This window comes from Paludibaculum fermentans (assembly GCF_015277775.1).
GTDB lineage: Bacteria > Acidobacteriota > Terriglobia > Bryobacterales > Bryobacteraceae > Paludibaculum > Paludibaculum fermentans.
In genome coordinates, this window is the sequence record NZ_CP063849.1 from 2,016,872 (window position 1) to 2,074,542 (window position 57,671).

47 protein-coding genes (2 of these 47 running past the window's edge) are annotated in these 57,671 nt (G+C 62.7%); 14 read left to right on the plus strand and 33 right to left on the minus strand.

The window, feature by feature from the left end:
* On the plus strand, positions 1-342 hold the 3' portion of the coding sequence (locus tag IRI77_RS08005; protein ID WP_194451549.1) for an InlB B-repeat-containing protein. Its footprint begins 2,346 nt before the window's first position; only the last 342 of its 2,688 coding nucleotides appear in the window; its start codon lies off the left edge, out of view; the stop codon is at positions 340-342.
* A 13-nt stretch (positions 343-355) separates the two neighbouring features.
* On the opposite strand, the gene IRI77_RS08010 is transcribed toward IRI77_RS08005, so the two are convergent.
* From IRI77_RS08010 to smc, 8 genes are all read right to left on the minus strand, one after another.
* Entirely contained in the window at positions 356-2,863 is a 2,508-nt protein-coding gene (locus IRI77_RS08010; protein WP_194451550.1) for an alpha-glucuronidase family glycosyl hydrolase, read from the minus strand.
* Positions 2,864-3,073: 210 nt separating this feature from the next.
* Entirely contained in the window at positions 3,074-4,120 is a 1,047-nt protein-coding gene (locus IRI77_RS08015; RefSeq protein WP_194451551.1) for a uroporphyrinogen decarboxylase family protein, read from the minus strand.
* Between the two features lie 61 nt (positions 4,121-4,181).
* Positions 4,182-4,337 (minus strand): twin-arginine translocation signal domain-containing protein, encoded by a 156-nt coding sequence (locus tag IRI77_RS38590; protein ID WP_194453600.1) that lies wholly within the window; start codon positions 4,335-4,337, stop codon positions 4,182-4,184.
* Positions 4,322-5,635 (minus strand): NAD(P)/FAD-dependent oxidoreductase, encoded by a 1,314-nt coding sequence (locus IRI77_RS08025; protein WP_194451552.1) that lies wholly within the window; start codon positions 5,633-5,635, stop codon positions 4,322-4,324. The genes IRI77_RS38590 and IRI77_RS08025 overlap by 16 nt, the downstream gene beginning before the upstream one ends.
* Positions 5,628-6,779 carry a M50 family metallopeptidase gene (locus IRI77_RS08030; protein WP_194451553.1) on the minus strand — a complete coding sequence of 384 codons (1,152 nt, stop codon included), beginning with the start codon at positions 6,777-6,779 and terminating at the stop codon, positions 5,628-5,630. The genes IRI77_RS08025 and IRI77_RS08030 overlap by 8 nt, the downstream gene beginning before the upstream one ends.
* A 38-nt stretch (positions 6,780-6,817) precedes the next feature.
* Positions 6,818-7,798, minus strand: a complete 981-nt coding sequence (locus tag IRI77_RS08035) for a SelL-related redox protein (RefSeq protein ID WP_194451554.1) — start codon at positions 7,796-7,798, stop codon at positions 6,818-6,820.
* Positions 7,799-7,915: 117 nt separating this feature from the next.
* Positions 7,916-8,533 (minus strand): uridine kinase family protein, encoded by a 618-nt coding sequence (locus IRI77_RS08040; protein ID WP_194451555.1) that lies wholly within the window; start codon positions 8,531-8,533, stop codon positions 7,916-7,918.
* A gap of 3 nt (positions 8,534-8,536) precedes the next feature.
* Positions 8,537-12,445: a chromosome segregation protein SMC gene (gene smc, locus IRI77_RS08045; protein ID WP_194451556.1), complete on the minus strand. Its 3,909-nt coding sequence runs from the start codon at positions 12,443-12,445 to the stop codon at positions 8,537-8,539.
* Between the two features lie 605 nt (positions 12,446-13,050).
* On the opposite strand from smc, the gene IRI77_RS08050 reads away from it, so the two are divergent.
* The 3 genes from IRI77_RS08050 to IRI77_RS08060 all read left to right on the plus strand — a co-directional run bounded on the left by IRI77_RS08050 (position 13,051) and on the right by IRI77_RS08060 (position 18,469).
* Positions 13,051-14,175 (plus strand): pyridoxal phosphate-dependent aminotransferase, encoded by a 1,125-nt coding sequence (locus IRI77_RS08050; RefSeq protein WP_194451557.1) that lies wholly within the window; start codon positions 13,051-13,053, stop codon positions 14,173-14,175.
* Between the two features lie 224 nt (positions 14,176-14,399).
* Positions 14,400-17,837 carry a TonB-dependent receptor gene (locus IRI77_RS08055; protein WP_194451558.1) on the plus strand — a complete coding sequence of 1,146 codons (3,438 nt, stop codon included), beginning with the start codon at positions 14,400-14,402 and terminating at the stop codon, positions 17,835-17,837.
* A gap of 137 nt (positions 17,838-17,974) precedes the next feature.
* Positions 17,975-18,469, plus strand: coding sequence for a DinB family protein (locus tag IRI77_RS08060; protein WP_194451559.1), 495 nt, complete (start codon positions 17,975-17,977; stop codon positions 18,467-18,469).
* Here the strand turns inward: IRI77_RS08060 and IRI77_RS08065 are convergent.
* From IRI77_RS08065 to IRI77_RS08090, 6 genes are all read right to left on the minus strand, one after another.
* On the minus strand, positions 18,466-18,702 hold the full coding sequence (locus IRI77_RS08065; protein WP_194451560.1) for a YgjV family protein: 237 nt from the start codon (positions 18,700-18,702) through the stop codon (positions 18,466-18,468). The two genes, IRI77_RS08060 and IRI77_RS08065, sit on opposite strands and share 4 nt — an antisense overlap.
* Before the next feature lie 8 nt (positions 18,703-18,710).
* A complete protein-coding gene (locus tag IRI77_RS08070; protein WP_194451561.1) occupies positions 18,711-19,535 on the minus strand; it encodes an HAD-IB family phosphatase in 825 nt (274 codons plus the stop codon).
* 271 nt (positions 19,536-19,806) lie between these two features.
* Positions 19,807-20,577, minus strand: coding sequence for an enoyl-CoA hydratase/isomerase family protein (locus IRI77_RS08075; protein ID WP_194451562.1), 771 nt, complete (start codon positions 20,575-20,577; stop codon positions 19,807-19,809).
* Entirely contained in the window at positions 20,574-20,900 is a 327-nt protein-coding gene (locus IRI77_RS08080; protein WP_194451563.1) for an AtuA-related protein, read from the minus strand. The genes IRI77_RS08075 and IRI77_RS08080 overlap by 4 nt, the downstream gene beginning before the upstream one ends.
* Positions 20,897-22,231, minus strand: coding sequence for an acyclic terpene utilization AtuA family protein (locus IRI77_RS08085; protein ID WP_194451564.1), 1,335 nt, complete (start codon positions 22,229-22,231; stop codon positions 20,897-20,899). The genes IRI77_RS08080 and IRI77_RS08085 overlap by 4 nt, the downstream gene beginning before the upstream one ends.
* Positions 22,228-23,802, minus strand: a complete 1,575-nt coding sequence (locus IRI77_RS08090) for an acyl-CoA carboxylase subunit beta (RefSeq protein ID WP_194451565.1) — start codon at positions 23,800-23,802, stop codon at positions 22,228-22,230. The genes IRI77_RS08085 and IRI77_RS08090 overlap by 4 nt, the downstream gene beginning before the upstream one ends.
* 258 nt (positions 23,803-24,060) lie before the next feature.
* On the opposite strand from IRI77_RS08090, the gene IRI77_RS08095 reads away from it, so the two are divergent.
* The 3 genes from IRI77_RS08095 (at position 24,061) to IRI77_RS08105 (ending at position 26,955) form a co-directional block, all read left to right on the plus strand.
* Positions 24,061-24,264, plus strand: a complete 204-nt coding sequence (locus IRI77_RS08095; RefSeq protein ID WP_194451566.1) for a cold-shock protein — start codon at positions 24,061-24,063, stop codon at positions 24,262-24,264.
* Positions 24,265-24,382: 118 nt separating this feature from the next.
* Positions 24,383-25,894: a hypothetical protein gene (locus IRI77_RS08100; RefSeq protein ID WP_194451567.1), complete on the plus strand. Its 1,512-nt coding sequence runs from the start codon at positions 24,383-24,385 to the stop codon at positions 25,892-25,894.
* On the plus strand, positions 25,891-26,955 hold the full coding sequence (locus IRI77_RS08105) for a DmpA family aminopeptidase (RefSeq protein ID WP_194451568.1): 1,065 nt from the start codon (positions 25,891-25,893) through the stop codon (positions 26,953-26,955). The genes IRI77_RS08100 and IRI77_RS08105 overlap by 4 nt, the downstream gene beginning before the upstream one ends.
* Before the next feature lie 55 nt (positions 26,956-27,010).
* On the opposite strand, the gene IRI77_RS08110 is transcribed toward IRI77_RS08105, so the two are convergent.
* From IRI77_RS08110 to IRI77_RS08165, 12 genes are read right to left on the minus strand one after another with little or no spacing between them, the layout of a single operon-like run.
* Positions 27,011-27,412, minus strand: coding sequence for a cytochrome C oxidase subunit IV family protein (locus tag IRI77_RS08110; RefSeq protein WP_194451569.1), 402 nt, complete (start codon positions 27,410-27,412; stop codon positions 27,011-27,013).
* Positions 27,413-27,430: 18 nt separating this feature from the next.
* The gene (locus IRI77_RS08115) at positions 27,431-28,099 is read right to left on the minus strand and encodes a cytochrome c oxidase subunit 3 family protein (RefSeq protein WP_194451570.1); all 669 of its coding nucleotides are present in this window, start codon (positions 28,097-28,099) and stop codon (positions 27,431-27,433) included.
* A gap of 31 nt (positions 28,100-28,130) precedes the next feature.
* A complete protein-coding gene (ctaD, locus tag IRI77_RS08120; protein ID WP_194451571.1) occupies positions 28,131-29,783 on the minus strand; it encodes a cytochrome c oxidase subunit I in 1,653 nt (550 codons plus the stop codon).
* 13 nt (positions 29,784-29,796) lie between these two features.
* Positions 29,797-30,738: a cytochrome c oxidase subunit II gene (gene coxB / locus IRI77_RS08125; RefSeq protein ID WP_194451572.1), complete on the minus strand. Its 942-nt coding sequence runs from the start codon at positions 30,736-30,738 to the stop codon at positions 29,797-29,799.
* On the minus strand, positions 30,735-31,631 hold the full coding sequence (locus IRI77_RS08130) for an SCO family protein (RefSeq protein WP_194451573.1): 897 nt from the start codon (positions 31,629-31,631) through the stop codon (positions 30,735-30,737). The genes coxB and IRI77_RS08130 overlap by 4 nt, the downstream gene beginning before the upstream one ends.
* A gap of 10 nt (positions 31,632-31,641) precedes the next feature.
* Positions 31,642-32,181, minus strand: coding sequence for a hypothetical protein (locus IRI77_RS08135; RefSeq protein WP_194451574.1), 540 nt, complete (start codon positions 32,179-32,181; stop codon positions 31,642-31,644).
* A 20-nt stretch (positions 32,182-32,201) separates the two neighbouring features.
* Positions 32,202-33,404: a hypothetical protein gene (locus IRI77_RS08140; protein ID WP_194451575.1), complete on the minus strand. Its 1,203-nt coding sequence runs from the start codon at positions 33,402-33,404 to the stop codon at positions 32,202-32,204.
* Between the two features lie 8 nt (positions 33,405-33,412).
* Positions 33,413-34,024, minus strand: coding sequence for a c-type cytochrome (locus tag IRI77_RS08145; protein ID WP_194451576.1), 612 nt, complete (start codon positions 34,022-34,024; stop codon positions 33,413-33,415).
* Between the two features lie 5 nt (positions 34,025-34,029).
* A complete protein-coding gene (locus IRI77_RS08150; protein WP_194451577.1) occupies positions 34,030-34,617 on the minus strand; it encodes a DUF3341 domain-containing protein in 588 nt (195 codons plus the stop codon).
* Complete coding sequence (gene nrfD, locus IRI77_RS08155; RefSeq protein WP_194451578.1) at positions 34,617-36,026, minus strand: NrfD/PsrC family molybdoenzyme membrane anchor subunit; 1,410 nt, start codon at positions 36,024-36,026, stop codon at positions 34,617-34,619. The genes IRI77_RS08150 and nrfD overlap by 1 nt, the downstream gene beginning before the upstream one ends.
* Positions 36,027-36,029: 3 nt before the next feature.
* A complete protein-coding gene (locus tag IRI77_RS08160) occupies positions 36,030-38,999 on the minus strand; it encodes a TAT-variant-translocated molybdopterin oxidoreductase (RefSeq protein WP_194451579.1) in 2,970 nt (989 codons plus the stop codon).
* Between the two features lie 17 nt (positions 39,000-39,016).
* A complete protein-coding gene (locus tag IRI77_RS08165) occupies positions 39,017-39,664 on the minus strand; it encodes a cytochrome c3 family protein (protein WP_194451580.1) in 648 nt (215 codons plus the stop codon).
* A gap of 219 nt (positions 39,665-39,883) precedes the next feature.
* On the opposite strand from IRI77_RS08165, the gene IRI77_RS08170 reads away from it, so the two are divergent.
* Entirely contained in the window at positions 39,884-41,278 is a 1,395-nt protein-coding gene (locus IRI77_RS08170) for a sensor histidine kinase (protein WP_194451581.1), read from the plus strand.
* Between the two features lie 18 nt (positions 41,279-41,296).
* On the plus strand, positions 41,297-41,929 hold the full coding sequence (locus IRI77_RS08175) for a response regulator (RefSeq protein WP_194451582.1): 633 nt from the start codon (positions 41,297-41,299) through the stop codon (positions 41,927-41,929).
* A gap of 5 nt (positions 41,930-41,934) precedes the next feature.
* On the opposite strand, the gene IRI77_RS08180 is transcribed toward IRI77_RS08175, so the two are convergent.
* Positions 41,935-44,577 carry an ABC transporter permease gene (locus IRI77_RS08180; protein WP_194451583.1) on the minus strand — a complete coding sequence of 881 codons (2,643 nt, stop codon included), beginning with the start codon at positions 44,575-44,577 and terminating at the stop codon, positions 41,935-41,937.
* A gap of 17 nt (positions 44,578-44,594) precedes the next feature.
* Entirely contained in the window at positions 44,595-44,942 is a 348-nt protein-coding gene (locus IRI77_RS08185) for a PadR family transcriptional regulator (RefSeq protein ID WP_194451584.1), read from the minus strand.
* 123 nt (positions 44,943-45,065) lie between these two features.
* Here IRI77_RS08185 and IRI77_RS08190 point away from each other — a divergent pair, with 123 nt between their 5' ends.
* The 4 genes from IRI77_RS08190 to sthA all read left to right on the plus strand — a co-directional run bounded on the left by IRI77_RS08190 (position 45,066) and on the right by sthA (position 50,316).
* Positions 45,066-47,180 (plus strand): amylo-alpha-1,6-glucosidase, encoded by a 2,115-nt coding sequence (locus IRI77_RS08190; RefSeq protein ID WP_194451585.1) that lies wholly within the window; start codon positions 45,066-45,068, stop codon positions 47,178-47,180.
* 297 nt (positions 47,181-47,477) lie between these two features.
* A complete protein-coding gene (locus IRI77_RS08195; protein ID WP_228486641.1) occupies positions 47,478-48,242 on the plus strand; it encodes a response regulator in 765 nt (254 codons plus the stop codon).
* Positions 48,243-48,402: 160 nt separating this feature from the next.
* A complete protein-coding gene (locus IRI77_RS08200) occupies positions 48,403-48,759 on the plus strand; it encodes an IPT/TIG domain-containing protein (protein WP_194451586.1) in 357 nt (118 codons plus the stop codon).
* Positions 48,760-48,861: 102 nt separating this feature from the next.
* Positions 48,862-50,316, plus strand: coding sequence for a Si-specific NAD(P)(+) transhydrogenase (gene sthA, locus IRI77_RS08205; RefSeq protein ID WP_194451587.1), 1,455 nt, complete (start codon positions 48,862-48,864; stop codon positions 50,314-50,316).
* Between the two features lie 3 nt (positions 50,317-50,319).
* On the opposite strand, the gene IRI77_RS08210 is transcribed toward sthA, so the two are convergent.
* The 3 genes from IRI77_RS08210 to IRI77_RS08220 all read right to left on the minus strand — a co-directional run bounded on the left by IRI77_RS08210 (position 50,320) and on the right by IRI77_RS08220 (position 53,782).
* Positions 50,320-51,285: a transglutaminase family protein gene (locus IRI77_RS08210; RefSeq protein WP_194451588.1), complete on the minus strand. Its 966-nt coding sequence runs from the start codon at positions 51,283-51,285 to the stop codon at positions 50,320-50,322.
* A 2-nt stretch (positions 51,286-51,287) separates the two neighbouring features.
* The gene (locus IRI77_RS08215) at positions 51,288-52,262 is read right to left on the minus strand and encodes an alpha-E domain-containing protein (RefSeq protein ID WP_194451589.1); all 975 of its coding nucleotides are present in this window, start codon (positions 52,260-52,262) and stop codon (positions 51,288-51,290) included.
* Between the two features lie 62 nt (positions 52,263-52,324).
* On the minus strand, positions 52,325-53,782 hold the full coding sequence (locus tag IRI77_RS08220) for a circularly permuted type 2 ATP-grasp protein (protein ID WP_194451590.1): 1,458 nt from the start codon (positions 53,780-53,782) through the stop codon (positions 52,325-52,327).
* Between the two features lie 98 nt (positions 53,783-53,880).
* Here IRI77_RS08220 and glgC point away from each other — a divergent pair, with 98 nt between their 5' ends.
* Positions 53,881-55,101, plus strand: coding sequence for a glucose-1-phosphate adenylyltransferase (glgC, locus tag IRI77_RS08225; protein WP_194451591.1), 1,221 nt, complete (start codon positions 53,881-53,883; stop codon positions 55,099-55,101).
* A gap of 230 nt (positions 55,102-55,331) precedes the next feature.
* Here glgC and IRI77_RS08230 read toward each other — a convergent pair whose 3' ends face one another.
* Together IRI77_RS08230 and IRI77_RS08235 are read right to left on the minus strand one after the other, a co-directional pair.
* Positions 55,332-57,224, minus strand: coding sequence for a tetratricopeptide repeat protein (locus IRI77_RS08230; protein ID WP_194451592.1), 1,893 nt, complete (start codon positions 57,222-57,224; stop codon positions 55,332-55,334).
* Positions 57,214-57,671, minus strand: partial view of a tetratricopeptide repeat protein gene (locus IRI77_RS08235; protein WP_194451593.1) — the 3' portion only. 322 nt of this gene lie beyond the right edge of the window; the window shows 458 of its 780 coding nt (coding positions 323-780); the start codon falls outside the window, past its right edge; it ends in the stop codon at positions 57,214-57,216. Before IRI77_RS08235 ends, IRI77_RS08230 begins: the two co-directional genes overlap by 11 nt.

Consider the following 57,671-nt stretch of genomic DNA (forward strand, 5'->3'; position numbering starts at 1 on the left):
GCCCAGTTCCTCATAGCCGCCGCCCCCGACGGCGGAGGCCAGCCCTTCTGTTTCCTCCACTACGACAAGGCCGGCAACGGGCTCTGGATGTACTCCTCCGATGTAGGCTTCTTCCTCGGACCCGTCGCGCCGGGAACGGCTTCCACGGACCTCGACAGCAGTGCATGCTCCCTCAACACGGCCTACACCTCGATTAGCAAAGCCAGTGGGCTGTTCTACATCCACTGGCCCGTCACCTTGAAGCCCCCCATGTCCGGCCTCAAGAACATCTATCAGCGCACCCTGGACCCCACGGGCCGCGACACGGGCTGGGTCCAAACCGGCACCTGGACAATCCCATAACAGGCGAGTGAGTCTACGGCCGCTCTGGCAACACCTCGAGATAGTCGAGGGCCGCCTTCTCTCCGCCGTCCGGAGTGCCCTCCACCCGGATCACATCACCCGGTCGCAGTGCGATGCCCGTCACGCTGCGCCGGGTGGACGAAGAACTGTCGATCTTCTGTGTCGGGACCCAGTTCGACGCGGTCCATTCATCCACAACCTGCTCTCCGACCTTCACCCGGTACCGGGCATTGCCATTGTTCTGGTCGAAGTACTGTACTCGAACCGTGTACCAGCCCGCCTTGCCTTCAAAGCGGGTCGCGGCCGAACACTCCGCCGCCTGACAGGCCACGGCTTTTCCACCCGAGCCGCCCTCCCAAGGAGTCACCGGCGTCTCCGCATAGCCCTCCAGCGTCATGGCCTCGGCCTCAATCCGGCCCGGTTGATGCCCGACCCGGCCCTTCGCATCCGCAATGCCCGACGCGCGGTGGAACCAGTTGTTCACCGCATCGCGCCAGACCTGCGCCTGCCCGGCGTGATACTCCAACTGCGCCAGCACCTCGGCATAGCGCCGCTCGTCCACGCGCCCCTTCAAGAGCTTCCAGGAGTTCACATAGCCCTCCACCGAGACCGCGCCGTCATAGTGCAGGTCGTAGAGCGTCTGGATCACCGTCTTGCCCGAATGCAGCATGTGCGTATACGGCACGTGGTGGAAGAACAGTAGCAGTTCGTCAGGACAAGTCGCCAGTGACTCGTAGCGCTTCGCTACCGCCGGCCGGTACTGGCCTGCGTAGCCGGTGCCGGTCGCCACCGTGCGGTCCATCCCTGCGCCCTTCTCATCAGACCGGTGCCATTGGCCCCAGCCGTTGCGTTCCGATGCCTCCACCGACACGCCGTAGTGGTTGCCCACAATATCAGTGAGGGTCTGCAGCCCGAGCGGGCCGGTGTAGTCCTCAAACACCCGCCACGACTTCAACTGCAGCGACTCGATGGTCTGCACAACCTGCGGATCATTACCGAAGGTCAGCCGCGTCCACTCGGCCGCAATCTGCTGCGACGTGAGGTCTGGATTCCAGGCCAGCCGTCCATAACCGTACAGATTCGCCTGCGACATGTGGTTGCCCAGCCAGTTGGCGTCCAGGCCCACATTGGAGACGCCTACAAACCCGCCGGTCGGGCGCTGGAAGACTTTCCCAGCCACCAGGGCCTTCACCGGAGTGCCGGCGCCGCGCGCCTGCATGTCGAAATCGAGCGCCTCTTTCCACATCGGAACCAGGAACACCAACTGGCGGGCCTGCCCGAAGTACTCCTGGGTCACCTGCAGCTCGATCGCCTGGTTGGTGTGCTCCAACGCTCCGAACAGTGGCGAGGCAGGTTCGCGCACCTGGAAATCGATGGGACCGTGCTTGATCTGGATGACGACGTTGTCGTCGAACTGGCCGTCCAGGCGGTTGAAGTTGTCGTAGGCGGCGCGAGCCCGGTCGTTCTTCAGATTGCGCCAGTCCATGTGGTGGTCGTAGACGAACCCGCGGTAGAAGAACAGTCCGCCGTGCGGCTTCAAGGCGCGGGCGATGACGTTCGCCGCGTCGGCATGGGTACGCCCGTAGGCGGAAGGTCCGATGCGCCCTTCCGAATCCGCTTTCAGCAGCAATCCAGCGAGATCGGGCACGGCCCGGTAGAGTTCGTCCGTCTTCGCCTTCCACCAGGCGGCCACGCCGGCATCCAGCGGATCGAAGGTCGCCAGGCCGCCCACTCGCTGCGGACTGCCGAAGTCAACGGACAACACCAGGCGGACACCCCACGGCCGGAACGCCTCGGCGATGCGCGCGATCTGCGGCAGGTACTCTGCAGTCAGGATTCGGGGATCGGTATTGACGTTGTTGATGGAACAGCCGTTGATGCCGAGCGAGGCAAGCAGGCGTCCGTATTCGCTGACGCGGCTCAGGTCCTCGCGCACGACGCCCTTGTCCCAGAAGATGGACCGGCCGCCGTAACCGCGTTCGATGGTGCCATCGAGGTTGTCCCAGTGGTTCACCCAACGTACTGGCGCGTAGGGCGCGGAGTGCTCGTTGAGCGCCTCCATCGCCTCGCCCAACGCGATCTTTCGCAGCAGGGCGAAAGTGCCGTAGAGCACTCCACGCTCACTGCCCCCGGCAATGGAGAGGTGCCGGGCCGTACCTGCAGTCCGAAGACTGAGCGCGTAGCCGTCCTCCGCCAGCGGATTACCGGCTGGAGTTCCTGGAACCGCCTTGCGGACAGCCGGGTCCAGGCCAAGGACAATGGCGCCTTCCGCCGGAACTGTGGAGCTGACGCGCAGGGTGACGCCGAGCATGCCCCTGATGCCGCGAATCAATTCGCGCTGGGCCGTCTGCTCGACGGGCGAGTTGCCGAGCACGACCACGACCGGCGGCAGGGTGTTCACGTAGCGGCGGGCGGCCGCGGCATCCAGCGCTGCGTACCTCAGCCAGGCATCCGCTCCGGTCTCGGCATGAAGTCCGGCCAGGGGCACCAGGGCCCACAACCACCGCAGTTTTCCGCTCATCGATCCTCCCACCAACGCCGCTAAACCGATTCAGCCGATCCTTCCAGGGCATCCGGACGGCATACCCGCCCACCGCAACCACTGCCGGCTGGCGCTCAACTGTATAGTGTTATCCCAATAAGGGCCGAAACACAATCCAAGCGGCCGGTTCCGGCCGACCACTGGGCGCTGCAAGGCGCCGCACAGGACTGAATCCGTTCATTTGATAGTTCAGCGGCTGGCTTCGAATTCGCGTGCCGCCTCCACCAGAGCCCGGATATTCTCCGCCGGCATGCCCGGACTCGCGCCTCCGCCCAGCGACAGGATCAGGTTCGTGCCGGAGGTCTTTCTCAGCACCTCGAGAGCCGCCGCTTTCACCGCTTCGGCGGTACCGCGCACCCCGAGTTCCAGCGGAGAGACATTCCCCATCAGGCACATCCGGCCGCCAGTCCTGCGGGCTGCCTCGGCAATGTCCACCTTGTGGCTAAAGTTCAGGACGTCAAAACCGGTGTCGGGCAGGTCGTCCAGGAACTGTTTAATGGCTGCGTCGTTGTGGTAAACCTTCACCCAGTCTGGTGGGAACGCGTCGCAGATCTTCTTCAGGTACGGAGCGGCGAACTGGTTGTATGAGGCGCGGGAGAGGAACCCAACTACGTCGTCCAGGATGAAGATGCCTTCCACGCAGGGGCCGATCGCTTCCGCCTGTGCCTTCAACCACGCGATGATCCCATCGGTAACGAAGCACAGCAGGCGATGCACCCCCTCCGGATCATCGACGATGTTCGTCATCAGGTTGTTGACGTCATGCACGAAGGCGGCGGTGCAGAGCGGACCGCGGGCGGCGACCACGGGGATCGTGTAGCCGGCATCGAAGATGCGCTGCTTCTGCATGCGGTAGCGATGCAGCGCCAACGACATGAAGCCGTCCCGCCAGGGATCGATGGGGACCATGTGATCGAGATCGCCCAGGCGGTGCAGGGTCGCGCTCTGGCTGGGGGGCTGGTCCGGCTGGAAGGTGATGCGCGCCCCCATCGCGGAAGGCTCGATCGCCATGCCATACTCCACCCACCAGGACGGGAACAGCGTGACTTCCGGAAAGTCCTGGGCCACCTTTAGGTTGGACTGGAACCAGACTTCCGGATCGAGGAAGTAATCCAGGTGGTTAATGCCGAGATACCCGGGCATCCAGGGGCTGTCCACAATCAGGGCGAGAGGAACGGAATCCACGGGCTGGCGTTTGGCGGCTTTCTTGAAGGCGTCCCACTGTTGCTGTCGCATTGGCTTCCTTACGGGCGACCGTGTCGCGGTGGCCTCTGGCGATGAGCCGGGCTATTTCCGGCTAATCAGGCCTGCAAGTATCATAATGGAGCGCGGGAAACAGTGGGGCGCATTCAGGCGGAGGGAGTCTGGATGGGAGCGCAAGGATGCCGCCCCATCCAGTACCAAGTGTTGTCGTTTTGAGAACCTGACGCCGAGGCCTCAGCCCTGGTTCGATTCCCGCAGCTCAACGAGCCTGGGCTCATCTTTACGGACGCGGGTCACTGGGTCGGGCTGCCCCTTCAGTTCGCGAATCACGGCTTCACCCGTCAAGCGGCCGCTCTCCATTGCGCCCTGAATGCTGGGCGTGGAGCGATGGTCGCCACACACATACAAGCCCGCAGCCAGTCTGGACGACTGTTGCCACTCCATGGGCGAGACCACCGGCAGGCCGTGTTCGATGCGGTACATCCGCAGCAGGCGCCACTCATCGGCGACCAGGCCGTACCAGTGACGCAGTTGGCCGCGCACCATGCTAACCACCGTCTGGTCGTCCCGGCTGGGCCAGCCGAGCACGGTGATACTCACCAGTTGCTCGCCTGCGGGCGCATATCCGGGCGCCACAACATTCATCACCGCCAGGTTGTTGATAGGACCCCGGCTGCTGCCGCTCAGCACGAGCATCGGCTCCTCAACCGGCGACTCTTTGGCCGCGAAGTAAAGAGTGCAGACGCTGCGTGACGAAATGGTGCGATCAAAACCCAGCAGGCGCGAGGCTTCCGGTCCTTCCGTCGCCACTACCACCTGTTTTGCCGCCAACACTTCGCCCGTGGAGAGCTTCACCTGGTTGAGGCCGATGGAATGGACACGCTCATTGAAGCGGATCGAACCTTCCGGGAGAACTTCGGCCAATTGCCGGGGGATGGCCTGCATGCCCTCGGCCGGAACGGCGGCGTCGCCTTCGGCGAACATCTTGAAAACGAACTCAAACAGCCGGTTGGAGACGGTCAGCTTCGGGTCCAGCATGACGCCGCCGATGAACGGCTTGAAGAAGCGGTCGATCATGGGCTGGGAGATCTGGCGCCGGCGCAGCGCCTGCATCGTGGAGATGTCTTCTCCCTCGAAGATCTCCTCGATCGTTTTCCGCAGGACAGCGCTTCGGATCCGCGACAGCTTGAACTTATCGGCAAACCCGCCGATGGGCGAAAAAAGGCTGGTCATGAAGGCGCCAGGTTCGCGCCAGGGATCGGGAATGCGGAAGAAGCGGCCGTCGGCGCGAATCAGCGCACCAGGCGCGAAAGCGCACAACTGCAGCCGGTCGTAGTCCAATTGTTCCAGAGCTTCGGGATATGCGGTGAGCAATACCTGGAAGCCACGATCCAGCAGAAATCCATCAACTTTTTCAGTCCGGACACGCCCCCCCACACTGTCCGACGCCTCAATCACCTGGAATGAGACGCCTTCCTTCTGCAATGCCCGCGCACAACAAATGCCGGCGAGCCCAGCGCCGACGATCAATACATCTGGATTAGACATTTCGCTCGATACCTGAATCAGGTCCCTGGGCAGATCCGCGTGATTGCCGGATCTTCCGAAGCACCAGAAACTCTGAAAGATTCTCGCCCGTCAGTAACCCGACTAGTTTCTCGCGTTTGAACACCAATGCGCAATTGCCGGACTCACCCATCATTAGAGCGGCCTCGGAAAGCTGCATCTCTGGAGAAAGCCGCGCGAACGCCCGATCCATGGCTCCGGCGACATAGGAGTCCGGCCCTTCGGATGCCATCGCTTTGAGCAGAGCCGTCCGGTTCAACAAACCCACGGTCTCCTCTCCAGAAAGCACCGGGAAATCCTGCTGGGACGTGGCCAGCAGAAGGTCGGCTGCATCGCGGATCGAATGGCCATGCTGCAGAGTGCGGAAATCCGTGATCATTGCGTCCAAAACAGTCGCGCCCCGCATCAGCGCCTGGGCGGATGTCGCCATCACTTCCTGTGTAGCACCTACATAGACGATGAAGGCGAAGAAGATAAAGATGAAGTTCGAATTTAACAAACCATACAAACCCATGGCCGCCGCCACTACGGTGCCGATTCGGGCTGTCAGGCGTGTGGCATCTTCGATCGGACGTTTTGCCGCGAGCAGGGATCTCATCACCCGGCCGCCGTCCATGGGAAAAGCAGGCAGCAAATTAAAAAACGCTAAGACAAGATTTGTAACTGCCAGCCTGCCGGGAAGATTGGCATCAGTCGATGCCCGCCAATGGCTTAGCTCCACCGTGCCGCCCTGCGAATAAGTCCAACCGAGCAAACCGGCGCCCAGCACGAAGTTCACCATCGGCCCGGCGAGGGCTACCCAGAACTCCTCTGACGGCTTGGGCTGCCGGGCCAGCTTCGCCAACCCGCCCAAGGGCATCATCACGATCTCGGTGGTCTGAATGCCAAAGTGGCGTGCGGCCAGGGCATGTCCAGCCTCATGCAGCAGGACGGAGGCAAACAAGCCGATGACGTACAGGGCCGTACCCGCAATGGACTGCGTGCCTTCCGAACCCATGAAAATGAGCCAGATGACCAGCAGCCAGAAGGTGAAGTGGAAGCGGACCGGGACACCGAACAGCCGAAAGAGCCCGACCGAGCCTGGTGCCCGACCGTCGTTCACCGGCGAAGTATTGGGTTCTTGCATTAACAAGCAATCATAAACCGGCTGGCGGCAAAACGCGATCAGGAGTCGCGGAGCTCAGGTGCGGCATAGTCCCGGCCGGTGACCAGGGCCAGGTAATCCGGACGGTCCGCCGGGCTTTGGTGGCGGTAAGTGCGGACGATTTCGCCATGGAACAACAGGAAGGCGCCCGGCATTTGAAATGCATCGCCGACAGGGCGGCCCATGCCGTGGCGGCCGAGGATGCCCACTTGGAAGGCGCGCCACCATACCTTGGGGCCGAACAGGTCCAACAGGCTGCCTCGGGACAAGGCGAAGGCGCGGTAGAGGGTGCGCTCCGGATCGCCGATGCGGGGAACATTCTCCAAACCATAGTGAGTAAAGAAGTTCGCCGCATGCGGTTCGCGCCCCATGTGCACCAGAACCAGGCGAGCGCCCTGGGCCTCCACTTCGGGCTGCATTCTGGCCAGGTCGCTGAGCGCCTCACGGCAGAACATGCAGCCGGTATGCCGCAGAAATACGAGCAGCACCGGCGTCAGCCGCGAGTGCTCGTCGAGCGTGATGCCATACTGCGTCTTACGCCGCAGGGCAAACCGTAATACATCGGGCGAGACGGTGCGCCGGATGCGCAGCATCATCTCGTGCGTGGCGTGCAGCAGCACCGCGAACGCGAGAGTCCATACAAGATTGTCGAGAATGACGATCAGCCAGGCAGCGGGATCGAGGCGATGCCGGACAATCTCCAGGCCGAGTCCTGCGCCAAGGGCCACCTTCGCGAGAAAGCCCATCAGAACTACCGGCCAATGCCGGAAAACGTGGCTGGCGGCGAACAGGAATCCGGCTCCTAACGCGGCGGTCAGCAGGGCGGCCGCGCCGAGAAACTCGAGCGCCACTTGCGGAGGAGCCGGTTGGCCGGGAATCAGGTAGCGCAGCAGGATGGCCGGGAAAAAGAGGCCGATGACCGCGAACGCAAGATGCCAGGTTCCGGCGGCGCGCAGCAACCACTTCATCCAATCCGGCGGCCGCTCTGTGAGGTAATGCATGCTGTTCCGCAGGTATGATGCACGTCCGGCCGGGCCTGCATCAGAATCATCGCACCCTCACAGACGGCGCCCGCGGGGGGCCAGTTCGTAAAGTTCTGGTTAAGTCGCTCAGCGCCGCTATTCGTTGGTGGCCAGGAACTCAAGCACGCGTTCGCCTGAGCGCTCGATGGGGTCGGTACCCGATAGCGAAAGATCGGCGAAGTCCTGGCAGGGGTAGATGAAGGTGCGCGCGCCGGGCAGGACACTGGTTTCGAACTGCCACTTCACGCTCTCCGGCGTACGGGCGCGTTCGCGGATGTCGCGATAGAGCCGCCGCTCCAGGCAGACCGCCTCCGGCGCCTCGACGTACAGTTTGAGTGACAGCAGATCCCGCAGTTCGGGCCAGTAGAGCGCGAACAGCCCTTCCATGATCACGCACGTGCCGGGTTGGATGATGTCGTCCCCAGGCGTCCGGGAGTGGGTCTCAAAACTGTAATGAGGCGCATGGATTGGCTGGCCGGACGCAAGCGCCCGGGCATGTTCCAGGATGGCGTCGTGGTCGACGATGTGGGGCTCGTCGAAGTTTGTCTTCTCCCGAACCTCCATCGGCAGATGGGAGAGGTCGAGGTAATAGTGGTCGAGATTCAGGACCCGCGCGCCGGTCCTGGCGGACAGCCAGCGCGCGAGTTCCGTCTTGCCGGAGCACGAGGGCCCGGCGATTCCGATCAATTTGACCGGTTGGGACTGCCTGTTCACTGCTTACACCCTCGCGGCCGTTTGCATACTCTGCGCCGGGGGAGGCGGCGGCGCCTGCAGTCTCACGCTCACCAGTTTCGACACGCCTTGTTCCTGCATGGTGACGCCGTAGAGCATCTCGGCCGCCTCCATCGTCTTCTTGGCGTGGGTGATCACAATGAACTGCGTTTGCGCCGCCATATCCTTCAAAAGATTGGCCAGACGGCCTACGTTGGCTTCGTCGAGCGGAGCGTCGACTTCGTCCAGGATGCAGAACGGGCTGGGCTGGTAGTGGAAGATCGCCATCAGCAGCGCCACCGCTGTCAGCGCCTTCTCACCGCCCGAGAGCAGCAGGACGTTCTGCAGCCGCTTGCCGGGCGGCGAAGCCACGATTTCGATGCCCTGGTCGAGCGCATCGCCCTCGCCGGTCAGGCGCATCTCGCCTAACCCGCCGCCGAACAACGACTTGAACATGTCGCGGAACTTGTCGTTGATCACCGCGAAGGCCTCGACGAAGCGCTTGCGCGACTCGCTGTCGATCTCGTTGATCGCCTTCTCGGTGTCGCGGATGGAATCGAGCAGGTCCTGCCGCTGGGTGTTCAGGAAGTCATAGCGTTGTTGCGACTCCTGATACTCGTGGAGCGCCTCCGGATTCACCGGGCCCAGGGCGTCGATCCGCTTGCGCAGTTCCGAAACCCGCTCTTCGATGTCCGAGACGGCCATTTCGTCCAACTCGACGACGGCCGGCGCGGTCTCGCCTTCCGCCACTTCCGCCGGAGCGGCCGCGGCCTGCGCCGCCAGTTCGGCCACTGGGATGTCGAGGTCTTTCCTACAGGTGTCGTCGAGGAACTTCAGCTCACTCTGGCGGCGGACCAGGTTCAATTCAATCTGGTTGCGCTTGTCGTGTGCCTCGGCCGACGCCTGGCGGGTGGTCTTGATGTTCTCTTCGCTGGCCGCCAGGGCGGCGCGCTGGCCGGTTTCCAACTCGGCCAACTCGCCCACGGTCTTCTCGAAGAACTGCTGCTCGTCGCCCAGCGACGAGGCACGCTCTTCGAGCTGCATGTTGTTCTCGAGGAAGCGGTTGCGGGCCACGCCCAGGCGCTCCATCTCGGCCTGCAGGCTCTGCCGGCGATTCGTGACCTCGCGGATCTGGTTCTCGAGACGGGCCGAGGCGTTTTCCACACCGCGGCGGCGCTCGTCAAACCCGGCCAGTTCGACGCGAAGCACAGAGTGCTCTTCGGCGAGCAGATTCACTTCCTGCTTGAGCGATTCGAGGTCGGCGCGGCCCTGTTCGAGGGACTGTTCCACCGCGACCCGCTGCTGCTCGCGCTCTTCCACCAACGCCTGCTTCTGCTGGCGCTGCTCCATGCTGCGGGCTGCATCGCGCTGCAAACGCTCCAGTTCCACGCGGGAGACAGAGAGCTTCTGGGTGGCGCGATTGAACTCCTCGGAGATCTTGCGCATCTCCTGGTCGAGGACCAGGGTGTCTTTCTCCTGCCGCTGCTGGTCCGTGCGGAGCCGCTCGAGCTCTTCGCTGAGAGACTGGATCTCGCCGTCCAGTTGATCCAGCGTCTCCTGGGCGGTCGCCAGTGCGTTCTGGCGGACCTGGAACTGGCCGCTGATCTCGCGCAGTTCGCGCTTCAGGGCGAGGGGGCCGGTGCCGGTCTTCTTGCCGCCGCTGACGGCGTGGCCGCTGTAGCAGACCCCGTCGGGCAACAGGAAGAAGAGATCCGGATACATCATCGCCAGCCGCTGGGCGGAGTCGCGGCCTTCCGCCAGGAAGCAGCGGGCCAGGCGCGGCAGCAGCGCGGCCGGAGCGTTCGTCAACCCGTTCGTGAAGCGGATGCCATCACTGAGCCGGCCAACGATCCCGGTTTCGGGACCGATAGCCGGCTCGTGAACGGGGGAGGCGGCGACAGCAGTACTGTCACCGTTAAGGTGGGGTTCCACGAGGAAGGTAGCCCGGCCGTCGAGGTCGCCGCGCAGGACGTCGATGCCGCGCTGGGCATCGTCCCACGTCTTGACGACCACGTACTCGAGCTCTTCGTGGAGGAATTCTTCGGTCGCTTTTTCGAACTTCGGATCAGTGAGATCGACGAAGTCGGCCAGCACGCCGGCAGGCTTCAGGTCCTGCGCCTGGCCGCGCTCGATAGCCGTAAACAAACGCTTTACGGATTCGGTCGTATACGCGCGGTGGGAAAGGATTTCTTCCAGCGAGTCGCGGCGTGCGCGCAGGCGGGAAGTCTCGGTCTTCAACCCGTCCAGTTGGCGGCGGGTCTCCTGGGCGCGGGCCCTGCGCTCCTGCAAGTCAGCGTCCACGCTCTTGCGCCGGGTCTGGATGTTCTCCAGCTCCATCTGGCGGTTGGCGAGGCGGATGCCGAACTCTGCTTTCGACTGCTCGAGGCGGGCCAGATCGGTGATCGCCGTCGTCTCGTCGTGCTGGACGCGGGCCGTATCCCGCTGCATGGCGGAGAGATAGGTGTCGATCTGGCCGACCTGGTTTTTGAGCTGGGAGCTCTCGCCCAGCAGGCGGACCACCTGCTGGCGGGCGGACTCGAGACCGCGTTCCCGCTCCCGCAGTTGGGCCTGGAGCGAGTCCTTTTCCTCGTTCTTCGCCATCAGCCGCTCGCGGGCTTCGCCGGCCTGCACCTGCAACTGCTGAAGCTGGGCGGTGAGGTTGGTGCGTTCCTGGTCGAGTGCTTCCAGGCGCTTGTACATCTCCTCGCTCTCGCCCTCGCCCTGCTGCAGGCGCTGGTCGATGCCGCCGATCTGGCGGGCTTGCGATTCGATCTGGCCGCGCGTGCGCTCGGTTTCGATGCGGACTTCCGCCAGGCGCTTGCGGGCTTCGGTCAGGTTGGCTTCGGTCTGGTAGAACGTCTCGCGAGCGGCGGCGAGCGACTTTTCTTCTGTCTCTACGCTGGAGTGCAGTTCCTGGTAGGTGCGCGTGGCTTCGCCGAGTTCGAGGGCGACGCGGGTCGCCTCCCGCTCCAGCAGGCGGTAGCGGCCGGTGAGGGCAACGCGCAACTGGGCGTCGAGTTCAGTCTTCAACTCCTCATAACGCTTGGCTTTACCGGCCTGGCGTTTGAGTGAATTCACCTGCCGGTTGACCTCTTCCAGGATGTCGAAGACGCGGGTCAGGTTCTGCTTGGCGCCCTCGAGTTTGGCTTCCGCCAGGCGGCGCTTCGTCTTGAACTTGCTGATGCCGGCGGCCTCTTCAATAACCGCGCGGCGGTCGAGCGGCTTGGACGAGAGGATCTGGCCGATGCGGCCCTGCTCGATGATGGCGTAGGATTCCGGACCAAGTCCGGTACCCATGAAGAGGTCCTGGATGTCGCGCAGGCGAGCCTGTTTGCCGTTGATCAGGTATTCACTTTCACCCGAGCGGAACAGACGCCGGGTGATGGTGATTTCCTGTTCTTTACCTGGCGAATGAAGAGAGAAGACATTGGCGCGTGCGGCGCCATTTGTCCCATTCGCGTGCCCGTTTGTGGGTCCGGTGGTAAGCGGCTCATTCGCAGGGACTTCGATCACTTCGACCGGCCCTTGGAAGGGCACTGCGTCCACTGGCGTTTCAGCGGCGGGCTCGACGGCCACCGGGGCGGCTTTGGCGCCCTTCGACGGCTTGGCCTGTTCGGGTCTTGCTCCGGGAATCACGACACTGCCGGTGGGGTCGACCAAAACCATGGTGACCTGCGCCATCCCGACAGGTTTGCGGCCGTGGGTGCCGGCAAAGATCACGTCTTCCATGCGGGCGCCGCGCAGCGACTTCGCCGATTGTTCGCCAAGTACCCAGCTGATTGCATCGCTGAGGTTGGATTTGCCACAGCCGTTGGGGCCGACTACGGCGGCCACGCCACGACCTTGGAATCGCATCTCGGTGCGGTCACAGAAGGACTTGAAGCCCTGGATTTCAACGCGTTTGAGTGTCAGCAAAGGCGTCTTCCTCTCAATGGAATGCCAGCGTTTCGACGCGCACCCAATAGGGAGCCGCCACTCGGGGGGGTACTTCCGAGAATACACCGCCCAAAGAGAAAAGGCAAGCACTATGCCGCCAGATTCAGCGGTCGGTTTTCGGCGACCACTACTGGTAGTGGTCACAAGGAAAACCTGTGGGAAATCAGGGGGAAACTGCGCGCTCTCAACGCACTTTGACCGCTCTATCCGCGCTTGCATCATGTGCCGCATTCAGAATCTCCTTCAAGCAATTCATTGCAATGACAATGCACTCCGGTATTCACTCCAAACAGCAGCAGACGGTCCCAGTTGGACGAAATCCGCCGGGCAGAAGTTGCCTCGGCAGCCGGACAACAATTTCTCTTCACGAAGAGCCGCGAGAGCCCGAGCCTGGCGCAGGGCCGCGAATTACATTGACAAAAGGTCTGATTTCCCGTAATTTCTACTGAAACGTACAGCACCCGCCAACCGTCGCGAGGTGCCGCCCCACCCACGTCGCACCTGAGCTCCCCAGATTCGTCGCCAAGACGCAGGTCAAGGCGGCTTCCGCCAACCAGGCCACACCTCAACAGGGAGATCCATCCATGGAAACGCAGAAGTTCAGCCGCCGGAGCATGGCACGCATGGCCGCGCTGCTCACGGCAGGCTCCAGCTTGCCCTTTTATAATGAAGCCGCTCTCGCGCAGGAAGCGCAGCGCGGAGTTTCCCGCGGCGCGATGCCGGCGGATGCGGTCCGCATCAGTTCCAACGAGAATCCGCTGGGGCCATGCCCCGAAGCACTGGAAGCCATCTACAAGATTGCAAAGTATGGCGGACGGTATCAGCCCTTCGGAGAGACCGCCGCTTTCATCAAGACGGCAGCCGAAGTGGAAGGCGTGAAACCTTCCTATATTGCTCCGTTCGCCGGATCGAGCGATCCACTGCACCGGACCACGGTCGCCTTCACCTCGCCGGAGCGCAGCTTCGTGATGGGGGACCCGGGCTATGAGGCCGGGGCGCGCTCGGCTCAATTCATCGGCGCCAAGGTGCACCGGATTCCACTGAGGAAGGACTTCTCGCACGATGTCGAGGCGATGTGCAAGGCTGACCCGAATGCGGGCGTCATCTACATCTGCAACCCGAACAACCCGACGGGCACGCTGACCTCGCGCAAGGACATTGAATATGTCCTGGCCAACAAGCCGAAGGGTTCGATCCTGCTGTTGGACGAAGCGTATGTCCACTTCTCGGAGATGACCCCGGCGTCCGAGCTGGTGGCGGCCGATAAGGAAGTCATCATTCTGCGTACCTTCTCGAAGGCGTACGGAATGGCGGGCATCCGGGCCGGCATGGCGATCGCCCGGCCGGACCTTTTGGAGAAGATGCGTCCGTACGGCGCCGGTATGCTGCCCATCACCGGGCTGGTGGCCGCCACGGCCAGCATGCAGGTGAAGACTCTGGTGGCGGAGCGCCGCAAAATCAACAAGGACATCCGCGAGGATACATTCGAGTTCCTGACGGCGAAGAAGTTCACATTCGTCCCGTCGCAGAGCAACAAGTTCATGCTGGAAGTCCACAAGCCGGGCATGGAAGTGGTGAAGGCCCTGGCGGCCGAGAAGATCTACATCGGGCGCGTCTGGCCGATCTGGCCGACGCATGTCCGGGTGAGCATCGGGACGCAGGACGAGATGAACAAGTTCAAGACGGCGCTCGTCAAGGTGATGGCGTAAGCATCAGCCTTCAGCAGTCAGCGATCAGACGGCACCTTCCAGCCGCTGAGCGCTGACAGCTGAAAGCCAATCGCCCGGCGATTCGCAGTTTCGCTTCCACCCACATGTTTGGGCCGCGTTGGGGCGGCCCTCCCCTTACAGATAGTGTCGACGCTCCCTGTCCGGAGCGACCTCCCAGCCGCAGTGTGCCTGGCCGCACCCGATTTCACTTTTGGAGAAACCAGATGCGATTGCTGTCGTACTTTGTGTTGGCATTACTACTCTGTGGGGAGACCCTCTCCGCCCAGAGTTTCCAGGGGAGCCTGCGCGGACGGCTGACCGACGAGAGCGGAGCCGCGGTGCCGGATGCGAAGGTCACTCTGCGCGATGAGGCGACGGGGATCACCCGCAGTTCATTAACGAGTTCGGCGGGCGAGTACACGTTTCCATCCCTGAATCCGGCCACCTACACGGTGGTGGCGCAGGCGCCGGGGTTTAAAACGATGGAGAAGCTGGGGGTCGTGGTGGCAACGCAGAGTGCGGTGACGGTGGATCTCACGCTGCCGCTGGGGCAGGTTTCGGAGAGCGTGAACGTGACCGAGGAGGTGCCGTTGATCGAAACGGCCAACGCGTCGACGGGCCAGGTAATCGACCGGCAGAAGCTGGAGGATCTGCCGAATCTGGGACGGAATCCCTTCATGATGTCGAAGCTGTCGCAGAACGTGGTGCAGGTGGGCAACCCGAAGTTCAATCGCATGCAGGATCAGTCGGGTTCGTCGCAGATCTCCATCGCGGGCGGACCAGTGCGGGGCAACAACTACCTGCTGGACGGGATTTCCATCACGGATTCAACGAATCGCGCGGTGATCATCCCGTCGCTGGAGGCGGTGCAGGAAGTGAAGGTCCAGGCCAACACGTATGACGCGGAGATGGGCCGTACGGGCGGCGGGACGTTCAATACGTTCCTGAAGTCGGGTTCGAACCGCATGCACGGCAGCGCGTTCGGCTACCTGCGGGAGACTGAGTGGCTGGCCAATAACTTCTTCTCGAACCGTGCGGGGCAGCCGAGAATCGACCAGCCGTTCCGCAACTATGGCGGATCGATCGGCGGTCCTATCCGGATCCCCAAAGTGTACGACGGGCGCAACAAGACGTTCTTCTGGATCTCGGGCGAAGCATACCGGCAGACCGAAGCGGCGGGGACAGCGCTGGCTGTGCCGACCGCGCGCGAACTGGCCGGCGATTTCAGCCAGAGCAAGGCGCAGGCCGGCGGGCTGCAACTGATGTACGATCCGCTGACAAGCCGGACGGAGAATGGCGCTATTGTGCGGGACGTGTTCGCGGGCAACATCATTCCGGCCAACCGGGTGAGCAAAGCAGGGACGAGCCTGGCGGCTTACTACCCGGCGGCCACGCGCACTGCTGCGTTCTACGGCGACAACAATTTCGACGCCACGGTAGGCGCCTATAACCGCGCCGACCAGACAACCTGGAAAGTGGACCACGAAGTCACGCGCTGGTGGCGGGCGAGCGCTTCCTACCTGCACTACGGCAGCCGCGAACCGGGCAACGCGTGGTTTCCGAACATCGCCTCGCCCAACCAGGGCGTGCTGTACCGCAAAGTGGATGCGACTCAGTTGAACAGCACCCTGACGCCGACGCCGACCATTGTGGTGGCCCTGCGCTATGGCTTCAACCGCTTTCCGAACTTCAGCGCACCCACCAGTTTTGGCATGGACATGACGAAACTGGGCTTCCCCACTTCCCTGCTCTCGCAACTGCCGGTGCAGGCGTTTCCCAGTGTCACGATGTCGGATCTGGTGAGCTACGGCGGCGGAGGCGTGTCGCAGAACGTCTTCCACTCGCGTACCTTCGCGGCAAGCCTCTCGAAGTTCGCCGGACGGCACAGTTGGAAGTTCGGGTTTGACTACCGCGTGCTGAACCACGACGGGTCGCCGACGGTGACTCCGGGCTCCTACAGCTTCAGCGATGTCTTTACACGGGCCACACCCACAAGGACCACGCTGGGCACCGGTTCCTCGCTTTCGGCCCTTCTGTTGGGCTATCCGGCCTCGGCCAGCGCGACGCTTTCGACGAATGTCTACAACTACGTCCGTTACTACGCCGGCTTCGTGCAGGACGACTTCCGCGTCAACTCGAAGCTGACGCTGAATCTCGGCCTGCGTTACGAGCTCGAGACGGGCATCGGCGACCGCAACAACAACTTCGTGGTGGGCTTCAACCCGGACAAGACGAATCCGCTGCAGTCGACGGTGACGGGCCTGACCTTGAAGGGTGTGGTGATGTACGCGGGGGTAAACGGAAACCCGACACGGTCGGGCGATCCGAACAAGAACAAGTTTTCCCCGCGCATCGGCGTCGCCTATTCGTTGAACTCGAAGACGACACTGCGCGGTGGGTATGGCATGTTCTGGGCGCCGATTCCGTTCAGCCTGCAGGATCCCATCGGTTACACGCAATCGACGCCGTATGTCGCATCGATCGACAACAATGCGACGCCGTCGGGCACTTTGGACAATCCCTTCCCGACGGGCCTGCTGAAGCCGGTGGGCAACTCGGCGGGGGAAATGGCAGGTATCGGACAGGGCATCTCCGCATACGACCTGAAGGCGCGCTCGACGCTGGTGCAGCAGTACTCGTTCGACATCCAGCGGCAACTGGCGGGCGGTGTCGCCCTGGCACTGGGCTATGTGGGCTCGAAGTCGACCCACCTGGTGCAGGGGACGGGCAGCATCAACATCAACCAACTGGCTTCGCAGTATCTGTCGCTGGGTTCGACGCTCAACCAGTCTGTGGCGAATCCCATGGCGGGCAACGGCGGCCAGTTCGCCGTGGCGAGCACGACGATCACACGCTCGCAGTTCCTGCGGCCGTTCCCCGAGTTCACGAGTGTCTCGCTGCAGAACTCGGATGCAAGCCGTGCCCTGTATCACTCGTTCTTTGTCCGAGGGCAGAAGCGGTTTGCGACGGGCATGAGCTTCGTGGCGACCTATACGTGGTCGTTGAACCAGGACAGCGCGTTCTCGGGCGCGGGGAACGTGTACAGCGGCCAGGCGGGTACGGCGCAGAACAACTACGATCTGGATGCGGAGTACGGCCTCTCGACATCGCACACACCGCACCGGCTATCCACGGCGGTGACGTATGAACTGCCGTTCGGCAAGGGCAAGCAGTTTCTGACGAACAGCCGGATTCTCGACTATGCGGTGGGCGGCTGGAGCCTGAACGTGGTGGGTACGATCCAGAGCGGCTACCCACTGGCGATCACGCAGGTGAACAACAACGCCGTCATCGGTACGTCGGTACAGCGTCCGAACGCGACGGGCCTTTCACCGGTCACACCGGGGGCGCTGACCGACCGGTTGGACAACTACATCAGCACGGCGGCGTTCAGCCAGGCCGCGCAATTCACCTTTGGCAATGTGAGCCGGACGATCGGGATGCGGGGTCCGGGGCAGATCAACTGGGATGTTTCGATGTTCAAGACATTTCAGGTGACTGAACTGTTCAAGGCTCAGTTCCGCGCGGAAGCCTTGAATTTCACGAACACGCCATTGTTCTATGGGCCCAACACGCAGTTCGGCAACGTAGCGTTTGGGCGCATCACGAGCCAGGCCAACTTTTCTCGCATGGTCCAGTTGGGAGTGCGTTTCCTCTTCTAGCAGGACCGGCGTTTGTTTCCGGTTTGAAGTAATAATGCTGGCCTGGTCCACCCCTGAGACCGGGCTTGGGACGCGGTGCATTGTAGCTCCCCTGCGATGCACCGCTCTTTTTTTGTCCGCGCTATTGTGGAATGCATATGGCTGAACCCTGGCTGAGTGGAACTCTGGGCGAATACCACGCCGTGGTGCGGGCTGTGCTGCATGGGCTGCAGCAGGCTCAGGAAGATATCGAAGAGTGGACGGACGATCTCATCGACGAGGAGTTATGGGCGCGGCCCAGCGGACTGGCTCCGGTGGGCTTTCAGATGCGGCACATGGCCGGCAGCATCGACCGGCTGCTGACGTATGCGCGCGGTGAGCAGTTGAGCGCCGGACAGTTGACCATCCTGAAGGCAGAGATGGAACCGGGCGCGGGGCGCGGCGAGTTGCTGGCGCTGATGGAGAAGACGTTTGCGGCGGCTGCGGCGCAGGTGCGCGCGACGGATCCGGCGACCTTGATCGAGGCCCGCGGAGTCGGCCGGAAGGCCCTGCCGACTACCGTGGGCGGATTGCTGATTCACACGACCGAGCACACGCAGCGGCACGTGGGCCAGTTGATTGTGACGGTCCGCGTACTGCGCGCGGCGCGCTAAGACGGCTGTTCCGGCTGCGCCACCGGCGGGCGGCGCAGCGAGGAGATCAGTGCGACTGTTGCGACCAACACGTTGGAGACGATGACGGGCATCGACTGGATGAGGACACCGTAGGCGATCCAAAGGACGGCTGCTGTGGCCTGCAGACGCCGCAGCGCACTGGGTCCCTTGAGAAAGTACGAGGCGGCAAACGTCCCCGTGGCCACGTATCCGAGCAGATCTACGCCTTGCATGGGGCTCCTTAGGCGAACTGAGCCGCGGCGGCGCCGTGCTCGGCGATGGTGAGCGTGTCGGTGCGCACCTTGTTCCAATCCTGCAGGGCGAAGCCGTTGGCGGTGAAGAAGGCGCGGATGCGGAGGGAATCCCAGCCGGCGACGTCTTCCAGGATGGGGATCAGCACGCTGAGCGCGTCGTCGCTGAGAATGGTGCGGCGCGCGATCTGGCTGATGAACTTGGCTTCGGAGACAGCGATGGTGAGACCTTCGTGGCGGTTCACGTTGAGCATGACGTGCACGTCGGAGCTGCCGTCGCCCACGTAGACCACATGGTCGTAACTGATTTGGAGCGAGTTGCGGAGTTCTTCCAATACTGCCACCTTGCCGTAGCCGGCCGAGACGCGCAGCACTTCCTGGATCTCGCCCGTTTCCGGATGGTAGCGGAACTTGGTGCCGTAGATGTTCTCGGGCGGCACGATGCCTTCGAGGGCGGATTGAATGACTTCCTCGGGAGCGGCGGAGACGACGTAGAACGCGAAGTTGCGTCCATCGATATCCTTGAGCAGCTGTGACAGGAGGCGGATGTTTTGTTTCAGGCGAATGTGCTTGCCGACTTCGTAGAGGTGCTCTTTGCGGACGCGGCGGTACTCGGGGTCGTGCAACAGCAGATAGGCGAGTTCCCCGCCCTGCTGCACCATGTGGATGCGGGACAGGCCCTCCACCTTTTTGATGAAGTCCTTGGTACCCAGCAGTTCACTCAGGACGATGCCGGAGTCGTTGAAGCTCAGCGTTTGGTCGAAGTCGGTGGCAAACAGATACTGCTTTGCGGTGTTGGTGCGTTCCTGGATCATATTCGAGAAAACTCCTTTCCTTCGGGCCCGGCGACACTAGGATCGCGCGAAGAATTATCAGCGCGATGTCGGATTCGTTACAGTTCGAGCGGGGTACAGTCCGTAGACACCTCGGCCTGGAGAAGGCTTGTGAACTGAAATGAAATACGGGGAGCTTGTGGCGGCGGGGCCTTGCGGGAATTACATCTCTATTATAGCAGACGCGCGGGCTCGGCCCAAGGATTCAGCCGAGCCCGATAGATAGGCGAATAAACAACAGTATCGTCTTTATTTACTTCACGTTGAGAGAAGGCCACACGGGCTTTCTCTTCTCGCGGAAGGCGCGCACACCCTCGATGAAATCAGCGGAGCGAAAAGTCTTGGCGCGAAATTCGGCAGCCAGGCGGCCAGCCGTTTCCCAGCTCATTTCGCGGCTCTTCTGCACGAAATCGAGGCCGCGGCGGAGAGTTTCCTGGCTGGCGTGGGCGAGCATGCGGGCGGTATTTGTGGCGCGGTCGTCCAGTTCGAACGGCGGGACGACTTCGTGGACGAGGCCATATTGCTGGGCTTCATTCGTGCCGAAAATACGGCCGGTGAGCGAGAGTTCCACCGTGCGCCGTTCGCCGATGGCGAGGGCCACGGCGCGGTGGATGACAAAAGGCCAGAGGCCGACACGGATCTCAGTGAGGCCGAAGTTGGCGCCTTGCGCGGCCAGCACGACGTGGCAATTGGCCAGGAGTCCGATGCCGCCGCCGAGGGCGCCGCCCTGGACAGCAGCGACGATGGGCTTGTGATAGTGGACGCCGAAGGTGAAGAGCTGCTCGTGAATCTCCATGCGCTCTGGTGCGTCCGGCTGCAGGGCGTCTTCGAGATCCATGCCGGAACAGAAGATCTGGCCGGAACCGTCGAGCAGCACGCAGCCGACGGTGCGGTCGCGGCCGGCTTCCCTCAGGGCCTCGACCAGATCGCGGCATAGCTTTTCGTCGAGGGCGTTGCGCTTTTCGGGATTGTTCAGTGTCATGCGAAGAACACGTTCCTCGCGCGAGATCATCAGTTGGCTCATGAACTTGCTGTTTCCGTTTCGATTTCGAGGCGCAGCAGGGCCGCGCCGAAGGTCTTCCCCTGCGCGTCAACACGCAGAGTCACCGTCCCGCCGCCGCCCAGGGCGCCTTGCAGGACGAAGTTGAGGGCGTGGACATTGGGGAGTTCGTACCGCACAACCGGTCCGCGAACACGGGAGCCGAAGAACGAGTGTACCTTTTCGGCCGTGAGCTCGCGAAGCAGCAGGGCATAGTCTTCCGGACGCCAGGCGATGACGCCGATGTTGACGGTGTCGCCTTTGTCGCCGGAGCGGGTGTGTGCGAAATGCGCGAGTGGGGCTTTCAACTGAGCACCTCGACTTGCGGCGTAATCTCCTCGCGAGGCAGCAGCGCGGGCCAGTAGGCGATGACTTCGCGCACCGCCGGGCGTCCCTCGCCATACCCGGTTGCGCCGGGCGGACCGCTGAGCACCAGCGGGATCAGTTCGCTGGTGAAGCGGTCGACGTCCTTCTTGGATGGACCGCGCGCGCCAATGCGGAGCATCACTTCGGGCGGATCGGCGATGGGCGGCGCGGCGGGTCCGTGGCAGGAGTTGAAGCCCACGAATTCGCTGTAGATCTCCTCGAACTGGAGGCCGAGCTGCGCCAGCCGGCCGCGCACGATGCGATCGGCCGCGTAAGCTTTTTCAAGGGCTGAGGGCCAGCAGTAGACCAGGCTGCCCTGCGCCTTCCAGCCGGCGTGGTAGCTGATGGAGGCTTTGAGCTGGGCCGGCGCGGGGGCTCCGGTGGCGCCGCTGATGCGGACACAGTCGGGGCCGGCATCCTCAATCTGGACGGACGTGAAATCGGCAACGCAATCGGGCGTGAAGTAGGCGCGCGGATCGCCGATTTCGTAAAGCATCTGTTCGATGACGGTGTGCCGGTTGATCGCGCCGCCGGTGCCGGGGTGCTTGGTGATGGTGCAGACCCCGTCAGGGGAGGCGTCGATGATGGGGTAGCCGATGTTGGCGGGATCGGCCATGGTCTGCCAGTCGACCTGGGAATTGCCTCCGGTGCACTGCGATCCGCACTCGATGATGTGTCCGGCGATGGTGCCGGCGCAGAGGAGATCGACATCGCTGGGACGCCAGCAGAACTGGTGGATCATGGGCGCCAGGGCCAGCGCGGCGTCGGCGCAGCGGCCCGTGATGATAACGTCGGCGCCGGTGGAGAGAGCTTCAGCAATGGGGAAAGCTCCAATATAGGCGTTGGCGCTGGTGACGGCGGAGCGGACATCGGAGAGCGGCGCGCCGGTGTCCATGTTGCGGAGTTCGATGCCGCGGGCGAGCAGGTCGTCCAGTCTCGGGTAGATATCGTCTCCGGTGACAATCGCCACCTTGAGTTCAGGGGCGAGGGCTCGTACCTGCGCCGCGCAGGCGTGCGGGTTCACACCGCCGGCATTGGCGATGACCCGGATGTTGCGCTGCTTCAGGCGCGAGGCCAGGCGGGCCATCAGCGGAGGGAAGTCCCGGGCGTAGCCGAGCTGGAGGTCGGCTTGTTTCTGCTTCTGCAGGATCGACATCGTCACCTCGGCCAGGTAGTCGAGCGTGAGGTAGTCGATGGGTCCCTGTTCGACGAGATGGACGGGCGCGTCCAGCCAATCGCCCCAGAAGCCTTGCCCGTTGGCGATACGGATCATGATCCAAGAACCTCCAGGGCGGTGTGCGCGCGGTGGCCGGAGGCGCAGGCGCATTCGAAAGCGAAAGCGAGCAGCAGGCGGGTCTCCAGGGGGTCGATGATGGCGTCCACATGGCCGCGCGCGGCGGCATAGCGGGCATCCAGCCAGCGGTCGTAGTCGGCGCGGGTCTTGTCGATCCGCTGCTGCAACTCCGGCGGCACAGGCGACGCTTCGGCCTTCAATTTGTCGAGTTCCACACCGTGGACAGCCTGGACCGCGGAATCCCCTTCCATCACGCCGATGCGGGCAGTGGGCCAGGCGAAGGTGAAGTTAGGATCGAAGCCCTGGGCGGCCATGGCATAGTAGCCGGCGCCGGAGGCGTGATTCAGCGTCAGGATGATCTTCGGGACCGTGGCGCAGGCCATGGACTCCACCATCTCGGCTCCGGCACGGATGATGCCGGCGGCTTCGGCGTCGGGGCCCACCATGAAGCCGGAGACGTCCTGCAGGTAGAGCAGCGGCAGGCTGCGGCGCTCCGCATACTCGACGAAGTAGGATACTTTGCGGGCGGTTTCGGTGTAGACGATGCCACCGATGCGCGGCCCGGCATTCGACTTCAGAAAGCCGCGGCGATTGCCGATGACGCCGATGGCCCGGCCGTGCAGGCGAGCTTCGATGCAGTACATCTCGGGCGCGAAGTCCGGCTGGAATTCGAGTTGGGGGCCGGCGTCCAGTAGCCGGTCAAGGATTTCACGGATGTCGTAAGCCTGGCGGTGATCCTGCGGCAGGATGTCGTAGAGATCCTCGGCCGGCTTAGCGGTATTGGTGCCCTGCTGGCGGGCCGGAGCGGCGGGGAGTCCGGCGATGCGCTCACGAATCTGGCGAAGACAGTCCGGATCGTCGGAGGCGGTGAAGTGGGCGACGCCGCTGATGGTGGTGTGCATGCGCGCGCCGCCCAGCGACTCGCTGTCTGTCTTCTGGCCGGTGGCGCCTTTGACCAGGTTGGGGCCACCCAGGCCCATGAAGCTGGTGCGTTCCACCATGTAGATGACATCGCTCAGGGCCGGTAGATAGGCGCCCCCGGCGATGCACGGGCCCATGACGGCGGCGATCTGGGGGATTTTCAGGACGCGCCGCATCAGGGAGTTGTAATAAAAAATGCGCGCCGCCCCGTATTGCCCAGGAAATATTCCATCCTGCAACGGCAAATTCACACCGGCGGAATCCACCAGGTAGACGATGGGTAAGCGGTTGCGCATCGCGATCTCCTGCGCGCGCAGGATCTTGGTGATGGTTTCAGGCCACCAGGCACCCGCTTTCACGGTGGCATCGTTGGCGACGATGACCACGGGGCGGCCTTCCACACGGGCCAGCAGGGTGACGACTCCGGCGGCCGGAGCCTGTTCCTCGTAACGGTCCCAGGCGACCAGGAGACCTATCTCCAGAAGGGGGGAAGATGGATCGGCGAGGCGCGCAACTCGTTCACGGGCCGTGAGTTTTCCATCGCGATGCTGCTTGTCGGCCTTGGTCTGTCCACCACCCTGGACAAGCCGCTCCTCCAGCGCTCGCAGTTGCCGTAGCAGAAGGCGCATACTGTTATCAGGCGTGCTCGTCCCAGGAGTCACCGACCACTAGTGTACGGCAAGCGCGCACGCTGAGTAACATTCGCGAAGGGGGCCGTTTCGCTTTGAAGTTTTTTGAACCCTTTGCGATACTGGGTGAGTCCGTACAGTAAAGAAGCTTAACCTTCCTGTGGCTCTTCGACAATTCGCATCGAAGTGACTCCCCGTTGAAGTTCTCTTTGACGTAACAGAGCACAGGAGAGGTGTGTCGACTTAGGAGAAGTATCTGTGAAGGAAAAAGGTGTCGTGAAATGGTTTAATGCCGCGAAGGGCTACGGCTTTATTCAGCGGCATACGGGGGAAGACGTGTTTGTCCACTACAGCGCCATCCAGATGTCTGGCTACCGGACCCTGGACGAGGGCTTGGAAGTGGAATTCGAACTAAAGACCGGACCCAAAGGCCTTCAGGCTGAAAACGTTACGCGAGCATAGTTAAGGCTCTTATCCAGTATCGGCGACGGGTCTCTCCAGAGGGGCGGCCCGCGCCGATCGGCACCCGCAAAGCTCTCCGTGCAGCGTGCGCCGGCAGGAACCATTATCCTGTACAGGAATGGGCTCTAGGTTTCGCACAACGCTGGGTCGTTGGATCGTACCCTCCCTGGCAGATTTGCTGCTGGCGGCGCTTGTTCTGCGCCCCTATCTCCTGCCGGGCGGCCTGGAAGAACTGCTGTCGGACGCAAGCGTTTGCATGCACATCCGTACCGGCGACCTGATCCGGGCCACTGGTTCCTTGCCTCACACAGATCCCTTCTCATTCGCGCTGCCAGGCAAGCAGTGGTTCGCCTGGGAGTGGTTGACAGAACTCGGGTTATCGCTGCTGCACTCCTCGTTCGGATTAGCTGGCGTGGCGCTGCTGGCCGTTGCCTTGATGGCAGGAACGTCGGCCCTCATATTAAGGACCAGCCTGCGGCGCGGTGAAAGCGCTCTAGTCGCACTGCTTCTGACGATGGCCGGATTCCAGGCGTCAATGAATCACGCCCTGGCGCGCCCGCACCTGATCACCTGGCTGTTTCTTGCTGTTTCCGTAGCGATTGTAGAGAGGGAAAGACGGCGGCCGTGGGGCGGGTTCTGGCTGTTGATCCCCCTCGCGGCGCTCTGGGCCAATCTGCACGGAGGATTCGCGATTCTCCCCGTCTATCTGGCTGTGGTGTGTACGGGACTGGGGCTCGAGGCGCTGTGGAACCGGTCGAACTGGCAGGGTGTCTGGCGGATGGTGGCGTGCGGCCTGATGGTGGGTGCGGCGACCCTGGTGAACCCGTACGGCATCCGGCTGCACCAGCATCTGATCGAGTTCGTCTCCTCGCCGTGGGCGATCCAAATGATCGAGGAGTATCATCCGCCCTCGCCGTCCCTGGGAGAACAGTATTACTGGTTCGTGGGGCTGGGCCTGGCGGCGGGACTCGCCGCGATCTCGGCCTTACGCCGGCGCAGGGTGAGCGATGCGCTGGTTTGCCTGGTCTTCCTGATCTCGGCTTGCAAGTCGGCCCGGCATATTCCCTTGTTCGTGATTGCGGTGACGCCCATCGTTGCCGGTGAACTGCGCTGGCTGTGGGACGTGGCGAGGAGCAGGACGGGCCGGCGCGGCACGGCGGAGCACATCCACAAGATGGATCTGGGGATGCAGCCGCAATTCGGCCGGCATAGCGCCTGGCTGGCTGCCTGTTTCGTGATTGTGCTGCTGCTGAGGGGACCAATGGGGCTGCCGTCCAACTTCCCCGAGAAGCGGTTCCCGGTGGACCTGGTTTCCGCCAACAGGGAAACCCTGCGAAATGGACGAGTCTTCTCGACAGACGCCTGGGGCGATTTCCTGATCTACACCGGGTACCCCGGCCAGCATGTTTTCATCGATGGCCTACAGGACTTTTTTGGACCTGCCCTGGCGGAAGACTATCTGGAGATGCTGGCGGCAGGCCCGCGGACCGACGAGTTGTTCCGGCAGTGGAAGTTCGATACGGCCCTCGTGCCGGCAAAGCAGCCAATAGCCAAGTGGCTGAAGTCACAGAGCGATTGGCGGGTGGTGTCGGAGACGCCGCTGGCGGTCCTGCTGGTGAAGGAGAAATGATGCGGATTCTTCTACCGCTGTTCTGCCTCGGCGCCTTGTTGGCGCAGACACCTCGCCCCAGGGCCCGCGAAGCCGGGGTAGTCACAGGACGGCTGCCGGTTGGCCGCTGGAACGCCATCACCGACGTGGCGGGGGTGCGCGTGGGCCATGCGACGCGCGTGCGCGGCGAGAATGTTCGCACCGGCGTGACGGCGATTGTCCCTCACAGTGGGAATCTCTTCCGCGAGAAGGTGCCGGCGGCCGTTTTCGTCGGGAATGGGTTCGGCAAGCTGATGGGCTCCACGCAGGTGGAGGAACTGGGTGAACTGGAGACGCCGATCCTGCTCACCGCCACCCTAAACGTGCCTCGCGCAGCCGATGCCCTCCTGGAGTACATGCTGGGCTTGCCGGGGAATGAGCAGGTGCGCAGCATCAATGCTGTCGTGGGTGAGACAAACGACGGCTACCTGAACGACATCCGCAGCCGGCCGGTGGGTAAGGACGAAGTCTTCGCGGCGCTGCGCGGCGCCCATTCCGGGGCGGTGGAAGAAGGAGCCGTGGGCGCCGGCGCCGGCACGGTGGCCTTCGGATACAAGGGCGGCATTGGAACGTCCTCCCGCGTTCTGGGCCAGTACACGGTGGGCGTGCTGGTGCAATCAAACTATGGCGGCGACCTGATGATTGCAGGCATTCCCGTCGGCCGCGAGCTGCGCCGCGCGGGCCAGGGCTCAAAGGACGGCAGTTGCATGATCGTCATCGCGACGGACGCTCCGGTGGATGCACGGAATTTGAAGCGCATGGCGGCGCGGGCGATGCTGGGACTGGGCCGGACTGGTTCCTCGGGCTCGAATGGCAGCGGCGACTACGCCATCGCATTCTCCACGCACCGGGGCGGCTCACCGTTGGTCTCCAACGACGACATGACACCACTGTTCGAGGGCGTCATTGAAGCGACGGAAGAGGCGGTGAACAACTCGCTGTTCAAGGCGGAGACAGTGACTTCGAATGGGCACACCGTCGAGGCGCTGCCGGTGGAGCGAGTCCTCGATATCCTGCGCGCGCACAAAGTACTCAGCAAATAGAAACGCCACACTCCAAGGGGAGCATGGCGTCTTTGGATCAACGATCGGCTGACGGTTAGGGAGCCGGTGTGCCCGCGGGCTGTCCCGTGGAAGGACGGACCGGCTTGTTCAGCGGAGCCCCGGGGAACTCCAGCACAGGTTCCTTCAGGTTCGACGGCAGGATGGTTTCCCGTGTGCCCAAGTCGAACATCGTCCAGATGATGAAGATCGATAGGAACAGCAGGCCGCCGACGAAGATCACGGCGTTGAACTTGTCGTGGCGCAGGTGCATGAAGAACAGCGCGACGAGCGAAGCCTTGATAGTCGCGATGATGAGGGCGACCACCGTGTTCATGGACCCGAAGTCGATGTAGGAGGCCTGGACCGTGATGACGGTCAGCACCAGCAGGCCCAGCAGGACGGCGCCGTAGGTCTTCGGACCGGTAATGTGTGCGGCGTGCGAAGCGGATTGAGACATGGTTCCGGGTGGTCTCCTCTAGGAAATCAGATACATCAACGGGAACAGGTAGATCCAGATGAGATCGACCAGGTGCCAGTACAGTCCGGTGACATCCAGCGGCCCGTAATAATCCGGGCCGAAATCGCCCCGCACAGCCCGGAAGATCAGCCAACTGATGACGACCATGCCCAGCAGCACGTGGATACCGTGCAGGCCGGTCATCATGAAGTAGAAGCTGAAGAACAGGAACTGGCCGGGAACGGTGTCGCCCTCATGCGTGTAGTATTTGCCCGGCAGCAGCCCTTCGTGGAACTTGTGGCTGTACTCGGAATACTTGACGCCCATGAAGGTGGCGGCGCAAAGCAGGGTGATGACCAGGAACAGAATGACCAGTCCCTTGCGTGAGGTCTGCGCGGCCCAGATCGCCATCACCATGGTGAAGCTGGAAAAGAGCAGGACGATGGTGTTGATGGCGCCCATCGTGCGGTCCAGGTGGTGGTGAGCCGCCAGGAAGGCCTGCGGGTGGCTGGCATGCATGATGCCATAGCCGATGAAGAGGCCGCCGAACATCAGGATTTCCGTTACCAGGAACAGCCACATACCGATCTTGGCGGTATTGAACTGCTGGTCCATGTCACGGAAGTGATGCTGGAGGAACGGCGAGTGCCCGTGATCGGCGCTGGTCGTATGGGTCGCAGTACTCATGATATGCGTCTCTTGAAGAACTCCGTCGATCCTAGTGGATGTGCTCCTCCACGCCGACGGGCGCGGGGTTGGCACGATAGTCATAGGGGCCGTGCTGCAGGACGGGCTGGCCCTCGAAGTTGTGCGTGGTGGGCGGAGAATCGGTCTCCCACTCCAGCGTGCGGCCGCCCCAGGGGTTGGCCACCATGCTCTTGGGCTGGCGCAGCGAAGCCAGCAGGTAAGCTCCGATCAGGAACAGGCCGGAGGCCAGAATCCAGCTGCCGATGGTGGATGCCACATGGAGCGACTGGAACTCAGGCAGGTAGTTGTAATAGCGGCGCGGCATGCCGCGGCTGCCCAGCACGAACTGCGGCAGGAAGGTCGCGTTGAAGCCCAGGAACACCAGCGCGGCGCCGATGGCGGCCAGGCGCTTGTTGTACATCCGGCCGAACATCTTGGGCCACCAGTAGTGGATTCCGGCCAGGAACGCGATCAGGTTCGATCCGGCCATGACGTAGTGGAAGTGTGAGACGACGAAGTAGGTGTCGTGCAAGTGGACATCGGTGGAAAGAGCGGCCAGGAACAGGCCGGTCAGGCCGCCGATGGTGAAGATCAGCAGGAAGCTGATGGCGTGCAGCATCGGCGCTTCCAGCGAGATGGAGCCGCGCCACATGGTCGCAATCCAGTTGAACACCTTGATCGCCGAGGGGATAGCGATGAAGAAGGTGATGAAGCTGAAGATCGCGCCGGCGAACAGGCTCATGCCGGCGGTGAACATGTGATGCGCCCAGACCAGGAAGCCGAGCAGCGCAATCGCAACCGAAGAGAAGGCGATGGCCTTGTAGCCGAAGATTGTCTTCTTCGAGAAGGTGGGGATGACTTCCGAGATCACCGCGAACGCCGGCAGAATCATGATGTACACGGCCGGGTGCGAGTAGAACCAGAAGAAGTGCTGGAAGAGCACAGGATCGCCGCCCAGTTGGGGATCGAAGATACCGATGCTGAGCACGCGCTCCATGCAGAGCAGCAGCAGCGTGATGGCGAGCACCGGCGTGGCCAGGATCTGGATGAGCGCCGTGGAGTACATCCCCCAGCAGAACAGCGGCATCTCGAACCAACCCATGCCGGGCGCGCGCAGCTTGTGGATCGTGGCGATGAAGTTGACGCCCGTGAAGATCGAACTGAAGCCCAGCACGAACGCGGCCAGGACCATCAGGGTGACGCCGCCGCCAGTGGTACTGGAGTAGGGCGTGTAGAAGGTCCAACCGGTGTCGACGCCGCCCAGCGCGAGGGTCGTCACAGCCATCAGGGCGCCGGTCCAATAAACGTAGAGGCTAGCCAGGTTGAGTTTCGGGAACGCGACGTCCTTGGCGCCCAGCAGCAGGGGCAGCGCAAAGTTGCCCAGAGCCGCGGGGATCGCCGGAATGATCACCAGGAACACCATGATGGCGCCGTGCAGGGTGAACACCCGGTTGTACATCTCAGCCGTCATGATGGTCTGCTTGGGCGTCAGAAGCTCAATGCGAACCAGCAGTGCGAAGATACCGCCGACCAGAAAGAAGAAGAAGACGGACCACATGTACATCAGGCCGATGCGCTTGTGGTCGACAGTCGTCAGCCAACTGGCCAACCCTTTCGGGTCATCCAAATAGTCGCCGTGGTGAGCGGCGTGACCGTTGCCGTGGGTCGTTAAAGTATCTGCCATTCCGTTGCTCCTGTTACTTCACCGACTTGATGAACTCGATCACGCCCAGGATTTCGCGCTCGCGCAGGAGACCCTGGAACGTCGGCATGATCGGCTCGAAGCCCTGTACCACCACAGCCTGAGGCTGCAGCACAGACTGGCGGATGTAGTTGGCATCAACCGTATAAGGCTTGCCGTCCGCACCCTTGCCCGTTTCGCCCCAGATTCCCTTCCAGGAGGGGCCCTGGCCGCGGGTGCCGTCCAGAGAGTGGCACGTCGCGCAGCCCTTGTTTTCGTAGACCAGCTTGCCGAGATCCTTCAACGGCATCTTGCGAACCTGTTCGTCGCCTTCGCGCAGGAACGTCTCGTACTGCTCGGGGGTGTCGACGAAGATGCGGGCCAGCATGTCGCTATGGCCCTTGCCGCAGTATTCAGCGCAGAACACCTGCTGGACGCCCGGCTCAGTCGGGGTGAACCAGAGTTCCGTATAACGGCCCGGGATCACGTCGCGCTTCAGCCGGAAGCTGGGCACAAAGAAGCTGTGAATCACGTCTTCGGAGTGCATCACGAGCTTCACGGGCTTGTTCAGCGGCACGTGGAGATCGTTCAGTGTACGAGTACCGTCCGGATACTCGAACTGCCATACCCACTTCTTGGCGGTGACGACAATCTCCATGGAGTCGTTCGGCGGAACCCAGGCTTTGACATAGCCTTTGAAGCCCCAGAAGAAGATGCCCATCACGACGAACAGCGGGATGATGCTCCAGATGAGCTCCATCTTCGTGTTGTGCGTGATGTGCGGCGTCACCTCCTTCGCTGAGCGCCGCCGCCATTTCCGTACGGCGTACAGGATCAACGCTCCGTTGAAGAAGAAGAAGAATATGGTGAGGTAGACGATGAACATATAGAGTCCATCGACGTCACCGGCATGTGTGGCCGCCGCTTTGGGCAGCATCCAGTTCTGGAACCAATTCATTTCGCAGTCACCATAGGAGGGTGGTTGAATCCAACCCGGCGTTCACGTCGCCACAATCGAAACAGGACAAAACCGAAGATCAACAGCGCCAGCGCGCCACCGCCGCGCATGAAGTTGCGCGCGAACAGGACGTAGCCGCGGGAGGCTGGATCGTAGTGGAAGCAGTAGAGCAGAATACGGTCGCTGACGCCGAACTTCTCGCTCGCGGCTTCCGTCAGCGCCATCTGAATGTCGAACGGCTTGAAGTTGACGCCGTAGAGGTAGCGGCTGATCATGCCCTCCGGTGAGAGCACGAAGATGGCCGCCGCGTGAGCGTACTGGCCGGTGGCCGGATCCCGGCGGTAGCCGAAACCGATCTGCTTGGCCAGCTTGGCCACGTTCTCCTGATGGTCCACCAGGAAGTGCCAGCCGGAGGTCTCACGCTCGTAGGAGTTGAGGTACGACGCCTTCTTACTGCGGGCCAGGCCGAAGTTCTCAGTGGGATCAATGGAGATGGTCACCACTTCGAACTCGTTGCCGATGGTCCACTTCAGCTTGCGGAAAGCCTGCGTCTGGCCGTTCATGACCAGGTTGCAGAGCATCGGGCAGGAGTAGTAGACAAGGTTCAGGACGACCGGCTTACCTTTGCTGAAGTATTCCTTCAGCGCGTGTGGATAGCCGTCTTCCCCGATGAACTGAAGGTTGAGATCGATCTTCTGACCCAGGTGTTCGACGACATCAACGCCCGTCAGTTCCCGCGGCGTCTTCTCGTCTTCAGACTGGGCCAGCAAACCGGAAGCACCCGACATCAACAGCACGGCGGCAGGCACAACGGCCAGGCGGCGAAGACGCGTGAGCGCCTGCGCGCCGGGGCGCTGCATCCTTTCGGTTTGTGCTGTCTTCAGAGTGAGCATGAAAGAGTCCCTAATGGGCCGCCTTATGTTCCGTGGCGGCCGGCTTGGCGGGCGTGGTTGCGGGCGCCGCCGGGGCAGCGCCTGCGGGAGCGGTTCCGGCCGGTGCGGCGCCGGGTGCGGGAGCATTGGCTCCGCCGGCAGCGCCACCGGGCAGTTCATCCTTCACGGCGTACGACTTGGTGTTGTAGTTCACCTTGCCTTCGCCGAATTCCGTGGCAACGATGTCCATCGCGCGATCGATCGGGATCCGAACAATCCCCTTCTCTTTATCGATGTACGAATAGCGATGAAGTTGCTCTTCTTCCCGATCGTGAATCGCCTGCAGTTCCTTGCTGGCGACGCCGGTGTACTGGTCGTACTCCACGCGCTCGTAGGCGACCGTGTAGAGCCAGTAGACGCCGATGATCATGGCAATGAACAGGCCCATGACGGCCATCGAAACGATGGCGATGAGGCCGGCCTTTGCGTCGCGGCGGTCGTAGTCGACACCCTCGACCATGATGGCCGTCTCGGGCATTGTCGGATCGTGTTCCTGATTCGGATCAAGCATCTTCGATACTCCAGGGGCCCTTAGACGTTATGGAACGCAAGACACTGGTCGAGCCGTGGATCGCCCACCGGCACCAGCGGTTTCTTACGCAGTCCGGACCAGAACATCAGGCCAAATACACTACCCACGGCCAGGAAGGCCACGGGATCCATCCAGCTCACCTGCGGACCCTTGCCGTGCAGCACCGGCATCACCTGCCAGTAGATGTCGAAGTAATGCATCAGCATCAGGTAACCGGCGAAGAAACCCAGCACCTTCAGGTTCCGCTTGCTGGCGCGGGGCATCAGCGCGAAGAACGGGATGAAGAAGTGGCAGAAGATCAAAAACGGCCGCCAGTTATACCATCCGCCCGCCAGGCGCCGCTGGAACCAGGCAACCTCTTCGGGCAGGTTGCTGTACCAGATCAGCATGTACTGCGAGAAGGTCACATACGCCCAGAAGACAGTCAGCGCGAAGAGCCACTTGCCCAGATCGTGGTAGTGCTCGTCCTTCACCGAATTCTCGAGGTAGCCGGCCGACCGCAGTCCAAGGCAGATGAGGATCAGCGCGGCCATGAAGGCCAGGGCGCCGCCGGCCAGGAAGTACACGCCGAACATGGTGGAGTACCAGTGCGGGTCCAGCGACATCACCCAGTCGTAGGCAGCCAGCGAAGCGGTGAGGAACAGCATCAGCAGGCCCGGTGCGCTCCAGCGTTCGGCGGCCTGGGTGTGCTTGAGTGAGCCGTTGTCATCCTGAGCCCGTGAGATCGAGTAGAGGCGCCAGGAGAAGAGAGTCCACAGGCCCAGAACGATGAAGCTGCGGATGATGAACCACTGGTCGTTCAGGAAGCCCAGCTTCTTGGAGAGGGTGGGATCCTTGGCGGCCGCGGCATGCGTCCACTCATACATATAGTGCGTGCCGAAGATCACCGGCAGCACCAGGATGAGGGCCACAGGGATGGTAAACATGATGTTTTCCATCAGGCGGCGCACCGTCACGCTCCAGGCGGAGCCGGTGAGGTGCTGCACCATCACATAGAACATTGCGCCCAGGGCAATGGACACGAAATAGGCGAAAGCGACGAGATAAGAGAAGTGGAACTGTTCGCGATTCGTCGCAAATCCGGCGGCCAGAGCCAGCCAGCTTACCAGCGCCACGAATACCAGCGAGTTGCGGACTTTGGTCCACGTCTCGGGCGCCAGGAAGTAGTTGTCGGTGACTTGTTGATGATCGTGATGCGCCATGGGTCTGCTTACCTCACCTTGGCCTGGGAGTCGGCCGGAACATCGGCCATGCTGCCGCGCCACGAGCGTTGCAGCGCCCGGACGTAGGCGACGATGGCCCAGCGGTCTTTCTCGGAAACCTGGAAGCGATAGCCCGGCATGGACCGGCGGCCGTTCGAGATGACGTGATAGATCTCTCCGTCCACCATGCCGACGATCCGCTCGTCGTGGATGTTGCCGGGGACCCAGGTCGCCTTGCTCGGAACAATGCCGCGGCCGGAGCCGGTGCGGTCATGGCAGGGCGCGCAATAGGTATTGAACTTCACCTGGCCGTGGAGCAGCGTTTCCTTAGTCAAGGGCAGCGGGTTCTTCGCGACATACGTATTGTCACCGGCGACGCCCGTCGCCAGCGTCTCGTCGGCGCGGTACATCTCCTGCGAGAGCGTGCCCGCCACCGGACGGCGGCTGGTGCGGCCATCGGCGAAGAAATCCGAGTGCATCTGGGGCTTGTACTTGTCCTGCCGCTTCATGTCCGGGAAGACCCAGATGGGAGGCTGGCGGGAAGGAAAGTTGGAGCAGGCGCCCAGCAGTGAACTGGCTGCGACAACCAGCAGCATTTGCGCGATGCGTCGAGAATCCATGGGCATCAGGCCTCCACCAGTTCCGTGTGGCGGCTGCCGCACGAATCCAGGAAGGTCTTGACCTCCTCGGCGATAAACTTGGGATCTTCTACTTCCACGGCCAGCAGGAACCGGTCGTTGCTGGCGCCTTCGGCCTTGGAGTAGTTAAAGAAAGCGTGATAGTAAGTGGGCAGCCGGTTCAGGTGGAGCATCCCGAACACCGCGCCGAACGCGCTGAGCAGCACGCTCAGCTCGAACATGATCGGCACCGAAGGCTCCAGCGCGAACAGCGGCTTGCCTGCAACTGAAAGCGGATAGTCCACCGCGCCGGTCCACCACTGCAGCAGGACCGCCGAAACGAGACCTGTCAGGCCGCAGCACATCACGATCTTGCCCAGCGGCGAGCGGGGCGCGCCCAGCGCCTCGTCGATGCCGTGAATCGGGAACGGGGTGTAGGCTTCCATCTTGGAGAAACCCGCCGCGCGCGCCGTACGCACGGCCCGCAGCAGATCCTCCGGCGTGTCGAAGTTGGCGACCACACCGTAGTGCTTCACCTTCTTCGATTCACTCTCGAAGCCGGGCAGATTGAGCCGGGCGAGAAGATTGGTGGCCATTAGTGCGCGCCTCCCTTCCCGGCCGTGGCCGGTTGGGTGTTGATCTGGTGATGAAGCACGCCCTTCACTTCGCTGATGGCGATGGCAGGCAGGAAGCGGAGGAACAGCAGGAACAGGGTCAGGAACAGGCCGAAGGTGCCGGCGAAAGTCCCGATGTCCACCCACGTGGGTCGGAAGTAGCCCCAGCTCGAGGGCAGAAAGTCACGGTGCAGCGAGGTGGCGATGATCACGAAGCGTTCAAACCACATGCCGATGTTGATGAAGATGCACAACACGAACATCACCGGAACCGACGTGCGCAGCTTCTTGAACCAGAAGAACTGCGGCGCGATCACGTTGCAGCTGATCATCGTCCAGTACGCCCAGCCGTAAGGACCGAAGGCGCGGTTCATGAAGATGAAGCGCTCATACTGGTTGGCGCTGTACCAGGCGATGAAGAACTCGGTGGCGTAGGCGAAACCCACGATCGTGCCGGTGGCCAGGATGACCTTGCACATGTTCTCGAGGTGCTTGATGGTGATGAGATTCTCCAGGCCGTAGATGTAGCGGGCCAGGGTCATCAGCGTGATCACCATCGCGAAGCCGGAGAACACGGCGCCGGCGACGAAGTAAGGCGGGAAGATCGTTGTGTGCCAGCCGGGCAGCACCGAGGTCGCGAAGTCGAAAGACACGATGGAGTGCACTGAGAGCACCAGCGGCGTCGACAGGCCGGCCAGGATCAGGTAGGCCAGTTCATAGTGGCGCCACTGTGAAGCGGAGCCGCGCCAGCCCAGGCTGAGAATCCCGAAGATCGTCTTGCGTACCGGGTTTTGCGCACGATCGCGTAGCGTGGCCAGATCGGGAATCAGCCCGACGAACCAGAACAGCGCGGACACCGTCGCGTAGGTCGAAACCGCGAATACGTCCCACATCAGCGGGCTGCGGAAGTTCTGCCACATGTGCAGGAGCTCATTGGGCGCCGGCAGCAGCCAATAGAATGCTCGCCACGGACGGCCAGTGTGGAAGAGAGGATAGATGCCGGCGCAGGCCACGGCGAAGAGCGTCATCGCTTCGGCGGCGCGGTTGATGGAGGTCCGCCACTTCTGGCGGAACAGGAACAGGATGGCCGAAATCAGCGTACCGGCGTGGCCGATACCGATCCACCACACGAAGTTCGTGATGTCCCAGCCCCAGCCGACGGGTACGTTGTTGCCCCATACGCCGATGCCGGTGAAGGCAAGGTAAGTCAGGCAGACGCCCAGAAGGCCCAACAGCGGCAGGGCCACGCCGAAGAACACCCAGTACCACTGCTTGGGGGGCGCGGTCTCCGTAATGACGCTGATCTGCTGATTGACTTCCGCGTAGGTGGCGCCGCTGGTGATCAGCGGCGGATTCAGTTCCATTCTCGGGTCGAGTGCGAGGTCGGCCATGAGTTATGCCAGCTCCGGATTGGGATTGCGCATCTTCGCCAGGTAGGTGGTGCGCGGCTTGGTGTTCAATTCTTCGATCACGATGTAGTTGCGCGGCTGCTTCTTCGCCTTGGCCACGCGGCTCTCGGGATCGTTGATGTTGCCGAATACGATTGCATCGGCCGGACACACCTGCTGGCAGGCGGTCAATACTTCCAGATCCTTGATCTGGCGGCGATTCTCGGTCTGTGACTGGATGCGGGCGCCTTCAATGCGCTGCACGCAGTAGTTGCACTTCTCCATGATGCCGCGCATGCGGACGGTGACATTCGGATTGAACACCATCTTGCGCGACTCAGGCACGTCTTTGTTCCAGTTGAGGAAGTTGAACCGGCGCACCTTGTAGGGGCAGTTGTTCGAGCAGTAGCGCGTGCCGACGCACCGGTTATAGGCCATCTCGTTGATGCCTTCCGGACTGTGCACCGTCGCCGCCACCGGGCAAACCGACTCGCAGGGAGCCTTCTCGCACTGCTGGCAGGCCATCGGCTGCATCACGGCCTGCGCATCTTCCATGCTGCCCGTGAAGTAGCGATCCATGCGGATCCAGTGCATTTCACGGCCGCGGTTGATCTGATCCTTACCCACCACCGGGATGTTGTTTTCCGCCACGCAAGCCACCAGGCAGGCGTTGCAGCCCGTGCAGGCATTCAGGTCGATCGACATGCCCCACTGGTAGCCCTTCGAGTAATCCCAGCCGGCGAACATGTCCTGCACCGGCTCGCCGTGCTCTTCGTGCAGAACGCCCGGCTCCTTGGCGTACTCTTCGATGGGCAGTTCCTTCACGATGTCCGTGCGCATCAGGTGAGTGATGGGCTCTTCCAGCGTGTGGTGTTCCTGGGTCGTCACCAGTTGGTAATTCTCGCCGGCCTTGCGAGCCTGCACGGCCGCCATGTGGAAGCCGGCTAGGGTCCGCAAGCCTTCCGCTCGGTGTCCGACGTTCTGACCCACCCGCCCGCAGGACGACCGGCCATAACCCAGCGCCACCGAGATGGAGTCATCCGCGTGGCCCGGCATGATCATCGCCGGCATCTTGATCTCTTTGCCGTTGGACGACAGCGTCAGCAGGTCGCCATTCTCGACGCCCAACTGTAGGGCCGTCTTGCCGCTGACCAACGCGGCGTTGTCCCACACGACCTTCGTCATGGGGTCCGGCGCTTCCTGCAGCCAGGCATTGTTCGCGAAGCGGCCATCGTACGGACCAGCCGAGGGGTAGAACACCACCTCGAGTCCGCTCGACGCCGGCTTGATCGCAGCCTGCACGGCCGCCAGCACTTTGCCGGCCTCCGCCTTGGCGTCCACCGGAGCCTGCTTCGTCCCCTCAATCACGCCATCGTGCAGCGCCTGGTTCCACTTCTTCGCGGCATCGGCGCCCCACTGCGCGGTCCACGACTTCTTCACGATGTCGTAGCCCTTGCCTTCACCACCCGCAATCGCCGCCGCCAGTTCCAGCACGCTCTTGCCGCCGTACAGCGGTTCGATCAGCGGCTGCTGGATGCTTGCCGTGCCGTCCAGCGCGCGGGCATCGCCCCACGCTTCGAACGGATGCGATTCCGGCAACTGCCATTCGGTCGAGGCCCAGGTCTCGTTCTCATCGGCGGTCAACGACACCGTGGCCGGAACCTTCTTGATCGCATCGGCAAAGGCGAGATCGGCCGGCAGGGAGTAAACCGGATTGCCGCCCAGAACGAACAGCGTCTTCACCACACCGGAGTTGATGTCGGCACTCAACTGCTTCACTGCGTCGAGCGACGAGGCCGGATCGACCACCGGCTTCGTGTAGACCACCGTCTGGCCCGTATTCCCCAGCGCCTGGTTGATCAGGGCGACTAGCGCATGAACCGCCGCCGGCTGCCGCGGACCCGCCACCACAATCGACTTGCCCTTCTTCGCCGCCAGATCTTTGGCCAGCGAAGCAATGAACTTCTTCGTCTTATCGGAGTCTGAACCGCCCAGCACCTTCAGCTCGGTGCCACTGATGTTCAACTCCTTCGCCAGGGCCAGAGCGAACGCGCCCGCGTCGGAAGACTTGAGCCGCAGCCGGTGATCGGCCATCGCGCCCGTGATGCTGAAGTTGGATTCCGCCACATACAGGCGGTTGATCTCCGCCTTGGGATCTTCCACCTTGCGGCGCGACGAGTACAGCTTCGTCGGCTGCACCGTCAGGGAATCCAGGCCGAGGAAATCAAAGTCCAGTGCGAAGACCACGTCGGCCTTGTCGTACTGGTAGTGCGCTTCCAGCGGCTGGCCGAAGGCCATTTGCGCGCCCAGGCGGGACTCGTCGGTGCTCACCGAGTTGTACTCCACCCACTGCGCTTTCGGATACTTCTTGAGAATCTCGGCCTTCTGCGCCGCAACGGCAGGTGAGTTGGAACGCTCCGAGAGAATCCGCAGACCGGAGCCGTCACCCAGCCCGGCCGCCTGCTGCTTCCACCAGGCGTTGAACTGATCCCACGAAGACTTCTTGCCCTTCTGCGAGACACTCTTCACGCGGTCAGGATCGTAGACGTCCAGCACCAGCGCCTGCGTATGCGCGCTGGTCGCGCCCAGCGAGTAAGGATGCCGCGGATTGCCTTCCACCTTGATGGGGCGGCCGTCAAACGACTTCACGATGAGGCCGACCGCGGCGCCGCCCACACTCGCCACCGTGGCGTAGTGAACCGGCACTCCGTGGACGTAGCCCTCGATGCCTTTCGACATCGGCAGGATGTGCTCCACCGGGCGGCGGCAGGCCGTCAGGCCGGCCAGGCCGAAACCAGCCGCCATCAGCTTCAGCAGTGTGCGCCGCGAGCCGCCCGAAAGCATCTCTGAGGCGCCATCCTGGAATTCACGCTCCGCCCATTCGCGGAACTGCGGAGTGTCGGCCAGTTGGTCCAGACTCCGCCAATACTTTTTGCCAGTCAGGCTGGTCGGGTTGATTTTTATGAAATCGTTCATCGTCTCGCACCAGCGGATTATCGATGGCACCCTGAGCAGTTCGTCGGAGGGTGGATGCCTTTGGCCTGGATCAGCTTCGCGCCCAGCTCCGCCGGGTCACCTTCCGGTTTCCAGTCCAACTTCGTCACATACTCAGTGGGCCGCACATTCGGAGCAGCGTTGCGATGGCACTCCAGACACCACGCCATCGATAGCGGCTGCACCTGGCGTACTTCCACCATTTGGTCGACACGGCCGTGGCAGCTTACGCAGCTCACGCCGGACGTCACATGCGCCTGATGGTTAAAATAAACGTAGTCAGGCAGCCGGTGGACCTTCACCCACGGGATGGGCTCGCCGGTCGCATAGCTGTCGCGAACCATCTGGAGCTTGGGGCTCTTCTCCTTCACCCGCACATGGCAATTCATGCAGGTTTCGGTCATCGGGACGGCGGCGTAGCTGGACTTGTCCACTGTGTAATGACAGTAGAGGCAGTCCACGCCGAGGTTGCCGGCATGCAGTTTGTGGCTGTAAGCCACAGGCTGCACGGGCGTATATCCGGTGTCAAACTGCTTAGGGTGCAGCAGATAACCCATCACGGCTCCGGTTGCCCCGAGAACGAGGACGATTGCACCGGCGGCCAGACGCAGTTTTGTGTCGAACTGCTTCGAGAAGATAGCACTCATGCCAGGATGTCTTTCAGAACCAGTCCAGCCTCAGCCCCTCTGATTTGGCAAGGCGGGTTTGCACTGCTCCGCGTGCGCGGAGAGCTTACATGATTTTCTACCATAACAGTACTATTTACGCAATAGGAGCAAGAATTCTTGTCTGGCAGTAATTCGATGCGCTCGGACCCCGACGGGACTCAGCCGATTGGCGGAGTTCCTGGAATTCCTGCCAAGGTCATGGAACTGCGCCCGCTCACCGGCATCAGCCGCCGTTTCGGCGACCTTCGCGTCCGCCCGAAACTGATGGTTCTGCACAACAGTTTCTTCCTCATCCTGACCTGCGCTGTCTACTTCACCGTCATCCACTTTGTCGAAGTCCGCATGGAGCAGGCCAAGGCCCGCGAGCTCACGCTCATCTATAACTCTTTCTCCTATCTCACTCCAGACAATGGAGAACAGGAACTTCGTTCCTACGGCCTGAAGACCGGTAACGCCGACGACTTCGGCCTCTCCGACGACGCCCGGGCCTGGATGACCCGCTACCCCGGCCGCATGTGGCAGCACCAGCCCACCAGCGAGCACATCTACAAACTGACGCCCGGCACCAACCGCTACTACCGCCTCACCCTGCCCCTCAGCTTCTACAGCGGCATGGTCGCCTCAGTCGCCGTCGGCGCCTTCGCCGTGCTCGGCATCATCTATATCTTGGCGGTGCTCGTGCTCGAACTCGTCATCATGCCGCGCTACGTCTACCAGCCGCTGCGCCTCTTGCTCGAGGCCGACCGCGCCACGCGCGAGGGCGACCGCGAGGCCGAGATCATCGACGAGAGCTTCATTCCGGGCGACGAGATCGGACAGATCCTGCAATCCCACAACGTCACTGTCCGCGAACTCCGCAAGCATGAGGACGACCTGGAGCGCGCCAAACGCACCCTGGAAGCCCAGGACCGCCTCGTCAGCCTCGGCATGCTCAGCGCCAGCGTCGCCCACGAAATGAACACCCCCCTCGCGGTGCTGCACGGTTCTGTTGAAAAACTCATCGAAACCGTGGACGATCGCGCCGCGCAAGCCCGCCTGGCGCGCATGATCCGCGTCACCCAGCGCCTGCGCCGCATCAGCGAAAGCCTGCTCGACTTCGCCCGCCAGCGCCGCCAGGAGATGGGCCCCGTCGAGTTGCGCCCCGCCATCGACGAGGCCTGGCAACTCGTCGCCATCGACGAAAAAGCAGGAGCCGTCCGGTTCATCAACGACATCCACCCCGGCCTCAGCGTCACCGGCAACGCCGACCGCCTGAACCAGGTCTTCGTCAACCTCTTGAGGAACGCGCTCAACGCCGTGCCCGATTGCGGCGGCGTGATTCGAGCCGCCAGCCGGGCCGGTCACATCGATGGCGGACCCGCCCACTCCATCACCGTCGACGACAACGGACCAGGCATCCCCGCCGAAGTGCTGCCCGAGATCTTTGAGGCCTTCGTCTCCACCCGGCTGGATTCCTGCGGGACCGGGCTGGGCTTGACCGTCGCCGAAGGCATCGTCCACCAGCATGGGGGCACCATTGCTGCTTCAAACTGCAAATCCGGCGGTGCCCGTCTCGAAGTTTGTTTACCCGCGGCGCCCGTCAGCGGAGAATAGATTCAGCAAACGAACCCAATGAGCGCGGAACAGATCGTCACCAATCCTTCCCTCATCGACATCGCCGTCCTCGACGACGACATCGATTTCCTCACCTACGTCGAGGACTTCCTGAAGGACGAAGGCCTCTACCGCGTCCGGACCTTTGACAAGCCCGATACGCTATTCGACTCCGCCGACGACCACCGCCCCGACATCGTGCTGCTGGACATGAAGATGGGCGAGGTCCGCGGCGACAAGGTGCTGGAGCAACTGGTCACCCGCTACCCCGGCATCTGCGTGATTATCGTCACCGGCTACCCATCGCTGGAAGACATGCGCGCCACGTTTCGCATGAAGGTGTTCGACTACCTGGCCAAGCCGTTCTCGCTGGCTCAACTCCGCCAGTCGCTTTCGAATGCCGTGGAACAGTTCGGCCTTGGCCGCACCCTGCCAGACCGCCTGCGCGAGAAACTCGGCCACCGCATTCGCATCCTGCGCGCCGAGCGCGATTGGTCGCTGAAGGATCTGGCTCTCTCCTCGAAGCTGAGCGTCAGCCAGATCAGTTCCATTGAACGCGGCGCCAACCTGCCCTCCATCGAAAGCCTGTTAGCCATCTCACGCGCCTTCGGCCTGAAGCCGAGCGAGATCCTGGCCTCCATCGAGTTCTAAGGGGATTATTCGTACCGCAGGCACGACGCCGGATCCACTCGCGTCGCCCGCCATGCCGGCAACAGCGCCGCCCCCGTCGAGATCAGCATCAGGAACAGACCGGCCGCCACCGTGGTCGCCAAGTCCGCAGGCTTCAACCCGTAGAGCTGCGACTGAATCAGCCGGCCCGCGAACAACGCCAGCGGCAGTCCCGCCGCCAGCCCCGCGATCACCATCCAGGCGCTCTCGCCCAGGATCATCCCAAGGATGGAGTTACGATCCGCCCCAATGGCCACTCGGATCCCAATCTCGCGCGTCCGCCGCGCCGTCGAGTACGACAGCACTCCATAGAGGCCAATCGCGGCCAGGCCCACCGCCAGCAGCCCTAACGCGGTGGACAGCATCGCCAGCAGCCGCTCCGCTGCCAGGGATTCGTCAATCTGCGCGTCCATCGTCGTCAATTGGTCGACCGGCAGCCGCGCGTCGGCCGACTGGATCAGCGAGCGCAGTTGATTCTCCACCAGCTCTGGAGACGCTGTACTCCGCACCTGCACCCACGCACTGCCGGGCATACTGTCCGCCGTAGCGGGCAGGTAGATGATCGGCTCCGGATCCTCGCGCAGCCAGCGGTACTTCGTCGTCCCCACCACGCCAATCACGCGCACCTTCCGCCCGCCGCCATAGGCCAGCGGCTTCCCTACCCCGTCGCCGCCCAGGTAGCGCTTCGCAAACTGTTCATTCACGATCGCCGGAGCCTCACCCACCGTCCGGTCTTCCCTGGCGAAGTCTCGCCCCTGCCGGATCGGGATGCCCATCGTGCGGAAGTAGCCGGGACTCACCGACGTGTAGTATGCCACCGGCGGCATGCCCTTGGGCGGCACATACCCCGGAATCCGCATCACAAAAGAAGCCGCCGATCCGGTGAGGATGTTGATCGTCGCGACGCTGGCGGACTGCGCGCCCGGCAACCCCTGCGCCCGCAACAGCAGATTCTGCATCGCCTGCGCCGCGCCGGCCTCGGAGTAGTTCAGCCGTTCGAAATCCACCTGCGCCAACACGACATGCTGCGGCTGGAACCCCAGGTCGATCGCTCGCAGGTTGTGCAGCGTTCGTGACAGCAGACCCGCGGTGAAGATCAACGCCACGGAGACCGCAATCTGCGCCGAGATCAGATAGCGGTAGCCCAGCGCACGTTTACCCGCCGCGAACAACGTACCAGACTGCACCAGCGGCATCGGATCGGTCCGCCACGCTCGCAGCGCCGGCAGCAGCCCAAACAGGAGCCCTGAACCCAGGGTCACCGCGGCAAAGAAGCCCAGCACCATCGGATCCGGCTGCACATGCTGCGTCAGGTTCTCCCTCTGCGACCCCATCAGGCCCAGCAGCGCGGCAATGAAGAACTGTGCCAGCCACCACCCCACAGCCCCGCTCACCAGCGAGAGCATGAGGCTCTGCACCAGGAACTGCCGGATCACCGCCCAGCGCGTCGCACCCAGGGCCACCCGGATCGCCGCCTCCCTGGCCCGCTCAATCGACCGCACCAGCCACAAAGCCGCCAGGTTCGCGCAAGCCATTAGCAGGACCAGCCCCACAATCGACAACAGCAGCAGCACCGGCCGGCCCAACTTCTCTTTCTCCGAACCCGTGCCCTGGCTGCCGTCCCGCAGGATGAAGTTGTCCTTGTCATTCATCTTGAACCCGATCTCCCGCTGCAATCGCAGCCCCACCGGATTCAACCGCAGCCCGGCCGCCTGCATCGACACCCCCGGCTTCAACCGTCCAAGCATTTGTAGCCAGCCAAAATTGTCGCGAGGAGTCCCATAGAAAGTCTCCGCCCAAGCGGTCGGAATCTGCAGATCCACCCGCCCGTGCAGGGCCGCGCCTTGAAACCCAGGCGGCGTTACGCCCACGATCTGGAACGCCTCCTTATCCAGCACCAGCTTCCGGCCCACCACATCCGGAGCGCCATTGAAGAACGTCCGCCACAGCCGGTCGCTGATCACGCACACCCGCGCCCCCTTCTCCACCCGGTCGTCTGGTTCGTCCAACAACCGGCCCAGCGCAGGCCGCACCCCCAGCATGGAAAAGTAATTCCCGCTCACCAACTCGGCCGATACCGTCTTCCGCCGGTCGCCGTCCACCACGTCCCGCTCAATCGTGGCGACGGCCAGAAACTCTTCAAAGCCCGTATCCTGCTTCCTGATGCCCTGAAAGAAGTTGTAGGAGAAGCAGCAGTTCTCCATATGGAATGTCTCGTTGTTCTGCCGCAGCAGAATCAGTCGCGAGGCATCCCGCACCGGCAGCGTCTTCAGCACAATCGCATTCACAAACGAGAAGATCGCCGTGTTCGCTGCCAACCCCAACGACAGCGACCCCAGCGCCAACAGGGTGAACGACGGGCTTTTGCGTGAGGTCCGAATGGCGAGACGCACGTCCGCCGCCAACTGCTCCAGCCAGCGGAACGCCCACAGGTCATGACTCGACTCCCGGTATCCGGCCGCATTCCCGAAACGCCGCCGGGCCGCATACTCTGACTCTTCCGGCTCGACGCCCTGCGCCCGCAACTTGCGCGCCCGCAATTCCATGTGCAGCCGCATCTCCTCGTCCAGCTCCTGCTCCAACTCGGTTCGCCGGAACAGGTGGGTCAACCGCCGCCACAGTTCTTTCATGCCCATGGAATTCTCCTCTACGCCGGCTGCAGGATCCGCGCAATCGCAGCCGACACCCGCTGATACTGCGCCAACTCTTCGTCCAACCGCGCCCGGCCCTCGTCGCTCAACGTGTAGTACCGAGCCCGCCGGTTCTCTGCGGTCTTGCCCCACTCCGCCAGCAGCCAGCCCTTCAGCAGCATCCGCTGCAGCGCCGGATACAGCGACCCCTCCTCCACCTGCAGCACATCCGAGGAGAGCTCCTGGATCGACTCCGCAATCTCAAAGCCATGCAATTTACCGTGCCGCGACAGCGTGTTCAGGATCAGCATGTCCAACGTGCCGGGCGGGATGGGGTCTCGGGAGGTTCGTTCGAGGAGTGACATAGAGCGTCTATGCAAATGACATAGACAGTCTATGTCGATCTCGAAAGCGATGCAAGAGGCAATCCATTTTTGTTACCTGCCCCACCAAACTGCCCGTCGTGATTGGCGATACCCTAAAGGCCAATGAGCGTTCGAAGTCTCCTGCTCGTGCTGGCGGCCACTGCCGCGCTGCGCCCCGCCGAGGCCCAGGTCATCACCAAGCCGGCCCAACCCAACAAGTTCATCGAAGCCGTGGGCCGCCGCGCCGCCCTCCTCGGACACGAGGACGGCACCTTCGAAGCCTGGACCTATCCCATCAAAGTCCTGCGCGACTTCCAGCTCTCCGTCTTCGTCGACAACGCCCTCGAGCCCACACCCCTCAGCGGACTGGCGGAAACCGTGGAGGTCCACCCAGGCCACGTCACCATCACGCACATCACCGGAGCCTTCACTGTCCGCCAGACCTGGGTCGCGTCCCTCGACAAACCCGCCGTCGCCATATTGCTCGACATCGACACATCCAAGCCCCTCAAGTTCCGCGCCACGTTCATTCCCGAAATGAAGCCGATGTGGCCCGCCTCCTTCGGCGGCCAATCCACAGGCTGGAACCAGAAAGACGGCGTCCTCACCTTCACCGAAGGCATGGGCCGCTTTCGACCGGTACTCGGCAGCCCCCGCTTCACTCGCATCAGCGAGCAGATCGGCCACCAACTGCCCGACCGCACGGTCATGATCGAGTTCGACGTTGAGAAGAGCGGCCGCGTGCCCATCGTCATCGCCGGTGCCCGCGCGGATTACGACGAAGCCATGAAGGAGCCCGGAGCCCTCCTCGCCGCCGCCGACACCCACTTCGCGGCGTTCCTCAAACGCACCACCACCATCCAGGCCGAAGGCTTTACCGCCGCCTACGACTGGGCGCGCGTCGCCATCGAAAAAGGCTGGGCCTGCAACGACGGTGTCGGCTGCGGACTCGTCGCCGGCTGGGCCCCCTCCGGCCTCAGCGAGCGCCCCGGCTTCGGTTGGTACTTCGGCGGCGACACCATGATGAGCGCCTGGGCCATGCAGGACTACGGCGATTTCGAAGGCGCCCGCGCCGCGCTCGAGTTCCTGCTCGACCATCAGCGCGCCGACGGCAAGGTCATGCACGAGTGGACCCAGTCATCCGCCCTGCTCGACTGGCCGAAGTACCCCTACGGTTACTATCACGCCGACACCACCCCGCTCTTCCTCTTCAGCGCCGCCCGCTATGCCCGCCAGGCCGGAGACCTCGAGTTCGTCCACAAGCATTGGGCCAGGTTCGAGCAGTCCTACCGCTTCTGCCTCACCATGCTGGACGGCGACGGCCTGCTCTCCAATCTCAAAGGAGGCGCCGCCGCCGTCGAAACCGGAGCGCTCAGCGGCAAGGTCGTTCGCGACATTTATCTACAGGGAGCCTGGATGGCCGGCCTCGCCGGCTTCGCCGACCTGGCAAAGTGGCAAAACCAGCCCGCGCTCGAGTCCGAAGCCCGGACCCGCCTCGCCAAGGCCCGCGAAGCCATCAAATCCTGGTTCGTCCCCGAAAAGAACATCTTCGCCTTCGCCCAGCTAAAAGACGGCTCGCGATACGAAGCCAATTCCGGCTGGCAGGGCCTGCTGCTTGCCCGCGGCGGCATCGACCCTGCCCTCGCCGCCAAGGCCACGGCTTCCCTGGCTCTGCCGGCCCTCGCTACCCCCTGGGGTACACGTATGTTCGCCACGGATAGCCCGTTCTACAACCCCGTGGGCTACAACGACGGCAGCGTCTGGCCGTTCGTCACAGCCCAAGCCACCCTCGCCCTCTTCCGCCACGGCCAACCGGCCGCCGGCTACCGCTACGTCTACGGCATGGCCCAGGCTACAGGCCTGAGCGGAGCCGGCTTCATCAGCGAGTACTTCAGCGGCGACCGTTTCGCCGAGGGCCCGCGCGCCGTCCCTCATCAGCTCTTCAGCTCCGTCGCCCTCGTGAATCCTCTCCTCACGGCCATGCTCGGCCTGATGAGCGACGGGATCGCTGGAGAAGTCACCGTCGCGCCCCAGTTGCCCTGCTCCCTGGGGACCGTCCGTTTCCAGCACTACCGGGTCGGCCGCAGCATACTCTCCGGAGAGATGCGGCCCGCAAAGCCCGCTACCTTGATAGACATTCAGGTGGAAGGTCCGCCGGTCAAAATCCTACAGGACGCACGGCCCTGCTTCGATCTGCCGCCCCTGAAACCTCTCACGCCCGGCCAGCGCGGTGAGTAAGTACCTAGATTAGGTCCGCCCGCCCTCGCATTCTGGGCATGCCCAGGGCGTCCCAGCACCCTGCGCGGTTTGACGCTAGAATGATGATAAGTCGATCCTTGTGAATCGATGTGGCCGATTCACACCAAGGTGTGGCGGTGAAGGTGTTGCAGCGTTCCCCAATGGGTACAAGGTATCTTAGTACGTCGTACTTAGGAATTTCTAAGGTTAACGGCCCGTGGTTCTAAGGCAGTACCTGCATTCTCAATGGTAATGGGACTCCTTAGAATCAAGTACGAGGTTTGAAAGGGGACGATCATGAACGTTGTGGCGCCGCACCAGCATGACGAACTGGATGGAAGGGACGCAAAGCCGGCCATGAGTGACCAACCCGAAACCGAAGCCCGTAAGATTCGAGTCATGATCGCAGACGACCACCCGATTGTCCGGGAAGGTCTGCGCAAGTTGCTCAATCTGGAAGACGACATTGATGTCGTGGGCGCCGCGGCCGATGGCCGCGAGTTGATCGAACGGGTCGAAGAGCTCATGCCCGACGTCATCCTGCTCGATCTGCGGATGCCCAATCTCGACGGCTTGGGCGCCCTCCAGACTCTCCAGCACACCAGTTCGAAAGCGCGAGTCATCATTCTTACCGCATCGGAAGACAAGAACGAGTTCGTGCAGGCCATGAAGCTCGGTTGCTCCGGCATCGTGCTGAAGCAGACCTCGGCTGACCTGATCGTGAAATCGATCCGCAAAGTCTACGCCGGCGAAATCTGGCTCGACTCGCACACCACCGCGGCCGTCATGCGGCAGTTCGCCGCTCCGGGCGAGACCTCGCTCGGCCCAACGGCCAGCAAAGCCCGCGAACGGTCCCCGCTCAGCACCCGCGAACGCGAAATCGTCGCGCTGGTCGCCCAGGGCTACAAGAATAAGGAAATGGCCGAGAAGATGTTCATCAGCGAGCAGACGGTCAAGAACCACCTGCACAACATCTTCGACAAGCTCGGCGTCTCCGACAGGCTGGAATTGGCCTTGTATGCCATTCACAAGGGCCTCCACCTGCAGCAAAACGAACGTTAACTACAACTCTTCTCAGCAGTTACAGTCTACGGGCCGCCCCTCAACCGGGCGGCCCTTTCTGTTTCTGAACGAAGATGTAGAATTTTTCCCCTAAATCAGGACCTTCCCCTCTTGCATTCTTCCTACCATAGGCCTACGATCAGACTTGGAGGATAAAAAGATGCGCTTCTCCCTTACATTCCTAACTATGACCCTGCTGGTGGCGCTGGCTGCTCCTCCGCTCCTGTTGGCCCAGGATTCCATACCCCGTTGCACGACCGTTGAGCCGGCTAGCGGCAAGGTCGGCACCGAGTTTGTAGTCACTGGCGAAAATCTCAGCAAAGATACCGTCGCGAAGCTTTATCTCACCGACGGCACAGCCGACATTGAAATCCCCATGAGCGAACAGACGGCCACCACGATCAAAGCAAAAATTCCGAACTCCGCCAAAGTGGGTGAGCGTTACAAGCTCATGATCCTCACCAAGGGCAAGGAACCGAAGCTGATTGAGCAGCCTGTCCGCTTCGAAATCGAATAGGCGCCCAGCCGCAAGTACCGACAGTTCACGATAAGCACTTTGTGTGCCGATCTAGCCTGTTAAGATCGATAGAGCCGGAGCAGTCCGGCTCTATCTGTTTCTATGGTGCCTTCCAACCACGCCTACGATTACGATCTACTGGTGATCGGCTCCGGCCCGGCCGGGCAGCGAGCGGCGATCCAGGCTGCGAAACTCCAGAAGCGCGTCGTGCTGGTGGAGAAGAAGAGCGTCCTCGGCGGCGTCTCCGTCAACACAGGCACCATCCCTTCCAAAACCCTGCGCGAGGCGGTGCTCGACCTCTCCGGCTACCGCTCGAAGGAGTTCTACGGGCTCTCTTACTCCGTCAAGCAGCGCATCACTATGCAGGACCTGCTGCAGCGCGTCGATACCGTCATCCGTCACGAGATTGATGTCACCCGCGCCCAACTGCTGCGCAACCGCGTGGAAGTCGTCAGCGCCACCGCCTCCTTTGTCGACGCCCACACCATTCGCCTGGAGTACGTCGAAGGCGGCGGCCAGCGCCTGCTCACTGCCGACAAAGTGATTGTCGCCGTCGGCACGGAAGCCACCCGCGATCCGCACATCCCGTTCGACGGCCATCGCGTCCTCACCAGTGACGACATCCTGGTGCTGAACGAGCTGCCGCGTACTCTCACGGTCATCGGCGCCGGCGTCATCGGCTGTGAATACGCCTCCATGTTCGCCGCGCTCGGCGTGCGCGTCACCCTGGTGGACAAGCGCCCGCGGCTCCTCCCCTTCGTCGACTGCGAGATCATCGACACCCTCGCCTATCACCTGCGCGAAAACCGCGTCACCTTGCGGCTGGGCGAGAACGTCCACGGCATCGAGCTACTGGAAGACGAATCCGGAGAACGCGTCCGCATCGTGCTCGACAGCGGCAAGCAGATCGTTACCGAAAAGGCCCTTTACTCCATCGGCCGCACCGGCAATACCAACCGCATCCACCCTGAAGCTTCGGGCCTCAACGTCGACGACCGCGGCCGCATCACCGTCAACGACGATTACCAGACCAACGTCCCCAACATCTACGCCGTCGGCGACGTCATCGGCTTCCCCAGCCTCTCCTCCACCTCCATGGAACAGGGCCGCCTCGCCGCCTGCCATGCCTTCGGCGTCCAGGCCAGCAGCGTCCCGGACCTCTTCCCCTACGGCATCTACACCATTCCCGAAATCTCCATGGTGGGCAAGAACGAGGAAGAGCTCACGCAAGCCGGTATCCCTTACGAAGTGGGCAAGGCCCGCTACCGGGAAATCGCCCGCGGCCAGATCGTCGGCGACACCACCGGCCTGCTCAAGCTGCTGTTTCACTTCGAAACCCGCCAGTTGCTGGGCGTGCACATCATCGGCGAAGGCGCCAGTGAACTGATCCACATCGGCCAGGCCGTGCTGGCCTATGGCGGCAAGGTCGACTACTTCGTGAATACGGTCTTCAACTATCCCACTCTCGCCGAGTGCTATAAGACCGCTGCCTTCGATGGCGTCAATCGGATCGGAGGCGGCGCGGACCCGATCGCCCCCTCCAAGCCAACTGACTAATCCCTACTGCTGCTGCATCTGCTCCTGCTGGCGCAGCAGGTCTTCCGGCGTATTCAGATCGCGCTCCACTTCGGCGTCCCACTCCGTCACCATCTCGGCCAGTTCCGGCGGCAGCTCCTCACAGGAGTTTACGCCCACGGCCACGGTCAGCTTGGAATCCGCTTTGCCCTTCAGCACGCCGCGCGTCGGCGGAACGTCCGCATAGTCGCGCCCGATAGCGGTTCGAATGTGGCGTTCACCAGCAATCAGGTCATTCGTCGGATCGAACCCAGTCCAGCCCAGGGTTGGCAGGTAGGCTTCCACCCAGGCGTGCGACGCCCCGTCCGACGAACGGTCGCGGTCCTCAGCCCGGTGAAACAGATAGCCGCTCACATAGCGCGCCGGAATCCCCAACTGGCGCAGGACGGCGATCATGACATGCGCCATATCCTGGCATACGCCCTTGCGCAGCTCCAGTGCCTCGTCAATGGGCGAATCCACGCGCGTCGATTGCGGCACATACTCGAACGAGTTGAAGAGCTGCGTGTTGATCTCGCGCACCAGCATCAGCGGATCGTCTCGCCGCTCGATGCCCAGCTCCTTCATGAACGCGGCCAGCATCTCGGAAGGCTTGGCGTAGGTGCTGGGCAGCAGCTTGGGCCAGAAATCTCCGTCTTCCACATCCCTGTCCAGCGCAGCCCAGGCGTCGGGCGCCAGAAAGTGGGGCAGCTCTGGAAACGGCTTCATCTCCACCACGCTCTCGGCCGTGATCTGCAGGTTGCGGTGCGGACCCGGAATCCCGAAATGGTGAATCGAATTGCCCAGATGGTCGCGATAGGAGTGGATCTGCGCTTTGGGCGTCACGATCACTTTATAGTCCAGGCAGCGCTGATTGCCTTCCGTCCGCGGGTGCATGCGCAATTCCATCAGGCTCTCGTACACCGGATCGCTATACGCAAATCGGGTGAGGTGTCGGATGCGGTAATACAAACTCAAGCCTCCAATGCCGTTTCAACGGGATACGAGATGAACGCCTTGTAGATCCCCGAGTGAATCTCTGTCGTCTGCCGCTTCAGATCCGACATCATACCGTGCAATCCATTGGCGATAATCTCATCGATCTGTGCGTAGCTCAGCGCCGAGCGCCAGCGCCCCGTCACGCGCTGCGCCTTCGCCCCACGCCGGCTGGGCGACACCGCGCTGATGGCATCCAGCGCCGATTGCACGCGGTCCGCCGAAAACCGGATCGAATGCGGGAAGGTCTCGTTCAACACCAGGAACTCCGCCACACGGTCCGGCGCGATCTTCGCCGTGTACACCTTGCAGTAGGCCTCAAACGCGGTGGCACAGCGCAACAGCCCAATCCACTCCAGGTAGTCCGCTGTGTCCGGACCCGCGTCCGGCCGCATCGCGGCATCGCCAGAGAAATACTCAAAGTGCACGTCCACCAGCGTCGCCACCGTGAACGCCCGCTCCAGAAACCGGCCCAACTGGATGAACCGCCAGCCTTCGCCATGGCCCGACGTCGAATCCGTCACGCCCTGGAACAACAGCGAGCCCTCTTTGACGGCATCCAGGAACTCGCGCGGATCGCCCGTCCACAAATCGTCCTGCGCCGCCGTTTGCACCTCGTGGTAGAGCTTGTTCAGGTGCTCGAACATCTCGGAACTGATCTGCTCGCGCACCTGCCGCGCATTGTCGCGCGCCGAGCGGATGCAGCTGATGATCGACACCGGGTTCGACTGCTCAAAACAGAACAGGTGCAGCAGGCTGTGCGGATCCAGCTCCTGCGCCGACGACTTGTCCATCCCCAGCGACTCCAGCACGCGGGCCCAGCGCCCGAAACTCGCGTCCTGGGGCTGCTCCAGCTCCAGATTCATGTGGACGTTCACCACGCGCGCCGTGTGCTCCGCCCGCTCCAGGTAACGCGCCATCCAGTACAGACTGTCCGCAACTCTCGAAAGCATTCGTTCCTTCCTCTGAAGTCTGCAACCCGCCGGCAGCCAACCGTCAGTTCCCTATCCGCCGCCTAGTCCGCCAGCACCCACGTATCCTTGCTGCCGCCGCCCTGCGAACTGTTCACCACCAGCGACCCCTTGCGCAGCGCCACACGCGTCAGCCCGCCCGGCACAATCGTCACCTTTTCGCCGGAAAGGATATACGGCCGCAGATCGATGTGCCTCGGCTCAATCGAGCCGCCCTCGATAAACGTGGGCGCCCGCGACAGCATCAACGTCGGCTGCGAGATGTAGTTACGCGGATTCGCCAGGATGCGCGACCGGAACTCGCTCTGCTCTTCCCGCGTCGAGTGCGGCCCAATCAGCATGCCGTAGCCGCCGCTCTCGCCCACCGCCTTCACCACCATCTTGTCGAGGTTCTCCAGGGTGTAATCCCTCGAATCCTTCTCGGCCATCAGGTAGGTCTCAACGTTGTTGATGATCGGGTCTTGCCCCAGGTAGTACTTGATGATCCGCGGGACATAGGCGTAAACCGCCTTGTCATCGCTGACACCCGTGCCGATCGCGTTCGCCAGCGTCACATTGCCCGCCCGGAACGCGTTGAACAAACCGGCCACGCCCAGGATCGTATCCTGCCGGAACGCCAGCGGATCCACGAAGTCATCGTCGATGCGCCGGTAGATCACGTCCACCCGCCGCAGCCCGGCCGTGGTCCGCATGTACACCGTGTTGTCGTGCACCAGCAGGTCGCGCCCCTCCACCAGCTCGATGCCCATCTGGCGCGCCAGGTAAGAGTGCTCGAAATACGCCGAGTTGAACACACCCGGTGTCAGCAGCACGATGGTCGGATCCGTCCGCCCCTCCGGCGCCAGCGACCGCAGCGTCTCCAGCAGCGCATGGCTGTAGTGATCGATGGGCCGCACGCGGCATTCCTGCAACTGGCCCGGGAACACGCGCTTCATCACCTGCCGCGAGGTCAGCATGTAGCTCACGCCGCTGGGCACGCGCAGATTGTCTTCCAGCACCGCGAACTCGCCCGACGGCAGCCGGATCAGATCCGTCCCCATCACCGTGACGTAGTTGTTGCGCGGCACATTCACACCGCGCATCTCGCGCCGGAAGTGCGGGCAGCTGTAGATCAGCTCGCGCGGCACCACCTTGTCGTCCAGGATCCGCTGGTCGTGGTAGATGTCGTGCAGGAACATGTTCAGCGCCGTGATGCGCTGCGTCAGTCCCTGCTCGATGGTCGACCACTCTTTCGCGGTGATGATCCGCGGCAGCAGGTCGTGCGGAAAAATCCGCTCCGTCCCTTCGCTGCGGCCATACACCGTGAAGGTGATGCCCTGGTGCAGGAAGCTTAAATCGGCCGCCTGTTTGCGGCGGCGCAACTCCTCGCTCGGCATCTCGAGAATCTTGTCCAGCAAAAGACGGTAGTGCTGCCGCACCTCCCCGTCGTTCGTGAACATCTCGTCATAACTCGAGTTCAGAAGATAGTTGTGAAACGGGGCTGGGAGAACGCTTTCCACCATGTCGTGATAACCCTTACTTCCGCCACAGAGGGTGCGTTCGACAGGGAACGGATAAGCGGGATTGTAGCACGCCGGACACCTCTCTATTCTGGATGTAGATGAAGAACGTTCTAGCCATCCTACTGGCTGGCGGCGCCGGTGAGCGTTTGTACCCCCTCACCCGCGACCAGGCCAAACCGGCAGTACCCTTCGGCGGCATCTATCGCATCATCGACTTCACGCTCTCCAACTGCGTGAATTCCGGCCTTCGCCGCATCTTCTGCCTCACTCAATACAAATCACTCGAGCTCACACGCCACCTTCGGGAAGGCTGGGATCTCTTTTCCGGCGAGATGGGTGAATTCATCGAAGTCATCCCACCCATGCGCCGCGTCCACGCCGACTGGTATCTGGGCACTGCCGATGCCGTCTATCAGAACCTCGAGAGCATCCTGATCGAAAAGCCGTCGCAGGTCATCGTGCTCTCGGCCGATCAGATCTACAAAATGGACTATCGCGAGATGCTCAGTTGGCATCAGCGATACGACGCCGAGGTCACCATCGCAACCCTCCAGGTACCCATCCCCGACGCCACCCGCTTCGGCATCGCCGACATCGACCCGGTCTCCTACCGGATCCACGACTTCGAGGAAAAACCGCAGCACGGCCATCCCGTGCTCTCCCCCTTCGGCGAAAACATGGTGAGCGCCTCCATGGGCATCTACATCTTCAACACCGATGTCCTGCTCGAAGCCTTGCGGGAAGATGCCGCCGATGAGAATTCGTCCCACGACTTCGGCCACAATGTCCTGCCCAACCTGCTGCACCGCCGCCGGGTCATCGCCTACGACTTCCGCGACCTCAACAACAAACGCGTCCGCTACTGGCGCGACGTCGGCACCATCGACTCCTACTACGAATCCAACCTGGACCTCGTCAGCGTCCTGCCGGAGTTGAATCTCTACGACACCGGTTGGCCCATCCGCACGCGCATGCACCAGGCGCCGCCGGCCAAGTTCGTGTTTGCGCAGGAAGGGCGCCGCATGGGCGTCGCCACCGATTCGTTCGTGTCGCCCGGAGTCATCGTCAGCGGCGGCCGCGTCCACCGCAGCATCCTCTCGCCCGGCGTCCGTGTCAACAGCTACGCCGACGTCGACCACTCCATCCTGCTGCCCGGAGCCAACATCGGCCGCTATTGCCGCATCCGCAAGGCCATCATCGACAGCGGCGTCCATCTACCCGAAGGCGCCACGGTAGGCGAAGACCCGGAGCGCGACCGCGCCGCCGGCTATCACGTCACGGAAGGCGGAGTGACCGTGGTCTTCGAACCTCACGACTAGCAGCAAAACCCCGCGCCGCCCGGCCATCCGGCAGGAGAGTCAGGCGGCGCGAACCGCCCTGTCCCGCCCGGCCATCATCGGAAGCAGTTAGCCAGCAATCGAGGAACAGTCAACCAGCCATGGAGGAATAGTCAGCCAGCGATCGAAAAGCCGCAACAATTGGGACGGCGGACCCCCTGGTCCGCGCGGGATCCCCCGATCCCGCACACGGAACCCCGTACCAGCCCCCCCTACAGCCGCGCCGCAGACCTTGCCCGGGCAATCTGCCCAAACCGGTCATTCCGGTCACCCGCGTACTGCAGGAACAGATCGTAGTCTCTCTGTGCCTCCACCTGCTTCTTGGCCGCCAGCGAAACCTCCGCCCGCGTGTAGAACAGATTCGGGTAAATCAGGAAGTCGTAGAGCAACTGCTGCTCCTGCGTGAGGATCGGCCAGCGCCCGCTCACCAGGGGCGCGGCCTGTGCCGCCTGCCCGCTCTGCGCCAGGCACAACGCCAGCAACTCACGGTAAGGAGTCTCCGTCCCGCCCGTTTGCTTCGCCAGCAGGCCCTGCCAGGCCTCGGCCGCCGGCTTCCAGGCCCCTCGAGCGGTCAACCCCAAGGCACGAGCTTCGGTCTTGAGGCCCTCATCGGAAATCTGGACCAGCTTCGAATCCGGATCCAACGCCAGCGTGGCCACCGCCGCGTACACCCGCTGGGCCGGCGTCGAAGCTGTCGCACGGGCCGTCCGAGCCGCCTCTTCCGCCCCGGCCGCATCTCCGTCAGCCAAAGCGTGCAACGCCAGCACCGCCGCCGCAAACGGAGCCACCGGATGCCCCTTCTGCGCCGCAAAAGCCTTCATCCGGTTGCGCGCCTGCACCGTCTGCCCGAACAGATACTCCCACCGCGCCTTGCTCAACTCCAGCCAGGCGTCGTTCTGCTTCGCACGGTCGTCGAAGAACCGCTCCAACGTCGCCTTCGCCGCCTGCTTGTCCCCGTTCATCCAATGCGCCAACGCCGACTTCTCCAGCGCCGCGCCATTGTTGTACTGCTTGTCCTTCTCGTAGGAAGCCTGGAACGCCTTCGCCGCCTCGGCAAACTGCCCGCTCATCAACGCAATCTCGCCCAGGGAATCCTGGGGATTGGCCGTCACGGTATCCAGCCGGCCATACTGCTCGATCGCCGCCTGCGCTTCCTTGAACTTGCCCAGGTAAGCCAGGGTGTAGGCGTGGTTGTTCCAGAGCTCCGGCCGCAGCGGCGCGGCCTGCACAGCCCGGTGCGCGGCCGATTCCGCCTTCTCGAACTGCCGCAGCGCGACGTACACCTGCGACAACTGCAGCAACGAAGCCTGGTCGCCCGGCATCGCCTGGGCGATTCTCTCCAACGCATCTGCCCGCTCAGTGAGACTGCGCGTCAGCACCGCCTGCGCCAAGTCCAGGCGCGCCCGGCTCAGGCTGCTCATGCCTTTGCCCGTCGTCCGGCTGCCGGCGACGGCCTTCAGAACGCCGTCGACGTCGCCGTTCTTGCTCAGGCGCTCCACCAGCCCCTCCCAGCACCAGCCGCAGGAGGAGTCCGAGGCCACCGCCTTCTCATAACCCGCCACCGCATCCTGCGCGCTGGTGGCGCTCATCGCCGCCGCCATGCTGCGCGCCGCCTCGTCATTGTGCAGATCCAGGACACCCGCCTTGGCGCCGGCCGCCACCTGCGAGACCACCACCGCCGTGATGCCCGGAATCAGGTCCACCCAACGCGTCTGGCCTGCGGGTAAGTCCTTCTGCGCCACCACTTCACGGCTTCGCGCATCTTCCACGAAGGCACGCACCACGGGCCCCGCGGCCGAGCGGGTGAAATACCCATACACCAAGTGCGTCGCGCCCAGCGAAACCGCATCGTTCGCACTGTTCGCGGGCATCGGGCTGACGTTTGGAACGGTCGCAAACTGCCGGCTCGCGGCCAGCGGGATCAACCGCTCCGGCCAATCGAGCGCGGCATCGCCTGTCTGGTTCTCAAAAGGCAGGAACGCGACCCGTACCGCTGCCGGCTCAGACACGGCGGCGGGCTTCAGCCGCTTCCAGAGGAACAGTCCGGCTCCACCGCCCAGACCAATCACTACCACCGCCCACAGCAACAGGCGTCTAGAGAACACGCGGCTCCAGCTTCATCAGGTCCTCAAACTCCGGTAGACTCCGCAGAGTCTCAAACTCAGAATCCTGCATGTACTTCTTGCGCTCCTTGAAGCCCTCTTCCAGGGACTTCCGGATGTACAGCAGCGCCAGTTCCGTCCGCCCGGCCTTGGCATACGTCTTCGCCAGGTAGTAGTGGAACTTCGCCCGCTCCGTCACTGAGCGCTCCTGCAGCAGCACGCCGTGCGAACCCCGGCTCTCAAACACCTCGGGGTCGATCGACATAGCCTTCTCGTAGCTCTCGGTCGCTCTCTTGTAGTCCTTGCGCGCAAAGTACGCCGTGCCCAGGTTCGAATACATCGAGGCGGACTCCGGCGAAATCTTCAGCGCCCGCTGGTATGTCGAAACCGCGCGGCGATAGTTCTTCTTCGCGTAGTGAATCGTTCCGAGATTGTTGATCGCCTCGGCAT

Coding starts and splice junctions, on each gene's coding strand:
- IRI77_RS08010 (WP_194451550.1), bottom strand. CDS start 2,863: ATGAGCGGAAAACTGCGGTGGTTGTGGGCCCTGGTGCCCCTGGCCGGA.
- IRI77_RS08015 (WP_194451551.1), bottom strand. CDS start 4,120: ATGCGACAGCAACAGTGGGACGCCTTCAAGAAAGCCGCCAAACGCCAG.
- IRI77_RS08025 (WP_194451552.1), bottom strand. CDS start 5,635: ATGTCTAATCCAGATGTATTGATCGTCGGCGCTGGGCTCGCCGGCATT.
- IRI77_RS08030 (WP_194451553.1), bottom strand. CDS start 6,779: ATGCAAGAACCCAATACTTCGCCGGTGAACGACGGTCGGGCACCAGGC.
- IRI77_RS08035 (WP_194451554.1), bottom strand. CDS start 7,798: ATGCATTACCTCACAGAGCGGCCGCCGGATTGGATGAAGTGGTTGCTG.
- IRI77_RS08050 (WP_194451557.1), top strand. CDS start 13,051: ATGGAAACGCAGAAGTTCAGCCGCCGGAGCATGGCACGCATGGCCGCG.
- IRI77_RS08055 (WP_194451558.1), top strand. CDS start 14,400: ATGCGATTGCTGTCGTACTTTGTGTTGGCATTACTACTCTGTGGGGAG.
- IRI77_RS08060 (WP_194451559.1), top strand. CDS start 17,975: ATGGCTGAACCCTGGCTGAGTGGAACTCTGGGCGAATACCACGCCGTG.
- IRI77_RS08065 (WP_194451560.1), bottom strand. CDS start 18,702: ATGCAAGGCGTAGATCTGCTCGGATACGTGGCCACGGGGACGTTTGCC.
- IRI77_RS08070 (WP_194451561.1), bottom strand. CDS start 19,535: ATGATCCAGGAACGCACCAACACCGCAAAGCAGTATCTGTTTGCCACC.
- IRI77_RS08075 (WP_194451562.1), bottom strand. CDS start 20,577: ATGAGCCAACTGATGATCTCGCGCGAGGAACGTGTTCTTCGCATGACA.
- IRI77_RS08085 (WP_194451564.1), bottom strand. CDS start 22,231: ATGATCCGTATCGCCAACGGGCAAGGCTTCTGGGGCGATTGGCTGGAC.
- IRI77_RS08090 (WP_194451565.1), bottom strand. CDS start 23,802: ATGCGCCTTCTGCTACGGCAACTGCGAGCGCTGGAGGAGCGGCTTGTC.
- IRI77_RS08100 (WP_194451567.1), top strand. CDS start 24,383: ATGGGCTCTAGGTTTCGCACAACGCTGGGTCGTTGGATCGTACCCTCC.
- IRI77_RS08105 (WP_194451568.1), top strand. CDS start 25,891: ATGATGCGGATTCTTCTACCGCTGTTCTGCCTCGGCGCCTTGTTGGCG.
- IRI77_RS08110 (WP_194451569.1), bottom strand. CDS start 27,412: ATGTCTCAATCCGCTTCGCACGCCGCACACATTACCGGTCCGAAGACC.
- IRI77_RS08115 (WP_194451570.1), bottom strand. CDS start 28,099: ATGAGTACTGCGACCCATACGACCAGCGCCGATCACGGGCACTCGCCG.
- ctaD (WP_194451571.1), bottom strand. CDS start 29,783: ATGGCAGATACTTTAACGACCCACGGCAACGGTCACGCCGCTCACCAC.
- coxB (WP_194451572.1), bottom strand. CDS start 30,738: ATGAATTGGTTCCAGAACTGGATGCTGCCCAAAGCGGCGGCCACACAT.
- IRI77_RS08130 (WP_194451573.1), bottom strand. CDS start 31,631: ATGCTCACTCTGAAGACAGCACAAACCGAAAGGATGCAGCGCCCCGGC.
- IRI77_RS08135 (WP_194451574.1), bottom strand. CDS start 32,181: ATGCTTGATCCGAATCAGGAACACGATCCGACAATGCCCGAGACGGCC.
- IRI77_RS08140 (WP_194451575.1), bottom strand. CDS start 33,404: ATGGCGCATCACGATCATCAACAAGTCACCGACAACTACTTCCTGGCG.
- IRI77_RS08145 (WP_194451576.1), bottom strand. CDS start 34,024: ATGGATTCTCGACGCATCGCGCAAATGCTGCTGGTTGTCGCAGCCAGT.
- IRI77_RS08150 (WP_194451577.1), bottom strand. CDS start 34,617: ATGGCCACCAATCTTCTCGCCCGGCTCAATCTGCCCGGCTTCGAGAGT.
- nrfD (WP_194451578.1), bottom strand. CDS start 36,026: ATGGCCGACCTCGCACTCGACCCGAGAATGGAACTGAATCCGCCGCTG.
- IRI77_RS08160 (WP_194451579.1), bottom strand. CDS start 38,999: ATGAACGATTTCATAAAAATCAACCCGACCAGCCTGACTGGCAAAAAG.
- IRI77_RS08165 (WP_194451580.1), bottom strand. CDS start 39,664: ATGAGTGCTATCTTCTCGAAGCAGTTCGACACAAAACTGCGTCTGGCC.
- IRI77_RS08170 (WP_194451581.1), top strand. CDS start 39,884: ATGGAACTGCGCCCGCTCACCGGCATCAGCCGCCGTTTCGGCGACCTT.
- IRI77_RS08175 (WP_194451582.1), top strand. CDS start 41,297: ATGAGCGCGGAACAGATCGTCACCAATCCTTCCCTCATCGACATCGCC.
- IRI77_RS08180 (WP_194451583.1), bottom strand. CDS start 44,577: ATGAAAGAACTGTGGCGGCGGTTGACCCACCTGTTCCGGCGAACCGAG.
- IRI77_RS08185 (WP_194451584.1), bottom strand. CDS start 44,942: ATGTCACTCCTCGAACGAACCTCCCGAGACCCCATCCCGCCCGGCACG.
- IRI77_RS08190 (WP_194451585.1), top strand. CDS start 45,066: ATGAGCGTTCGAAGTCTCCTGCTCGTGCTGGCGGCCACTGCCGCGCTG.
- IRI77_RS08195 (WP_228486641.1), top strand. CDS start 47,478: ATGAACGTTGTGGCGCCGCACCAGCATGACGAACTGGATGGAAGGGAC.
- IRI77_RS08200 (WP_194451586.1), top strand. CDS start 48,403: ATGCGCTTCTCCCTTACATTCCTAACTATGACCCTGCTGGTGGCGCTG.
- sthA (WP_194451587.1), top strand. CDS start 48,862: ATGGTGCCTTCCAACCACGCCTACGATTACGATCTACTGGTGATCGGC.
- IRI77_RS08215 (WP_194451589.1), bottom strand. CDS start 52,262: ATGCTTTCGAGAGTTGCGGACAGTCTGTACTGGATGGCGCGTTACCTG.
- IRI77_RS08220 (WP_194451590.1), bottom strand. CDS start 53,782: ATGGTGGAAAGCGTTCTCCCAGCCCCGTTTCACAACTATCTTCTGAAC.
- glgC (WP_194451591.1), top strand. CDS start 53,881: ATGAAGAACGTTCTAGCCATCCTACTGGCTGGCGGCGCCGGTGAGCGT.